52 protein-coding genes and 1 pseudogene (2 of these 53 cut by a window edge) are annotated in these 55,822 nt (G+C 67.3%); 22 read left to right on the plus strand and 31 right to left on the minus strand.

Annotated elements, in window-relative coordinates; translation table 11 throughout:
* The 3 genes from O1Q03_RS19345 to O1Q03_RS19355 all read left to right on the plus strand — a co-directional run.
* Positions 1-20 carry the 3' portion of a DNA topoisomerase IV subunit B gene (locus tag O1Q03_RS19345; RefSeq protein ID WP_269505462.1) on the plus strand. It extends 1,963 nt beyond the left edge of the window, so the window shows 20 of its 1,983 coding nt (coding positions 1,964-1,983); its start codon lies beyond the left edge, outside the window; the stop codon is at positions 18-20.
* A 70-nt stretch (positions 21-90) separates the two neighbouring features.
* A complete protein-coding gene (parC, locus tag O1Q03_RS19350; RefSeq protein ID WP_269505463.1) occupies positions 91-2,412 on the plus strand; it encodes a DNA topoisomerase IV subunit A in 2,322 nt (773 codons plus the stop codon).
* 248 nt (positions 2,413-2,660) lie between these two features.
* The gene (locus O1Q03_RS19355; protein WP_269505464.1) at positions 2,661-3,119 is read left to right on the plus strand and encodes a CopD family protein; all 459 of its coding nucleotides are present in this window, start codon (positions 2,661-2,663) and stop codon (positions 3,117-3,119) included.
* 54 nt (positions 3,120-3,173) lie between these two features.
* On the opposite strand, the gene O1Q03_RS19360 is transcribed toward O1Q03_RS19355, so the two are convergent.
* The gene (locus tag O1Q03_RS19360; protein ID WP_269505465.1) at positions 3,174-4,058 is read right to left on the minus strand and encodes a LysR family transcriptional regulator; all 885 of its coding nucleotides are present in this window, start codon (positions 4,056-4,058) and stop codon (positions 3,174-3,176) included.
* 113 nt (positions 4,059-4,171) lie between these two features.
* On the opposite strand from O1Q03_RS19360, the gene O1Q03_RS19365 reads away from it, so the two are divergent.
* Positions 4,172-4,618 carry a multidrug/biocide efflux PACE transporter gene (locus O1Q03_RS19365; protein ID WP_269505466.1) on the plus strand — a complete coding sequence of 149 codons (447 nt, stop codon included), beginning with the start codon at positions 4,172-4,174 and terminating at the stop codon, positions 4,616-4,618.
* Between the two features lie 60 nt (positions 4,619-4,678).
* Here O1Q03_RS19365 and O1Q03_RS19370 read toward each other — a convergent pair whose 3' ends face one another.
* The 7 genes from O1Q03_RS19370 to O1Q03_RS19400 all read right to left on the minus strand — a co-directional run bounded on the left by O1Q03_RS19370 (position 4,679) and on the right by O1Q03_RS19400 (position 13,059).
* Positions 4,679-5,887 (minus strand): chromate transporter, encoded by a 1,209-nt coding sequence (locus O1Q03_RS19370; protein ID WP_269505467.1) that lies wholly within the window; start codon positions 5,885-5,887, stop codon positions 4,679-4,681.
* 212 nt (positions 5,888-6,099) lie between these two features.
* A complete protein-coding gene (locus tag O1Q03_RS19375) occupies positions 6,100-8,439 on the minus strand; it encodes a bifunctional diguanylate cyclase/phosphodiesterase (protein WP_269505469.1) in 2,340 nt (779 codons plus the stop codon).
* A 219-nt stretch (positions 8,440-8,658) separates the two neighbouring features.
* Complete coding sequence (locus O1Q03_RS19380) at positions 8,659-9,537, minus strand: PhzF family phenazine biosynthesis protein (protein WP_269505470.1); 879 nt, start codon at positions 9,535-9,537, stop codon at positions 8,659-8,661.
* A gap of 13 nt (positions 9,538-9,550) precedes the next feature.
* A complete protein-coding gene (locus O1Q03_RS19385; RefSeq protein WP_096502101.1) occupies positions 9,551-10,009 on the minus strand; it encodes a RidA family protein in 459 nt (152 codons plus the stop codon).
* Positions 10,010-10,056: 47 nt separating this feature from the next.
* The gene (locus tag O1Q03_RS19390) at positions 10,057-11,238 is read right to left on the minus strand and encodes an aminotransferase-like domain-containing protein (protein WP_269505471.1); all 1,182 of its coding nucleotides are present in this window, start codon (positions 11,236-11,238) and stop codon (positions 10,057-10,059) included.
* Positions 11,239-11,387: 149 nt separating this feature from the next.
* Positions 11,388-12,299, minus strand: coding sequence for a DMT family transporter (locus tag O1Q03_RS19395; RefSeq protein ID WP_269505472.1), 912 nt, complete (start codon positions 12,297-12,299; stop codon positions 11,388-11,390).
* A gap of 67 nt (positions 12,300-12,366) precedes the next feature.
* Positions 12,367-13,059 carry a VOC family protein gene (locus tag O1Q03_RS19400; protein WP_269505473.1) on the minus strand — a complete coding sequence of 231 codons (693 nt, stop codon included), beginning with the start codon at positions 13,057-13,059 and terminating at the stop codon, positions 12,367-12,369.
* 228 nt (positions 13,060-13,287) lie between these two features.
* On the opposite strand from O1Q03_RS19400, the gene O1Q03_RS19405 reads away from it, so the two are divergent.
* The 4 genes from O1Q03_RS19405 to O1Q03_RS19420 all read left to right on the plus strand — a co-directional run bounded on the left by O1Q03_RS19405 (position 13,288) and on the right by O1Q03_RS19420 (position 17,916).
* Entirely contained in the window at positions 13,288-14,748 is a 1,461-nt protein-coding gene (locus O1Q03_RS19405; RefSeq protein WP_269505474.1) for an aminotransferase-like domain-containing protein, read from the plus strand.
* Positions 14,749-14,936: 188 nt separating this feature from the next.
* Positions 14,937-16,835: a molecular chaperone HtpG gene (gene htpG, locus O1Q03_RS19410; protein WP_269505475.1), complete on the plus strand. Its 1,899-nt coding sequence runs from the start codon at positions 14,937-14,939 to the stop codon at positions 16,833-16,835.
* A gap of 8 nt (positions 16,836-16,843) precedes the next feature.
* Positions 16,844-17,440, plus strand: a complete 597-nt coding sequence (locus O1Q03_RS19415; protein WP_269505476.1) for a chorismate--pyruvate lyase family protein — start codon at positions 16,844-16,846, stop codon at positions 17,438-17,440.
* Positions 17,440-17,916, plus strand: a complete 477-nt coding sequence (locus tag O1Q03_RS19420; RefSeq protein ID WP_269505477.1) for a DNA-deoxyinosine glycosylase — start codon at positions 17,440-17,442, stop codon at positions 17,914-17,916. Before O1Q03_RS19415 ends, O1Q03_RS19420 begins: the two co-directional genes overlap by 1 nt.
* 35 nt (positions 17,917-17,951) lie before the next feature.
* Here O1Q03_RS19420 and O1Q03_RS19425 read toward each other — a convergent pair whose 3' ends face one another.
* The 9 genes from O1Q03_RS19425 to O1Q03_RS19465 all read right to left on the minus strand — a co-directional run bounded on the left by O1Q03_RS19425 (position 17,952) and on the right by O1Q03_RS19465 (position 24,595).
* Positions 17,952-18,254: a hypothetical protein gene (locus O1Q03_RS19425; protein WP_260433008.1), complete on the minus strand. Its 303-nt coding sequence runs from the start codon at positions 18,252-18,254 to the stop codon at positions 17,952-17,954.
* Positions 18,255-18,358: 104 nt separating this feature from the next.
* Positions 18,359-18,964: a nucleotidyltransferase domain-containing protein gene (locus O1Q03_RS19430; protein WP_269505481.1), complete on the minus strand. Its 606-nt coding sequence runs from the start codon at positions 18,962-18,964 to the stop codon at positions 18,359-18,361.
* Between the two features lie 75 nt (positions 18,965-19,039).
* Positions 19,040-20,842, minus strand: coding sequence for an alkaline phosphatase D family protein (locus O1Q03_RS19435; protein ID WP_269505483.1), 1,803 nt, complete (start codon positions 20,840-20,842; stop codon positions 19,040-19,042).
* 301 nt (positions 20,843-21,143) lie between these two features.
* Positions 21,144-21,947, minus strand: a complete 804-nt coding sequence (locus O1Q03_RS19440; RefSeq protein ID WP_269505485.1) for a hypothetical protein — start codon at positions 21,945-21,947, stop codon at positions 21,144-21,146.
* Positions 21,948-22,022: 75 nt separating this feature from the next.
* Positions 22,023-22,718, minus strand: a complete 696-nt coding sequence (locus tag O1Q03_RS19445) for a mobilization protein (RefSeq protein ID WP_269505486.1) — start codon at positions 22,716-22,718, stop codon at positions 22,023-22,025.
* A gap of 297 nt (positions 22,719-23,015) precedes the next feature.
* Positions 23,016-23,339, minus strand: coding sequence for a helix-turn-helix domain-containing protein (locus tag O1Q03_RS19450; RefSeq protein WP_124554825.1), 324 nt, complete (start codon positions 23,337-23,339; stop codon positions 23,016-23,018).
* A complete protein-coding gene (locus O1Q03_RS19455) occupies positions 23,336-23,698 on the minus strand; it encodes a type II toxin-antitoxin system RelE/ParE family toxin (protein ID WP_269505488.1) in 363 nt (120 codons plus the stop codon). The genes O1Q03_RS19450 and O1Q03_RS19455 overlap by 4 nt, the downstream gene beginning before the upstream one ends.
* A 319-nt stretch (positions 23,699-24,017) precedes the next feature.
* On the minus strand, positions 24,018-24,272 hold the full coding sequence (locus O1Q03_RS19460; RefSeq protein WP_269505489.1) for a hypothetical protein: 255 nt from the start codon (positions 24,270-24,272) through the stop codon (positions 24,018-24,020).
* Positions 24,273-24,286: 14 nt separating this feature from the next.
* Positions 24,287-24,595: a type II toxin-antitoxin system RelE/ParE family toxin gene (locus tag O1Q03_RS19465; RefSeq protein ID WP_269505490.1), complete on the minus strand. Its 309-nt coding sequence runs from the start codon at positions 24,593-24,595 to the stop codon at positions 24,287-24,289.
* Between the two features lie 126 nt (positions 24,596-24,721).
* On the opposite strand from O1Q03_RS19465, the gene O1Q03_RS19470 reads away from it, so the two are divergent.
* The 3 genes from O1Q03_RS19470 (at position 24,722) to mctP (ending at position 27,627) form a co-directional block, all read left to right on the plus strand.
* Complete coding sequence (locus O1Q03_RS19470) at positions 24,722-25,639, plus strand: spermidine synthase (RefSeq protein ID WP_269505491.1); 918 nt, start codon at positions 24,722-24,724, stop codon at positions 25,637-25,639.
* A gap of 198 nt (positions 25,640-25,837) precedes the next feature.
* A complete protein-coding gene (locus O1Q03_RS19475) occupies positions 25,838-26,080 on the plus strand; it encodes a DUF3311 domain-containing protein (protein WP_269505492.1) in 243 nt (80 codons plus the stop codon).
* Entirely contained in the window at positions 26,077-27,627 is a 1,551-nt protein-coding gene (gene mctP, locus O1Q03_RS19480; protein WP_269505493.1) for a monocarboxylate uptake permease MctP, read from the plus strand. Before O1Q03_RS19475 ends, mctP begins: the two co-directional genes overlap by 4 nt.
* Before the next feature lie 83 nt (positions 27,628-27,710).
* Here the strand turns inward: mctP and O1Q03_RS19485 are convergent, their stop codons facing one another.
* From O1Q03_RS19485 to O1Q03_RS19505, 5 genes are all read right to left on the minus strand, one after another.
* A complete protein-coding gene (locus O1Q03_RS19485) occupies positions 27,711-28,166 on the minus strand; it encodes a VOC family protein (protein ID WP_269505494.1) in 456 nt (151 codons plus the stop codon).
* A gap of 270 nt (positions 28,167-28,436) precedes the next feature.
* Positions 28,437-29,390, minus strand: coding sequence for a transaldolase (tal, locus tag O1Q03_RS19490; protein WP_269505495.1), 954 nt, complete (start codon positions 29,388-29,390; stop codon positions 28,437-28,439).
* 156 nt (positions 29,391-29,546) lie between these two features.
* Positions 29,547-30,758 (minus strand): benzoate/H(+) symporter BenE family transporter, encoded by a 1,212-nt coding sequence (locus O1Q03_RS19495; protein WP_269505496.1) that lies wholly within the window; start codon positions 30,756-30,758, stop codon positions 29,547-29,549.
* Positions 30,759-30,813: 55 nt separating this feature from the next.
* Positions 30,814-31,989 carry a vWA domain-containing protein gene (locus tag O1Q03_RS19500; RefSeq protein WP_269505498.1) on the minus strand — a complete coding sequence of 392 codons (1,176 nt, stop codon included), beginning with the start codon at positions 31,987-31,989 and terminating at the stop codon, positions 30,814-30,816.
* Between the two features lie 21 nt (positions 31,990-32,010).
* Positions 32,011-32,853, minus strand: a complete 843-nt coding sequence (locus O1Q03_RS19505; RefSeq protein WP_269505500.1) for an AAA family ATPase — start codon at positions 32,851-32,853, stop codon at positions 32,011-32,013.
* Between the two features lie 244 nt (positions 32,854-33,097).
* Here O1Q03_RS19505 and O1Q03_RS19510 point away from each other — a divergent pair, with 244 nt between their 5' ends.
* Together O1Q03_RS19510 and O1Q03_RS19515 are read left to right on the plus strand one after the other, a co-directional pair.
* The gene (locus tag O1Q03_RS19510) at positions 33,098-33,457 is read left to right on the plus strand and encodes a c-type cytochrome (RefSeq protein WP_269505501.1); all 360 of its coding nucleotides are present in this window, start codon (positions 33,098-33,100) and stop codon (positions 33,455-33,457) included.
* Positions 33,458-33,497: 40 nt separating this feature from the next.
* Positions 33,498-33,854, plus strand: a complete 357-nt coding sequence (locus tag O1Q03_RS19515) for a c-type cytochrome (RefSeq protein WP_124827636.1) — start codon at positions 33,498-33,500, stop codon at positions 33,852-33,854.
* Positions 33,855-33,958: 104 nt separating this feature from the next.
* Here the strand turns inward: O1Q03_RS19515 and O1Q03_RS19520 are convergent, their stop codons facing one another.
* Complete coding sequence (locus O1Q03_RS19520; RefSeq protein ID WP_404822661.1) at positions 33,959-34,426, minus strand: DUF1841 family protein; 468 nt, start codon at positions 34,424-34,426, stop codon at positions 33,959-33,961.
* Positions 34,427-34,612: 186 nt separating this feature from the next.
* Here O1Q03_RS19520 and O1Q03_RS19525 point away from each other — a divergent pair, with 186 nt between their 5' ends.
* Positions 34,613-35,542: a DMT family transporter gene (locus O1Q03_RS19525; protein WP_269505503.1), complete on the plus strand. Its 930-nt coding sequence runs from the start codon at positions 34,613-34,615 to the stop codon at positions 35,540-35,542.
* 139 nt (positions 35,543-35,681) lie between these two features.
* On the opposite strand, the gene nth is transcribed toward O1Q03_RS19525, so the two are convergent.
* On the minus strand, positions 35,682-36,326 hold the full coding sequence (nth, locus tag O1Q03_RS19530) for an endonuclease III (protein WP_269505504.1): 645 nt from the start codon (positions 36,324-36,326) through the stop codon (positions 35,682-35,684).
* Complete coding sequence (gene rsxB, locus O1Q03_RS19535; RefSeq protein ID WP_269505506.1) at positions 36,323-37,282, minus strand: electron transport complex subunit RsxB; 960 nt, start codon at positions 37,280-37,282, stop codon at positions 36,323-36,325. The genes nth and rsxB overlap by 4 nt, the downstream gene beginning before the upstream one ends.
* A gap of 156 nt (positions 37,283-37,438) precedes the next feature.
* On the opposite strand from rsxB, the gene O1Q03_RS19540 reads away from it, so the two are divergent.
* The gene (locus tag O1Q03_RS19540; protein ID WP_269505507.1) at positions 37,439-38,071 is read left to right on the plus strand and encodes a TetR family transcriptional regulator; all 633 of its coding nucleotides are present in this window, start codon (positions 37,439-37,441) and stop codon (positions 38,069-38,071) included.
* 104 nt (positions 38,072-38,175) lie between these two features.
* Here the strand turns inward: O1Q03_RS19540 and O1Q03_RS19545 are convergent, their stop codons facing one another.
* Positions 38,176-39,663 carry a polyhydroxyalkanoate depolymerase gene (locus tag O1Q03_RS19545; protein ID WP_269505509.1) on the minus strand — a complete coding sequence of 496 codons (1,488 nt, stop codon included), beginning with the start codon at positions 39,661-39,663 and terminating at the stop codon, positions 38,176-38,178.
* 208 nt (positions 39,664-39,871) lie between these two features.
* Positions 39,872-41,701, minus strand: coding sequence for a glycoside hydrolase family 15 protein (locus O1Q03_RS19550; protein ID WP_269505510.1), 1,830 nt, complete (start codon positions 41,699-41,701; stop codon positions 39,872-39,874).
* A 165-nt stretch (positions 41,702-41,866) separates the two neighbouring features.
* Here O1Q03_RS19550 and O1Q03_RS19555 point away from each other — a divergent pair, with 165 nt between their 5' ends.
* Positions 41,867-43,120, plus strand: coding sequence for a lactonase family protein (locus O1Q03_RS19555; RefSeq protein WP_269505511.1), 1,254 nt, complete (start codon positions 41,867-41,869; stop codon positions 43,118-43,120).
* Positions 43,121-43,211: 91 nt separating this feature from the next.
* On the opposite strand, the gene O1Q03_RS19560 is transcribed toward O1Q03_RS19555, so the two are convergent.
* A complete protein-coding gene (locus tag O1Q03_RS19560) occupies positions 43,212-47,387 on the minus strand; it encodes a DNA translocase FtsK (RefSeq protein WP_442865814.1) in 4,176 nt (1,391 codons plus the stop codon).
* Positions 47,388-47,493: 106 nt separating this feature from the next.
* On the opposite strand from O1Q03_RS19560, the gene O1Q03_RS19570 reads away from it, so the two are divergent.
* Positions 47,494-48,297, plus strand: a complete 804-nt coding sequence (locus O1Q03_RS19570; protein ID WP_269505525.1) for a hypothetical protein — start codon at positions 47,494-47,496, stop codon at positions 48,295-48,297.
* Between the two features lie 251 nt (positions 48,298-48,548).
* Here O1Q03_RS19570 and O1Q03_RS19575 read toward each other — a convergent pair whose 3' ends face one another.
* Entirely contained in the window at positions 48,549-49,094 is a 546-nt protein-coding gene (locus O1Q03_RS19575; RefSeq protein WP_269505512.1) for an META domain-containing protein, read from the minus strand.
* 216 nt (positions 49,095-49,310) lie between these two features.
* Here O1Q03_RS19575 and purT point away from each other — a divergent pair.
* From purT to O1Q03_RS19595, 4 genes and pseudogenes are all read left to right on the plus strand, one after another.
* Positions 49,311-50,524, plus strand: a pseudogene (purT, locus tag O1Q03_RS19580) (formate-dependent phosphoribosylglycinamide formyltransferase).
* 21 nt (positions 50,525-50,545) lie between these two features.
* Positions 50,546-50,749 (plus strand): DUF6726 family protein, encoded by a 204-nt coding sequence (locus O1Q03_RS19585; protein ID WP_269505513.1) that lies wholly within the window; start codon positions 50,546-50,548, stop codon positions 50,747-50,749.
* Between the two features lie 92 nt (positions 50,750-50,841).
* Positions 50,842-51,222 carry an MliC family protein gene (locus tag O1Q03_RS19590; protein WP_269505515.1) on the plus strand — a complete coding sequence of 127 codons (381 nt, stop codon included), beginning with the start codon at positions 50,842-50,844 and terminating at the stop codon, positions 51,220-51,222.
* A gap of 498 nt (positions 51,223-51,720) precedes the next feature.
* Complete coding sequence (locus O1Q03_RS19595) at positions 51,721-53,268, plus strand: DEAD/DEAH box helicase (protein ID WP_269505517.1); 1,548 nt, start codon at positions 51,721-51,723, stop codon at positions 53,266-53,268.
* 265 nt (positions 53,269-53,533) lie between these two features.
* Here O1Q03_RS19595 and gluQRS read toward each other — a convergent pair whose 3' ends face one another.
* Entirely contained in the window at positions 53,534-54,427 is an 894-nt protein-coding gene (gene gluQRS, locus O1Q03_RS19600) for a tRNA glutamyl-Q(34) synthetase GluQRS (RefSeq protein WP_269505519.1), read from the minus strand.
* 22 nt (positions 54,428-54,449) lie between these two features.
* Complete coding sequence (locus O1Q03_RS19605; RefSeq protein WP_269505520.1) at positions 54,450-55,304, minus strand: sulfurtransferase; 855 nt, start codon at positions 55,302-55,304, stop codon at positions 54,450-54,452.
* Between the two features lie 223 nt (positions 55,305-55,527).
* Here O1Q03_RS19605 and dnaE point away from each other — a divergent pair, with 223 nt between their 5' ends.
* Positions 55,528-55,822, plus strand: partial view of a DNA polymerase III subunit alpha gene (dnaE, locus tag O1Q03_RS19610; protein WP_269505521.1) — the 5' end (the start) only. 3,239 nt of this gene lie beyond the right edge of the window; 295 of the gene's 3,534 nt are visible here — the first part of the coding sequence; the start codon lies at positions 55,528-55,530; the stop codon falls past the right edge of the window.

Consider the following 55,822-nt stretch of genomic DNA (forward strand, 5'->3'; position numbering starts at 1 on the left):
ACGTCGAAGCGGACATTTAAGCGGAGCGTTCCGCGCGGCCGGGCATGACGCCCGGCCCGGCCTCATGCCACTTACGAATACGGAATACAGATGGACGACAATACTTCCGATCTCTTCGCCGGGTCCGACGCTCCGGACGCCGACGAGCTGACGCTCGGCAACTACGCGGAGCAGGCATACCTCAGCTACGCGGTCAGCGTCGTGAAGAGCCGCGCGCTGCCCGACGTGTGCGACGGCCAGAAGCCGGTGCAGCGCCGGATCCTGTTCGCGATGAACGAAATGGGCCTCGGCCCCGACGCGAAGCCGGTGAAATCGGCGCGCGTGGTCGGCGACGTGCTCGGTAAATACCACCCGCACGGCGACCAGTCGGCGTACGACGCGCTCGTGCGTCTCGCGCAGGACTTCTCGCTGCGTTACCCGCTGATCGACGGGCAGGGCAACTTCGGCTCGCGCGACGGCGACGGCGCGGCGGCGATGCGTTACACCGAAGCGCGGCTCACGCCGATCTCGAAACTGCTGCTCGACGAGATCGACCAGGGCACGGTCGACTTCATGCCGAACTACGACGGCTCGTTCGAAGAGCCGAAGACGCTGCCGAGCCGCATGCCGTTCGTGCTGCTGAACGGCGCGTCGGGCATCGCGGTCGGCCTCGCGACCGAAATCCCGTCGCACAACCTGCGCGAAGTCGCGGCGGCGGCAGTCGCATTGATCCGAAATCCGAAGCTCTCGCACGCGGAGCTGATGAACCTGATCCCCGGCCCGGATTTCCCCGGCGGCGGCCAGATCATCTCGAGCGACGCCGAAATCTCGGCGGCGTACGAATCGGGCCGCGGCAGCCTGAAGGTGCGCGCGAAATGGAAGATCGAGGATCTCGCGCGCGGCCAGTGGCAACTCGTCGTCACGGAATTGCCGCCGAGCACGTCGGGCCAGAAGGTGCTCGAGGAAATCGAGGAGCTGACCAACCCGAAGCTCAAGCTCGGCAAGAAGACGCTCACGCCCGAGCAGCTGAACACGAAGAAGGCGATGCTCGACCTGCTCGACGCGGTGCGCGACGAGTCGGGCAAGGAAGCGGCGGTGCGGCTGGTGTTCGAGCCGAAGTCGCGCACGATCGACCAGACGGAATTCGTGAACACGCTGCTCGCGTACACGAGCCTCGAATCGAACGCGACGCTGAACCTCGTGATGATCGGCGCAGACGGCCGGCCGGGCCAGAAGGGCCTGCTGACGATCCTCGACGAATGGGTGAAGTTCCGCCAGCTGACGATGACGCGCCGTTGCCGCCATCGTCTCGCGAAGGTCGACGACCGCATCCACATCCTCGAAGGGCGGATGATCGTCTTCCTGAACATCGACGAGGTGATCCGCATCATCCGCGAGTCGGACGAGCCGAAGGCCGCGCTGATGAGCGCGTTCGGCCTCAGCGAGCGGCAGGCCGAGGACATCCTCGAAATCCGCCTGCGTCAGCTCGCGCGGCTCGAGAAGATCAAGATCGAGAAGGAGCTCGAAGCGCTGCGCGACGAGAAGGCGAAGCTCGAGGAACTGCTCGCGAACGAAAGCGCGATGAAGCGGCTGATGATCAAGGAGATCGAGGCCGACGCGAAGCAGTACGGCGACGATCGCCGCACGCTGATCCAGCAGGAAAAGCGCGCGACGTTCGAGGCGAAGGTGGTTGACGAGCCGGTGACGGTGGTCGTGTCGCAGAAGGGCTGGGTGCGCGCGCTGAAGGGCCACGGGCTCGACCCGGCCGGCTTCACGTTCAAGGCCGGCGACCACCTGTACGCGGCGTTCCAGTGTCGCACGCCGGATCGCCTGATCGCGTGGGGCAGCAGCGGCCGCGTGTACTCGGTCGACGTGTCGGTGCTGCCGGGCGGGCGCGGCGACGGCGTGCCGGTCACGTCGCTGATCGAGCTCGAATCGGGCTCGCACCTGATGCACTACTACGCGGCGCCGGTCGACCAGCAACTGCTGCTCGCGTCGAGCAACGGCTTCGGCTTCCTCGCGAAGGTCGGCGACATGGTGAGCCGCCTGAAGGCCGGCAAGTCGTTCATGACGATCGATGCGGGCGCGGTGCCGCTCGCGCCGATGCCGGTGCTGCCGAACGCGACGCAGGTCGCGTGCCTGTCGAGCGGCGGGCGCTTGCTGGTGTTCGGGATGGACGAGATGAAGACGCTGTCCGGCGGCGGGCGCGGCGTGATCCTGATGGCGCTCGACGACAAGGAAACGCTCGTGCAGGCGCTGGCGATCGACTCGGCCGGCGTCGTGCTGATCGGCACCGGCCGCGGCGGCAAGGTGCAGGACGAGACGCTGTCGTATGCCGGGCTCGCGCCGCATATCGGCAAGCGCGCCCGCAAGGGCCGCGCGCCGGACACGAAGCTCAAGATTGTCAACGAGCTGCGTCCGATGCTCGGCTGACGCTGCACTCGGTCGACCGGTTCGGCCGCGAGCGTAGGCCGCACGTCCGCTTCGGCGGGCGTGCGGCTTTTTCTTTTTGGGCTCGAGGATTCGGGTAAGCAAGCGTGGCGCTGTCACGCGAAACTTGCAAAATAGTGTGAAATCGCGCCGAGGGTCTGAACCGCGACGCGGCTGGCGGGTCGAACGTCGCTTGATGCCGCGTGTGCCGCGGCTGTTCGTTGCACCCCACTCATCACAGGATTGTCGCCATGTCCCACGCCGTTGCCGTCGCGTTGTTTCTTCATCTGCTGGCCGTTGCCGTGTGGGTGGGCGGGATGGTTTTTGCGAACTTCTGCCTGCGCCCGGCGCTGTCCGACCTGACGCCGCAACTGCGGCTGCCGCTGATCGAGGGCGTGTTCGGCCGCTTCTTCAACTGGGTGTCCGGCTCGGTGATCGTGATCCTGCTGTCGGGCGGTTTCCTGCTGATGGCGTTCGGCGGCGCGCACGCGACGTGGTCGCTGCACGCGATGGCCGGCCTCGGCGTCGTGATGATGCTGATCTTCGGTCATATCCGCTTCGCGCTGTTCCCGCGCATCCGCCGTGCGGTGCAGGCGCAGAACTGGCCGGACGGCGCGCGCGCGGTGAACACGGTGCGCCTGCTCGTCGTCGTCAATCTCGTGCTGGGCGTCGTGACGATCGGCGCGGCGGTGCTGTCGCGCGGTTTCTGAGCCGGCGGCGTCGCCACCCGGCGCCGATTACCCGCGCGGTGCGATGCCGCGCTGCTACGCGGCCAGCATCGCGTCGAGCAGCCACGAGCCGGCCGGGCCCAGCGGCCGGTTGCGCGACCACACCGCATCGACCCGCACGCGGCGCGGCCAGCCGCGCGAGCGCAGCTCGCACAGCCGATCGCCCGCGAAGTGCTGCACCATCCAGCGCGGCAGCTCGGCCCAGCCGAACCCCAGCACGGCCATCTCCAGCAGCATCAGATAGCTCGGCGCGAGCCAGCGCTGCATGCCGACGACGATCCGGTCGTCGACGCTGCGCTCCTCCGGGTTCACATAGGTATTGAGCCGCAGCTCGCGCGCATCGCGCAGCGCCGCATGCGGCACGTCGGCGTCGCCGTATTGCGCCAGCGCGTGCATGCGCCCGACGAACAGGCCGATCTCCGATTCCTCCGCCACCGTCGCCGCGCCGATATCGGGCGGGTAGACCGCGCGCGCGGCCATCAGCCCAAGCTGCGCGCGACCCTGCTGGATCAGGTCGAGCACGTCCTCGTGCTCGGCGATCTGGCATTCGAGCTCGAGCGCCGGAAAACGCTGTTCGAGCGCCATCAACGTTTCCTCGTAACGCTTCGACTGGTACGTGTCGGACACGACGAGCGTGAGCCGCGCTTCCTCGCCTCGCGCGAGCCGCGCCGCCATGCGGTCGATCGCCGCGCCGGCCTCCAGCGCGCGCTGCACCTGCGGCAGCAGCGCGCGTCCGGCGTCGGTCAGCATCGGGCTGCGCGTCGAACGATCGAACAACTGCACGCCGAGGTCGATCTCGAGGTTCGCGATCGCTTCCGAAATCGTCGACTGGCGCTTGCCGAGCTTGCGTGCGGCAGCCGTGAACGAGCCGAGCAGCGCGGCTTCGGCAAACGCGAGCAGGGCTTCGGGGGCGTGGCGCATGTGGCGATCCTCACGGCGTTATATCGGTAAAACCGATGATATCAAACTGGATCGGCACGGTTTCACCGATCAAAATGGCCGCAATGCGCTGAATACACGTACTGGAGGGAATCATGAAACAGGTGCACAAAACAGTGGCGGAACGCCTCGTGCACGCGCTGACGTTCGAACTCGTGGCGATCGCGCTGTGCGCGCCGATCGGCGCATGGCTGCTCGACATGCCGGTGTCGCACGTCGGCGTGCTGACGGTGATGGTGTCGCTGATCGCGATGGCGTGGAACATGACGTTCAACACGGTATTCGATCGCGTCGAACGGCGCGCGGGCCTCACGCGGACGCTCGGCATGCGGGTCGTGCATGCGGTCGCGTTCGAACTGGGTCTCGTCGCGATGGTGGTGCCGGTTGCCGCGTGGTGGCTGAACGTGAGCCTCGTCGAGGCGCTGCTGCTCGATCTCGGCATCGTGCTGTTCTTCCTGCCCTACACGTTCTGCTTCAACCTCGCGTACGACGCGCTGCGAGCACGCTGGGCCGCACGCCGCGTCGTCGTGCAGGCGGGCTGAGCGGGCTGAGCGGGGCGGGGGAGTCGAGCGGGCGGGCGCCGCCGCGAGCGCGGCCGTCCGTCAGTGGGCGGCCGCCCACAGCCATACGCCGCACACGATCGCGACGACGCCGTACACGGCATACACGGGCGCCTTGAAGCGCGCGAAGCACAGCGTCGCGAACGCGCCCGTGAGCCAGTAGACGGGATCGGCCGGTTCGCGATGCAGGATCCTCACGACGGCGACCACGAGAAAGCCGGTGGTCGCCGCGCGCAGCAGGCGCATCCCGTGCTCGAAGCGCGAATGGCGCTTGAGCCGGAACAGGTGGTTCTTCGCGAACACGACGAGACAACCCGACGGAATGAACAGCGCGGCGGTCGCGAACAGCGCGCCGACCCAGCCGTCGGTCAGGTAGCCGAGAAACGGCACGACGTTCAACAGCGGCCCCGGCGACACCGGCGACAGCGCGAAGGCGAGCGTGAAGTCGTGATCGCTGATGCCGGTCGCGGGCGACACGAACAGTGCCTTGAGCACGGGCAGTGCGGAGAAGCCGCCGCCGAACAGCGTCATGCCCGCGCCCGCGAGCCGCACCCACAGCAGCTCCATCTGGTAGTCGCCGGGCAGCGGCAGCGCGAACAGCGCGACGAAGACGGCGAGCAGCACGAGCAGGTTACGATCGCGCCGGGACAGCGTGAAACCGATCGTGTCGTATTGCGGCGGCCCCGTGAGCCAGCCCGCTGCAAACGCAGCGCATAGAATCCCGACGAAGGCGGCCGGACTATGTGCGAAAGCGAGCAGAATCGTCGACAACGCGGCAATCAGCTGTTCGAGCCGCGTGCGCGCGAGCGTGCGCAGCTGCTTGACCCACGTGACGCCGATCAGCGCGGCGAGCACCATCCCGAAGTGATTGATCAGCACCGGCGCGGCGAGCGAGCGCACGAGCGGCGTGCGATAGAAGATCGCGAACAGCGTCATCAGCACGGAGAACGGCAGCACGCTCGCGATGCCGGCGATCCATGCGCCGGTGCGCCCGTGCAGCGTCTGGCCGACCTGCACCGCGACATTGCAGCCGACCGGGCCCGGCACGAGCCATGCGAGCGCGACGAGATCGGCGAACTGGTGCGGCTCGATGCGCTGCAGGCGGTCGACATAGTGACGTTCGAGCTGCGCCATCATCGAAAGCCCACCCCACGACACGGCGGAAATGCCCGCGATGACCTTGAACAAGGTCCACAGGGATGCCTGTGCCCGCTCGACACGTGCGGTCGCTTCGACTTCGACGGTTGTCATGACTGTGCTGTTGGTGCTGGGCCCGATCTCGCGCATAGGGACATGCCGACACGATGGCCCTCCCGATTGTCCGTCGCGCATCATGACACTGCCATGCGCGAAAACGCTAGTTAATGAGCCAAACCATCGGATCGGAAGCCGAAATGATCGGCGTACGGAACGACGCTTGCCGTGCGCGCTGCGTATTCCGTGCCAAGTGCGGTGCGGTGTGCTTACGCGCCGGCGTTGCCGGTCGCGCGACGCGCGATCACGTTCGCTCGCTCGCCGCGCACGCCGAAACGTTCGATCAACGCGGGAATCGCGTCGGCCGGCACGGGCCGGGAGAACAGGAAGCCCTGCGCTTCGATCTCGCCGAGCGCGGACAGCCACGCGATCTGCTCCTCGGTCTCCGTGCCTTCGACGACCACCGTGAGGCCGAGCGAGCGCGCGAGATGCACGATCGACGACACCATCACGCACACGCTGCGATCGTTCGGGATCGCCTGCACGAACGAGCGGTCGACCTTCAGCGTATCGACGGAGAAGCGGTGCAGGTACGACAGCGACGAGTAGCCGGTGCCGAAATCGTCGAGCGCGATCCGGATGCCGAGCTTCTTCAACGCGACGATCTTCTCGGACACGAGCTCCGGATATTCCATCATCGCGGTCTCGGTGATCTCGAGCTCGAGCCGGTTCGCGTTGATGCCGGTGTCGAGCAGCGCTTGCGAGATCGTCTCGATCAGGTCGCCGCGCCAGAACTGCACGGGCGAGATGTTGACCGCGAGCGTCAGCGTGTCGTGGCCGTCGTCGCGCCAGCGCGCGATCTGCGCGCATGCGGTGCGGATCACGAAGTCGCCGATCGGCACGATCAGGCCCGTCGATTCGGCGATCGAAATGAATTCGTTCGCGGAGATGATGCCGTGCTCCGGATGATCCCAGCGCGCGAGCGCCTCGAAGCCCGTGATGTTGCGGTGCACGAGGTCGATCTTCGGCTGGTACGCGAGGAACAGCTGCCCTTCGGCGAGCGCGACGCGCAGTTGCTGCTCCCAGCGCATCAGGTGATCCGCGCGGTGCGACAGGTGCGGCGCGTAGAACTGATAGCAGTTCTTGCCGGCATCCTTCGCGCTGTACATCGCGAGGTCGGCCTTCTTCAGCAGGTCGATCTCGCTTTCGTTCGCGACGGTGTGCAGCGCGATGCCGATGCTCGCATGCAGCACGAACGAGCTGCCGCGCACGTCGAACGGTTCGCTGAACAGCCGGATGATCGCTTCCGCGAGCCGCACCGCGCGCCGTTCGACGTCGTCGCCCTTCATCACGACCACGAACTCGTCGCCGCCGATCCGCGCGAGCGAGCCTTCGTCGCCGACCGCATCGGCCAGGCGCGACGCGGTCATCTGCAGCACGATGTCGCCGGCGTTATGGCCGAGCGTGTCGTTGACGGTCTTGAAGTTGTCGAGATCGATGAACAGCAGGCCGAGCCGCGACAGGCTGGCCGGCATCGCCACGTCGTTGCGCAGGCCGCGCAGCGTCGCGTAGCGGTTCGCGAGGCCGGTGAGCAGGTCGTATTCGGCGAGCTGGGTCATCTCGCGCTCGCGGCCGAGCAGCTTGCCGATCAGCCCCGTCGCGACGCCGAAGAACGCGAGCATCGCGAGCGTGATGAAGCTCGTCATCAGCAGGTAGACGTTGCGCGTGTGGTAGTAGTCGGAGAATTCCTCCGTCTGCGACAGCCCGACCATCACCGCGAGCGGATAGCCGTCGAGGTGGCGGTACGACACGATGCGCGTCACGCCGTCGAGCGGGTCGATGATGGTGCCCGTCACGCGCTCGGCGATCGGGTAGACGCCCGATGCGGAGAACGCGCCCGGCGCGTTGCTCAGCGAGCCGGTGCGGCGCGCGAGCACGGCACCCGTGTCGGACACGACGGCGATCACGCCTTCCTTGCCGATCGCCGCATTGTTGTAGAAGTCGTTCGTGAAGTAGCTCGGGTCTTCCGACACGACGACGATGCCCGCGAAGCTGCCGTCGGGGTTGTTCAGGCGCCGCGTCATCTGCAGCGTCCAGTGGCTCGACACGCGGCCGAGCACCGGCTTGCTGATGTACAGGCGGTCGTCGTTGTTCGCGAGATGCACCTTGAAGTGCTCGCGGTCCGACAGGTTGATCGGCTTCGGGTGGAGTTCGGCGGTGTTCGCGAACAGGATGCCCTTCGCGTTGACGAGCGACACCTGGATCAGCGTGTCGCTCGGCACGACGCCTTTTTCGACCGTGCTCGCGAGGTTGAAACGCGCGGGCGACTTCTCGAATTCGAACTTGACGAAGCGGGTGATCTGGTCGACCTGGTGGATCGCCTTGACCGTATGCTGTTCGAGCGCGGACGACAGGATCGCGGCGGATGCCGCCGCTTCCTTGTACGCGCTGTCCTTTTCGACCGACAGACGCGCGACGATCACGGCCCACAGCAGCGCGAGCGCCAGCGTGCCAAGCAGCGGGATCGCGAACAGCGCCCGCCGGCGCGACTTGCGCGGCGCGCGCAGCGGCCGGTTCGGCGGCGTGTGGTTAGACCGGGCGGAGCTCATCGAAAAGGGCGGCGTCCTGCTCGCGTGCGCCATCCCCCATCGGGATGGCCGGCAATGGTTGGGGCGCACCGGCGTCTGTTCGTTCGCGGGACGCGCAACCATGGACAGACCCGCCGAAGCGACGGATTAGGCCCGATATTACTGGCTGGAACGTTTTTGCGATAGACGGGTGAATCGTAGGGTGCCGGCCCGGCCGGCACCGTCGCACATCGCGAAATGTCAGGCGCCCGCCTGGAACGTGCCGTCCACGACCGTCACGACGTGGCCGCCGATCCAGATCGTGTCGTCGTCATATTGGACGAAGATGCGGCCGTCGCGGCCGATCGCCGTGCCCTGGCGCACTGTATACGAGGGGCCGGGGCGGCGCCCCTGGCGGCTCAGGAGGCCGGCCAGCGCGGCATTGGCGCTGCCGGTGACGGGATCCTCGCCGACGCCGAAGCTGCCGCCCGTCATCAGGCAGCGGATTTCGAATGTGGCGGGGCCGCCGTCCGCGTGCGGCGCGTAGACGGCGAGGCCGTCCGTGCCGTAGCGACGGGTGATTGCCTCCAACGCGGCCGGATCGGGGGCGAGGCCGACGCAGGCGTCGGCCGACGTCAGCCGCACGACCAGCCACGGCGCGCCGTTGTCGACCGCGTACGGTTCGGCGTCCGGATCGATCGCATCGCTGCGCAACGCGGCTGCCAGTGCCGGGTAGTCGGCGCGCGCGAGCGGCGTGAACCGTGCCGGCGGCGCGGCGAATGCCCAGCCATCGGCCTGTTCGCGCAGTTCGACCAGGCCGACCCCGCACTGCTGGATCAGCCGGCCCGGCGTGCGCGGCCGCGCGCCGCTTTCCAGGAACGCGTGCGCGGTGCCGAGCGTCGGATGACCGGCGAACGGCAGCTCGCCGCACGGCGTGAAGATCCGGACGCGGTAGTCGGCCTCGGGATCCGTCGGCGTGCACAGGAACGTCGTCTCCGACAGGTTCGTCCAGCGGGCGATGGCCAGCATGGCGTCGTCGCCGAGCGAATCGGCGTCGAACACCACGGCAAGCGCATTGCCCTTGAACGGCACCGACGTGAAGACGTCGACCTGCTTGAAGCGGACGGGGTGGCTGGTCATCGTGACGCCCGTGTTACGCGACTTCGGCGATCAGTTCGATCTCGACGCATGCGCCGAGCGGGATCTGCGCGACGCCGAACGCCGAACGCGCATGCTTGCCCGCGTCGCCGAACACTTCCGCGATCAGTTCCGACGCGCCGTTCGTGACGATGTGCTGTTCGGTGAATTCGAGCGTCGAGTTCACGAGGCTCATCAGCTTCACGATGCGCGTGACCTTGTTCAGGTCGCCGGTGTGCGCGTGCAGCGTCGCGAGCAGGTCGATCGCGATCGAACGCGCGGCGGCCTTGCCGTCTTCCGTCTGCAGATCGGCGCCGAGCTTGCCGGCCCAGACCTTGCCGTCCTTCTTCGCGATGTGGCCCGACAGGTAGACCGTGTTGCCGCTTTGCGCGCTCATCACGTAGGCGGCGGCCGGGGCGCCGGCGGTCGGGAGCTCGATGCCGAGCGACTTCAGTTTGTCGTAGACGTTAGCCATGGGTTCGATTCCTCGTAGAGAGTCGTGCGTGACAGGAAAAAGGGGGATCAGAGACGTTCGCGCAGCAGCTTGCCGAGGCGCGCGACGCCTTCCTCGATCTTCTCGGGCGGCACCGTCACGAACGACAGGCGCAGCGTGTTCTGCTGCGGATCGTTCGCGAAGAACGGCGCGCCCGGCACGAACGCGACGTGGTTCTCGACCGCCGCTTCCAGCAGCTTCATGCTGTCGATCTGCGCGGGCAGGTTCACCCAGATGAACATCCCGCCCTCCGGGCGGTTCCACGTGACGCCTTCCGGCATGTGACGCGCGAGCGACGCGAGCATTGCGTCGCACTGCGCGCCGTACAGCTGGCGGATCGTCGGGATGTGTTCGTCGAGGAAGCCGTCCTTGATCACTTCGTGCGCGATGCGCTGCGTGAGCGTCGGTGTGTGCAGGTCGGTGGCCTGCTTGGCCTGCACGAGCTTGAAGTGGAGTTCTTCGGGGGCAATGATGTAGCCGATCCGCAGGCCCGGCGCGAGCACCTTCGAGAACGTGCCGAGGTGCACGACGTGGTCGGGCGCCATCGACAGCATCGTCGGCAGCGGCTCGCCCTGGTAGTTCAGTGCGCCATACGGATCGTCTTCCAGCACCGGGAACGGGCTCGACTGCGCGAACGCGGCGAGCGCGCGGCGGCGCTCGACGGGTAGCCGGCGGCCGGTCGGGTTCTGGAAATTCGGCTGCGCGTACAGCAGGCGCGCGCCTTGCGTAAGTTCGGGCGTCAGACCTGCCGGCAGCAGGCCCTGCTCGTCGGTCGGTACCTGCACGTAGCGCGGCTCGTACAGCGAGAACGACTGCAGCGCGCCGAGGTAGGTCGGCGTTTCGACGAGGATCGGGCTGTTCGGGTCGATCAGCGCCTTGCCAAGCAGGTCGAGCGCCTGCTGCGAGCCGGTCGTGATCAGCACTTGCGACACGCGCACGCGGTAGCGCTCGGCGATCCATTCGCGCAGCGGCAGGTAGCCTTCGGTCGCGCTGTACTGGAGTGCCGCAGCGGGCGAATCGCGCAGCACGCGGTCGGCCGCCGCGCGCATGCGTTCGGCCGGGAACGTCGCGGGAGCGGGCAGGCCGCCGGCGAACGAGATGACCTCGGGGCGTTCCGTGATCTTCAGGATCTCGCGGATCGCAGAGCTCGTCAGCTTGCGTGCGCGTTCGGAAAGCTGCCAGTGCGGCGGATGCAGGTCGCTCGGATTCATAGTCTCCTCGTTCGGATATCGTGGTCAGTCAAGAAAGGTCGGTCAGGCAGATTGCGTCGACGCGGCCGGGTAGGCACGCGGGAGCGCGATCGAGCCGTCGCGGCCGAGTGGGCAAAACCGTTCAGGCAAAACGAACATTATGGCGCACCTCATCGGACGGCGCGAGCGGGGCGCGGAGCCGTGGCCACCGACGAACGCCGTCCGAGCATGACGGTCGCGATCACCGCGGCCGCGAACAGCCATGTCGACGACGTCACCGTCTCGCCGAACAGCAGCGCGGAAAAGGCGATCGTGAAGAAGATCTGCAGCAATTGCACCTGGCCGACACGCGCGGTGCCGCCCATGGCGAGCCCCGCATACCACGCGAAAAAGCCGATGAATTGAGAAAAGAGGGTCACGTAGCCGAACGCGAGCCACGTGCGCAGCGCGAGCGGGCCGGGGTGCGCGGCGTGCTGCATCCACGCGAGCCAGCCGACGGGCAGCACGAGGAAGGGCGCGGATACGACGAGCGCCCAGCAGATCACCTGCCAGCCGCCGATCTGGCGCGCGAGGCGCGCGCCCTCGGCATAGCCGAGCGCGCCGATGCCGACCGCGACGAGCATCAGCGCATCGCCCGCCTGCACGGTGCCGCCGCCGTCGCGCAGCGCGAACGCGATCACGAGCGCGCTGCCGGCCAGCGCGCTGGCCCAGAACGCCTTCGACGGCCGTTCGTGCGACAGCCAGGCCGCGTACAGCGCGACGAACAGCGGCTGCAGGCCGTTGACGACGGCGCCGTGCGACGCCGGCACGGTTTTCATCGCCCACGCGGAGAACACCGGATACGCGATGATCACGCCGGCCGACACGACCGCGAGGCTCTTCAGTTGCGCGCGGGTCGGCAGCCGCTCGCGGCGCCACCACAGCAGCAGGCCGGCCGGCACGGCGGCGGCGAGCGCGCGGCCGAGCCCGTTGAGCAGCGGGTTGAGTTCGGAGACGACGATCCGCGTCATCGGCAGCGTCAGGCTGAAGATCATCACGCCGATGAGGCCGAGCAGCATGCCCCGGGTTTCGCGCGAATTCATGTCGTGGGTGTCTCCGTATTGGCGAGGTGCGTATGGTGTGACGAGAAGGGCGGCCGCATGTGCGGCGTCAGCGCAGCGTGCGCGCGCCTTGCGGCGTGTCGAATTCGGCGACGAGCGCCGGCGGGCCGTCGGCGGATTCGACGTCGAGCAGGTGGGCGGCGCCGAGCCAGTCGAGCTGCTCGCGGATCGTATCCGCGCGTGGGTGCGCGCCCTTGAGCGTCTTCAGCGCGATGCCGTCGTTCGGCAGCGATTCGGCCGGATGGCGCGGGCTGTCCCACTGGATCAGCGACGGCAGCAGACCGTCGCCGGCGCCTTGCCATGCGGGGAATGCGCCGTCGTCAGGCACTGTGAGACCCCAGCTGAGATCGCCGCGCCGCATCGCGACGACCGGTGCGATCCGGGCCGGATACTGGCTTTGCCACAGCGCAAGCTGGCGCGGGCGGTCGACGCGCGCGACCCAGTGCGCGAGGAACGGGCCGTGCGCGAGCCGTTCGCGCATCGCCGGATCGTCGAGCGCGAACAGCCGCGCGCGCGGCGGCGCGCCGCCGTCGCCCGTGGCGGGCGCGTCGGGGTCGATCGCGATCACTTCGAGGTAGAGCCCGCCCCACGCGCCGAACAGCGCATTGTGGGTCCGCATCAGCGGGTGGCGGCCGCCGCCGGCCGGTTCGATGCCGAGTGCGTCGGCGACATGGCGCACGCCTTCGTCCAGGGTGCGCGCGGCAATCACGAGATGGTCGAGTGTCAGGGAGCGGGCTGGCATGAACGTCGGTCGGGAAGCGGAAGTGTCATGGTAGGCGGGCGACGCGCCGGGCGGGGCCGGACCGGCCGACGCACCGCCCGCGATGCGGGCCGGCGGGTGCCGCGCCATGTGCGGCGGGCCGGAGCGGCGGCCGCACGATCGCCATTCCGGTCAACTGTAATCGTCGCTACCGGCACAGTAACGGTACAATCGGCGCGATAGCCTTCGGTACAGTTGGAGCCGCCGCCCATGTCCACCGTCCCACTCGCCCAGATTCCCGCGCCGCACGACACGGCCACGCTGACGCTCGTCGACCAGCTGGTCCAGTGGGCGCGGCGCCGCATCGACGAACGCGTGTTCCGTCCCGGCATGCGCATGCCGTCGATCCGCAAGCTCGCGCTCGACAAGAGCGTGTCGCGCTTCACCGTCGTCGAGGCGTACGAGCGCCTCGTCGCGCAGGGCTACCTCGACTCGCGGCGCGGCTCCGGTTTCTACGTGCGCGAGCGCACGGGCGCCGGCCCGCAGCCGGCCGACAGCGTCGCGCGCGTGGCCGAGGCCGCGCCCGTGCACAACACGATCGACGTCGTCTGGCTGCTGCGCAACATGCTGCACACCGTCAGCCCGGAGAAGGGCCCGGGCCTCGGCTACCTGCCGGGCCGCTGGCTCGACGGCGAGCTGATCGCCGGCGCGCTGCGCGCGCTCGGGCGCCAGTCGGGCGCGCAGATGCTCGGCTTCGGCACCGCGCAGGGCTTTCTGCCACTGCGCCAGCAACTGCAGACGCGTCTCGCCGAAGTCGAGATCGGCGCGAAGGCCGAGCAGATCGTGCTGGTTTCCGGCATCACGCAGGCGATCGACCTGATCTCGCGGATCTACATGCGCCCGGGCGATGCGGTGATCGTCGGCGATCCGGCGTGGTTCCAGATGTTCGGCCGTTTCGCGGCGCAGGGCGCGCAGCTCGTCGGGATGCCGTATACGCCCGACGGCCCCGACCTCGACGCGCTCGAAACCCTGGTGCAGATGTGGCGGCCGAAGATGCTCGTGATCAACTCGGTGCTGCAGAACCCGACTGGCACGTCGCTGTCGGCCGCGCAGGCATTCCGGATCCTGAAGCTCGCGGAGGCCTACGACTTCCTGGTGGTGGAGGACGACGTGTACGGCGACCTGTGCCCGCCGAGCTATCCGGCCACGCGCCTCGCGAGCCTCGACCAGTTGAAGCGCGTGATCTATCTCGGCAGCTATTCGAAGACGCTCGCGGCGAACCTGCGGGTCGGCTACGTGGCCTGCGCGCCGGAGATCGCGAAGGCGGTCACCGACCAGAAGATGCTGGTCGGGATGACCACGCCCGAGCTCAACGAGCGCGTGCTGTACAAGATCCTGACCGAAGGCCATTACCGGCGCCACGTCGAGCGGCTGCGCGCACGGCTCGACGGCGTGCGCGACAAGACCGCGCGGATGCTCGAGCGCACCGGGCTCGGGCTCTTCACGATGCCGGCGGCCGGGATGTTCCTGTGGGCCGACACGGGCGTCGATTCGGATGCGCTCGCGGCGGTCGCGCACGAAGCCGGCTTCCTGCTGACGCCGGGCAGCCTGTTCTCGCCGCAGCAGTCGCCATCCACGTGGATGCGCTTCAACGTCGCGAACTGCGGCGATCCGGCGCTGCCCGGGCTGCTGGCGCGCTATATCGACTCGGCGGTGCGGCGCGCGTCGTGACGCGGCGCGGCCGGCCGGCTCTTGAAATGCCGTGCGCCGTCCCCAGATACGCGCGCAAACCGCTGGCGCCAGGCGGTCGTCCCAAACACGGGCCGTCCCAAACGGGCCGTCCTTCACGGGTCCGCCGGCATCGCGCGCCGGGCGCCGGCGTCACCCCTTTTCAGTTCAAGTAAGAGGAAACAGCATCCATGGCACACGAAACGATGAGCTTTCAGGCAGAGGTCAAGCAACTCCTCCACCTGATGATTCATTCGCTCTACAGCAACAAGGAAATCTTCCTGCGCGAACTGGTGTCGAATGCGTCCGACGCGGCCGACAAGCTGCGTTTCGAAGCGCTCGCGGACAACGCGCTGTACGAGAACGATCCGAACCTGCGCATCCGCATCGGCTTCGACAAGGCCGCGCGCACGATCACGATCGACGACAACGGCATCGGCATGAGCCGCGACGAGGCGATCGCGAACCTCGGCACGATCGCGCGTTCGGGCACCAAGGAATTCTTCACGAAGCTGTCCGGCGACCAGCAGAAGGACGCGGCGCTGATCGGCCAGTTCGGCGTCGGCTTCTACTCGGGCTTCATCGTCGCCGACAAGATCACCGTCGAGACGCGCCGCGCGGGCCTGCCGGCGAACGAGGCCGTGCGCTGGGAAAGCGCGGGCGAAGGCGATTTCACGATCGACGCGATCGAGCGCGCGCAGCGCGGCACGACGATCACGCTGCACCTGCGCGAAGGCGAGGACGACCTGCTGTCGTCGCACCGGCTGAAGTCGATCATCCAGAAGTATTCCGATCACATCGCGCTGCCGATCCTGATGCACAAGGAAGAGTGGGATCAGGAAAAGGGCGAGATGGTCCTGAAGGACGAGGACGAAACCGTCAACCAGGCGAGCGCGCTGTGGACGCGTTCGAAGAGCGACATCACCGACGAGCAGTACACGCAGTTCTATCAGCACATCGCGCACGACCACCAGGATCCGCTCACTTGGACGCATAACCGCGTCGAAGGCCGCAGCGAATACACGCAGCTGCTGTTCGTGCCGGCGCGCGCGCCGTTCGACCTGTGGAACCGCGATTACCGCGGCGGCCTGAAGCTGTACGTGAAGCGCGTGTTCATCATGGACGACGCCGAGCAACTGCTGCCGCAATACCTGCGCTTCGTGAAGGGCGTCGTCGATTCGGCCGACCTGCCGCTGAACGTGTCGCGCGAGATCCTGCAGGAAAGCCGCGACGTGAAGGCGATCCGTGAAGGCGTGACCAAGCGCGCGCTGTCGATGCTCGAAGAGCTCGCGAACGCGGAAGAGGATGCCGGCAAGGAGAAGTACAAGACGTTCTGGAGCGCGTTCGGCCAGGTGCTGAAGGAAGGCGTCGGCGAGGATCACGCGAACCGCGAGCGCATCGCGAAGCTGCTGCGCTTCGCGTCGACGCACGGCGACACCGACGCGCAGGACGTGTCGCTCGCCGACTACGTGTCGCGCATGAAGCCCGAGCAGAGCAAGATCTACTACGTGACCGCCGATACGTGGCAGGCCGCGAAGAACAGTCCGCATCTGGAAGTGTTCCGCAAGAAGGGCGTCGAGGTGCTGCTGCTGACCGACCGCGTCGACGAATGGATGCTGTCGTTCCTGCATGAATTCGACGGCAAGCCGCTCGCGAGCGTGGCGCGCGGCGATCTCGATCTCGGCGAGCTGAACGACGAGGAGAAGAAGGCGCAGGAGCAGGCCGGCGAGGCGATCAAGCCGGTCGTCGAGAAGATGAAGGAAGCGCTCGGCGACAAGGTGAAGGAAGTGCGCGTCACGTTCCGCCTGACCGATTCGCCGTCGTGCCTCGTCGCGGACGACAACGACATGAGCGGCTACCTGCAGCGGATGCTGAAGGCGGCCGGCCAGAACGCGCCGGCGATGCAGCCGATCCTCGAGATCAACCCGGAGCACGCGCTCGTGAAGCAGCTGAACGCCGACAGCGCCGATTTCGGCGACTGGTGCCATCTGCTGTTCGATCAGGCGCTGCTGGCCGAAGGCGGGATGCTCGACGATCCGGCGAGCTTCGTGAAGCGGACCAACGCGCTGCTGCTGTCGCGCACCGCGTGAACGTGCGGATGCGATTCGACGGTGCCCAGGCGGGCTGGCGCGACACGCCCCGGCCCGGCTGCACGCTCGACCAGCGCGACTGGCTGACGCGCGGCGGCTCGCTGACCGCGCATCTCGCGCGGCTCGGCAGCGTGAAGGTGCGCGTGACGCGCGAGGCCGTCGATTGCCCGTGGTTCGACGAGCCCGTCGCACTCGCGAGTTCGCCACGCGCGCCGATGTGGGTGCGCGAGGTGATCCTGTCGGTCGACGGCACGCCGTACGTCGCCGCGCACAGCATCGCGCCGCTCGCGGCCAGCAAGGGTGTGTGGCAGGCGATGCGGCGGCTGCGCACGCGGCCGCTCGCGGAGCTGCTGTACAGCGATCCGCAGGTCGAGCGCTCGGCGCTCGTCAGCCGGCGCGTGATCGCCGGTCATCCGCTGTATGCGCTCGCGAGCCATGCATTGCAGGGTGAGCGGGCGCCGCATGCATTCGCCGCGCGGCGCTCGGTGTTCCAGCGCCACGGCAAGCCGCTGATGGTCACCGAATGCATGCTGCCGGCGCTGTGGCGTCATCTCGATGCGCACGGCGACGGGCCGCGATCCGTCGGGCCGCGCGAAGGCGCGTGATGCTGCAAGGTTTTGCGCCGGTCGTCGGGCCGAATACGCACACGATGATTCTCGGCAGCTTTCCGGGCGAGGCGTCGCTCGAGGCCGCGCAGTACTACGCGCATCCGCGCAATCAGTTCTGGCGGCTGCTCGGCGCGGTGCTCGACGAGCCGGCGCTGCATGAACTGCCGTACGACGCGCGGCTCGAACGCGTGCTGTCGCACGGCATCGGCATCTGGGACGTGCTCGATGCGTGCCATCGCAAAGGCAGTCTCGATTCGGCGATCAGAAACGCGAAGCCGAACGACTTCGATTCGCTGCGCGAGCATGCGCCGTTGCTGAAGAAGGTGTGTTTCAACGGCAAGACGGCGGGGCGGTTCGCCGACGTGATCGGCCAGGCCGGGTACGACACGCTCGTGCTGCCTTCGTCGAGCCCGGCGAATGCGATGCTGTCGTTCGAGCAGAAGCTGGAGCTTTGGCGCGGGATACGTCCTTGAAACGCGTTGGATTCAGCGTATCCCGCGAAGCAATGTCAGGTGGACGGCAGCAGGTGGTCGAGTAGAGATACGGTTTCAATGAGTTCAGCCGTGAGCCGAACCAGCTCGGCGGTCAGACTCGCTGGAAGATCTATGTTGCCCTCGTATTCGGCCGCATTGCGCCTGCGATGGCAGGTATCGAGCACGCGCCATTTTTCGGTCGGCCAGCCGATCGTGTGTTCGAGACACTGAAAGACCAGATATCGGTCGTCGCTCCGGTATCCGTGAGCCCGTAACGCAGCGCGTGACGCGGCGTGAGCGGCATCGTAGGCGAGGATGAACTGGCTCTCCGTCGCCATTCCGTTACTGCTTGTGACGGTATCGAGCTCGAGCGAGGCCGAGCAGATGCTCGAATTCGCCGCGGTTCGCCGGAAAGGGTTTGAGTTTTCCGATGCGTGCGAGGTTATCCAATGCGGTCAATGTCGTCCTCGGTTCCTATAATCATCAGCTTCGGCTGGCGCAGCACTTCCGCGAGGAACGGATGACTTTTGCGTTTCCGTTCGAGAAATTCCTCGTGAGCGTATTGTGTGATCTGGACCGAGCGACCGAGCTGTCTTTCACCCGATTCGAGTGCGGCCATGATTTGTCCATAGCTGAGCGTCTCGCTGACCAACATGACATCGACGTCGCTACCGGCGTGGTCGCTGCCTTGGGCAACCGAACCGTATACAAAGGCGAGTTGTATCTCTGAGGTCAGCGGTGACAGCGCTTCGCGGAGCACCTCGACGACCCCGAAGGTTTTGAGGACGATGAGACGCAGCTCGCTGAAAATGGGGCTGCCGGCGAACGCTCGCACCTGTTTGAGATTGGCGATGCGTCGGGTTTCGATGAGGCCACCTTTTTCGAGACGATTCAGTTCACGCTGGACGCTGGCACTACCCAGACTGGTCAACCGGATCAACTCTTTGACGTGAAACCACTGTTCGGGCTGCCCAAACAGGCAGGCCAGGATGGGTTGTTGTGCGCTGGAAAAGAGGGCGTCGCCGAGCTTTGTCATAAGCGGTGACATTAGCACGATCGAGCCAAAATTTAGCACGATCGAGCCAAATTTCAGCTCGATGACCGACCGTGCGGCAGCGTGAAGCTAGAAACGCTCGACGCGTACCTCGACCGAATCCCTGGGCACGGTCAGCCGCGTGCGGTCAAGCAGGGCATCCGCGGGCGCGGTGCCGTCCGGGTTCAAAGGCCTCACTTTGTTGAACACCACGGAAAAATGCTCCGCCGTGACGGTGGCTGACGCGTAACCCTGCGCGTCATGGTCGGCGTGGCACAGATCCGGGTTGTTCGCCATCAGGAAGGCGTCGAGTTTGGCCGCGGTCGCGGCCAGCGACGCAAGCGGCGTGCCGCTCCATGCGGCCTTCAGGTAGGAATAGAAGGACGCGCTGCTGATGCCCGCGCAGACGAAATCGACGGCCACGGGCGACCCTTTTGCAGGGTCCGGGTCGTCCCGCACGACGCCACACTGAAACGCATGCAGGTCCCCGCTGATCGCGACCACGTTGCGGATGCCCTGCTCGTTCAGGTATGAAAGCAGTTCGTGTTTGTGCGCCGGATAGCCATCCCATGCGTCGCAATCGACCACGAGGCGTGCTGCCGGTGTCTTCGGCGCGCCTGGCATCACGACCCACAGACGGTTCAACATCACCTCGTTGCCCCATATCTTCCAGGTCGCAGGCGAACGCTTCATCGTGGCCTTCCACCATTGCGTCTGCTCCGGGCCGAGTATCGACGGCGGGCGACCAAGCTGAGCGGTATCGCGCGCCTCGAAGCGCTGCAGCACATCCTGCTTGACGAAGTAGCGCGAGCCGGCTGCGTCATCGCCATTGACCGGATCGTGCAAGCGTGTGCGCGCGACAGCCGCCTCGCTGACGACATGGTCGTCGCGATACAGTCGCTCGTCCGTCATCACGAGATGCATCAGCATGCCGAAGCGAAATTCGCGGTAGATGCGAATGTTGGTGAACGACGGATTGTCCGGCTCGAAGCGCACGTCGCTCCAGTCCACCGGCATGTACTCCGCCCACGCACGACTGGCGTTGCGGCGGCGCTGCGTCTCCTGCCTTTCCTCGTTGGTGTAGACCTGATGATCCTGCCAGCAGTCGTCGGAAAATTCGTGGTCGTCCCATATCGCGATCATCGCCAGGCGCTGGTGCAGCGTCTGCAAGCGCGGGTCGGTACGATAGGTGCGATAGAGCGTCCGATAGTCTTCGAGCGTGTCGGCATACATGCTGCCATCGGCAAGCGGCTTTCCGTCAGGCAGGCGCAGCGGAGGATGCGCCGCCTCGACTTCGCCGGGTCTCGGCGCACCCACCGTTTCATAGATGTAATCGCCCACATGCACGACGAAATCGAGATCGCTTTCGGCGGCCAGCAGGGTCATGGCTTGCCAGTGATTGACGCTCCAGTCCTGGCAGGTGAGCCATGCGAAGCGAACGCGGCTGTTGGCGGCGTTGGCATCCGGAGCCGTGCGCGCGACGCCGGACGCACTCACGTCGTCACCGGCGACGAACCGGTAGTAGTACGTGAGATTCGGTGAAAGCGCCGTTACCTTCGCGCGCACGGTGAAGTCGTAGGTGGCGCGTGCCCGCAAGGGCACGCTGGCGACGAGCGCCGAGAAATCCGGCCGGGTCGATACTTCGAGCCGTAACGGCACCGTGTGCGCGGCGCGTTTTGCGCGGTGCCGCGCGTCCTCGAAGACGGGCACGCATCGCGTCCAGAAGACGATGGAGCGATCGCGCGGATCGCCGCTGGCGACGCCCTGCGGGAACCGATACCGGCCTTTGCGCACAGTGCTGGCAGACCGGGCCGATCGCGGAGCGCCAAGCGTACCGGTGGCTGCCGCAATCGTGAAAAAGGTCGACGACTTGAGGAAATGGCGGCGATCCATCGATTCTCCCGATCGACATACCGTGGCTGCCAGGAGCGGCGCGTCGCGATGCAGCCGTATGCGATCGCGTCTCTCGCGCTGCAATCGTGCCTCCCCCCACCGGACACGAGCGGGGGAATAGTCGAGCTACGACACTACCTCGAAGATCGCCTCGTGAAAAGCCGTCAACCATTCCGTTTCAATGCCGTGGGCCTCGCGGCGTTGCCCTCGTATGCGCCGCATTGCAAGACGTCGCAGGCGCGGGAGCGGCAACAGGACAAACCGAAGCTGATGCTACTGCGCCGCAACTCGACTCGACCGCTCAGGGCTTCGCCTCGCGTTGCCTGGCGCCCGTGGCCGCGGCAAGGCGACTTTGTGCAGCGACGAGTTGATCATCGGTGGTCGCCACCAGCCACAGACGTGCCTGCTTCTCGATCTGGCGGTTATGGTCCTTCAACGGCCCCATCGCGGCAGCGGCTTTCCAGACCACCGGGCCGATTCGGCTGCTCCTGCCCGACGGCGCGCCTACCAGCAGGCAGTAAGGCCCCAGCGGAAGCGATACGAACGGAAGTGCCGGACTGGCGACCACGCGCCAGTCGATGAACGGTGTGTCGCTGATCAGCAGCGGCGTGGGCAAGCCGTGGAGCACACTGAAATCGTACAGCGCCAGTTGCTCTCGCATGCCGACGTAAATGCGCCGGACGTCGTCGATAACCGCCGCGCGGATCTCGTCTTCGAACATCGGTTCCTGCGCGTAGCGGGCCAATGCCTTGCGAGCCTCCCCTTGATACGCGCTGAACAGGCCGATCTCCACGCAGTCCTGCACGGCGCGCTGAACCTCAGCCACGGAACCGGCTTCCGCGGGCGTACCCAACTGCGCAGCCCGCAAAAAGCGGGCAAGTCCCGCCTCGTGGATCGCGGGGCCCTCCGCCGAAGCGTCGTCGTCAGCGTTCTTGCCCAGCGGCACGTAGGTATATTGCTCGGCAGCGAAATGCGATTTCTTGCCTTCGTCGAACTTGATTTCGCCATCGACGCAGTCGAGATAGCGAGTCCCGATTCGACCATGCTCCCAGACCCAGTTTTTCAGGAACGGGCGGAGTGGATGCAGTCTGTCGTGATCGGCCATTGAACCTCCAGGTTGTCCCGGTATGAGCCATTCCAGCCACGCGCCGCCCGCTCCGTACCGTCGCGGGGGCCCGTGCTACAACGCAAGCGTACCCAGCTCGTCGTAAGTACGATGCAGCCAGACCTTGACGCGCTGCCGCTCCAGCAAGCCGAGCCCCGTGGCGGCGCGGTCGGGATGATTGACCGCCGCCCAGAAGCTCGCGCTTTGTCGATCGATCTTCTGCATCGTCGTATCGGGCAGGCGGCGCAGCGTAATCACGCTGGCGCCAAGGGCTTCGGCCCGCTCGCGTTCGCCGGATGCCTCCAGAATCTCGAAACGATCGCCGCGCACTTCATTCAGCACGAGCACCAGCTTGATTCGTCCACCGAATGCGTCGAGCCATTGCCGCAGCAGATCGACCGAATCGCGTCCCGTGTCCATCACGTGCCACCACGTCAACGTGAGGCCGTGTTCTTCGGCAAAATCGATTACGTCCGAATCGTCGAGCCACTTGGCGAGCGACTGCCGCGTCTGGGCCGCGAGATCGACCAGTATGCGCCGCTGCGGATCTTCGAGCGCCGATTCCATGACCGGATCGAGGCTGTCATGCTGGTCGAGCACGGCAGGCGCGGCAAAATCGGCATAGAACCGCAGTAGCGCGCCGTGCGATCGGTCGGTATCGAAGCCCACGAAAGGCATGCTCCGGTCGATGAAATACTGGGCCAGCACGCGGGCCGCGAGCGATTTGCCGACGCCGCCTTTTTCCCCGCCAATGAAGTGGATGTGACTCATGCTTACGAAATCCCGTGTGATGGAGCAGGTATGGTCGGAGCGGATGTTGGCAGGCTTCGATGACGTTACGGTACAACCCGGTCACGTCGAAAGAAAATGCGTGCGCGGCACCAGCATGCTGTCTGATCAACGCCGGTGTCAAACCGAACAAAATGGCAATCAGGTCTGGCGGCGTTGGGCGCGGTGCTCGGCGCGCCGGGGCTGCATGAGTTCGCGTATGACGCGCGGCTCGAACGCGAAGTACAGGATCGGCCGATGCGTGGATTCACGGATCGTGGCGCTCGCCGCGTCGTGTCGTCAGGCTGCGAATACGACTTCGATGTGCCCTTCGGCTTCCGACCGACGGTCGGGCCCGACGACAATCTGCACGTCGCGCCCGAGCTTCGCCAGACATTCGAGCATCTTCGTTTCGCTCACGCCGCGAAACTGCCCGCGCAGCATGTTCGACAGCTTCGGCTGAGGGATGCCGAGCAATCGTGCCGCGTGCTGCTGCGTCCATTTGCGCGCCTTGATGATTTCCGCGATCTTCGCAGCGAGTTGGGCCTTCACCCGCATTTCGTCGGCATCGCGCATGCCGAGATCAGCGTAGACGTTGCCGCTACCCTGTTCGATTTCGATCATCGCCTTTCTCCTTGTGCGTGTGCTTCGGCCGCTTTCAGACGCTCGCGGACGAGGTCGCTGTTCGGCTTGGGTGTCGCGATGCCGCACGACGATTTCCTCTGGAAACGGTGCAGCACGTACACGCTGTTTCCAAGCTTCACCGTGTAGACCGCGCGGTACGTGCCGTTGTCTTCCGATTCCACGATCTCGAGCACGCCGGCCGATCCGAATCCCTTCAAGGGCTTGGCCTGATCGTGCTTGCGCCCCGTCTGCGCCAGATACAGCGCATAGCCGAACGTGTCCTGCACGGCTTCGGGCATCGCCTTCAAATCCTTGCGCGCCGAACCGAGCCAGTACAGCGGTTTGATATATGGATCCATCGATGAATTTATCCCTATTTGGGTATATTTTCAAGGGGTCCGCGCAGGAAGTCGGCGCGGCCGTTGGAATGTGGTGTCACGAGCGGGGTAGGTGGGCGGCGACCACCGACGGGCGGTGCCGGCTCAGCAGTGGGGTGCTGCTGACGGGAGGCGCGATATGGAACCTCCGGCCCGGCGGCCGTTGCTTCGCATTCTTGCGTCGCGTGGGGAGTCGAGACAATTCAGCCGTTCGACAGAGCGCTGTCGCGGCGTATCGATGATGGAAGGGCGGGCGTGCTGACGAACCGCGAACGCATGGGCGTGCGTGTCGCGTCGAAGCTCAGTCGTCGTTGCCCCATCGCCAGCGGGGCTTCTCGCCCTTGAGCCAGCAAATTGCAGTCAGCAGCGCGACCAGCACCACGATGCAGGCGCCGTAAGCCACCGGCGAACGGTGCGGCGGCATCAGCCATGCACTCGCGATGACGCCGATCGCGAATAGCAGCAGCACGACCCAACCCTGCCACGTGACCGGCAAGCCCCATCCCCAGCCGTAGCGCTTCGCCGGAAACCAGATCTTCTTGTCGTTCGAGGTCATGGGATTCCCCGTCGTCAGTGGTAGTCGCTTTCCCGCTGGTGGCGGACCGCGAGGATCGTCACCGTCTGGCCGTCATCGATCTCGAACAGTGCGACATAGCCGGATGCACCGAACGGAATGATCAGTTCCCGGAGAAACGCCATGGACGGATGAACTTTGCGGCAGGTGAACGGCGACGATTCGAGCGTGGCGATTCCCGACGCAATGGCTCCCAACGCGCATTCGGCCAGTTCGACATCCGCATCGTCACGGTCGATGACAAAAGCATAACGCCGGTCAAGGTCGTCCGATGCGGCGGACGTGAAGCGAACCCGCACGTCCATATCGACCGCCAGTCACCCGAATGGCCTGCCAAGCCGTCGTGCCCGTCTGGCGGCCAGCCCGCCCACCAATGCTATCCTCTCGTCCGCTCATCCAGCGTCACCCAGCATCACCCAGCGAGATTCAACATGACCCGACTGATCAAGCGCGCGTCCGCCGAGGCGCGCGCGTTCAAGCAACGCAAGCCGTCCGCGTACAACGGCTCTGAAAAACTCCAGCCGTCGCGCGTGAAGCGCCGCCCGGAGATCGACGAGCACGACGACGTGCCCGTCCTCGACGCACCGCGCAAGCCGCGTTTCGCGCCCGTCACGTTCTCGGAAGAGCGCGGCGTGCGCTTCCTGCACTTCGGCACCGAGTGGGTGCAGGGCGCGATGCGGATTTCCAAGCCGCTGCATATCGAGCTCGAATACGCGCAGCAGATGATGGCGTGGCTGCTGTTCCTCGAAACGCCCGAGCGCATCGTCCAGCTCGGGCTCGGCACCGGCGCGCTGACCAAGTTCTCGCACCGCTTCCTGCCGCACGCGAAGGTCGAGGCGGTCGAACTGAACCCGGCCGTGATCGTCGCGGCGCGCACGATGTTCGCGCTGCCGCCCGACGACGCACGCCTCGTCGTGCACGAAGCCGACGCATGGGACTTCGTCAACGACGCGGCCAACCGCGGCACGACGGGCGCATTGCAGATCGACCTGTACGACGCGACCGCGCGCGGCCCGGTGCTCGACAGCGTCGCGTTCTACCGCGCGGTGCGCGGCTGCCTCACGGATGCGGGCATCGCGACGATCAACCTGTTCGGCGACCATCCGAGCTTCGTGCGCAACATGAAGCACCTGAACGCGGCGTTCGATCACCGCGTGATCGCGCTGCCGGAAGTGCACGACGGCAACCGGATCGCGATCGCGTTCTCGGGCCCGGCGCTCGACGTGTCGTATGCACAACTGGAAGCGCGCGCGAAACTGATCGAGGACACGCTGAAGCTGCCCGCACGCAAGTGGGTGAAAGCTTTGAAAGAAACGACGGGCGCCCGCGAATCCTCGTTCGCGATCTGACGCTCATGCGCCGGCCGCATGCCGGTGCAACCGCATGACTGGGGGCGGATCACCTCGGGTTCGCCCCCGCTTGACCGCGCGCTCGCGGCTCCTATACTGGCGCGAAGCCAGGGGAGCCGCAGCTTACCCGTTTTGCCGCTCCTCTCGCCGCCGTACCCGCTCAACAAGATCGATAACCGGGAAAGATGAGGAGACGTCATGGCTCACGATGCCGACGCCAATCGGGCCGCCAAGCGCTGGCTCTGGCTGCTGGTGCTGCCGCTGATCGCGATGGTGTGGGTGCCGTCGTACAGCAAGATCGAACCGCAATGGTTCGGATTTCCGTTCTTCTATTGGTACCAGCTGCTCTGGGTGTTCATTAGCGCGGTGATCACCGCGTTCGTGTACTACAAGACCAAGAATGCGTGGAAGTCGAGCGGCACGCAGGGAGGTGTGCGATGAATCTCGGCGCTACCTTCGTCTTCGTTCTCCTGTTCATCGGCGTCACGATCCTCGGTTTCCTTGCCGCGAACTGGCGGCGCGGCGATCTCGCCCACCTCGACGAATGGGGCCTCGGCGGCCGCCGCTTCGGCACGATCGTCACGTGGTTCCTGCTCGGCGGCGACCTCTACACGGCCTATACGTTCGTCGCGGTGCCCGCGCTCGTGTTCGGCGCCGGTGCGATGGGCTTCTTTGCACTGCCGTACACGATCCTGATCTACCCGTTCGCGTTCGTCGTGTTCCCGAAACTGTGGAGCATTGCCAAGCGTCACGGCTACGTGACGGCCGCCGACTTCGTCAACGCACGCTACGGCAGCCGGATGCTCGCACTCGCGATCGCGGTGACGGGCATCCTCGCGACGATGCCGTACATCGCGCTGCAGCTCGTCGGCATCGAAGTGGTGATCGGCGCGCTCGGTTTCGACACGACCGGCTTCGTCGGCGACCTGCCGCTCATCATCGCGTTCGCGATTCTTGCCGCGTACACGTACACGTCGGGGCTGCGCGCGCCGGCGATGATCGCGATCGTGAAGGACATCCTGATCTACATCACGATCGCCGCGGCGGTCATCGTGATTCCCGCGAAGCTCGGCGGCTTCGGCCACATCTTCGCGACGGTGCCGCCCGCGAAGCTGCTGCTGAAGGCGCCCGATGCGATGAGCCTGAACGGCTACAGTGCGTACGCGACGCTCGCGATCGGCTCCGCGCTCGCGCTGTTCCTGTATCCGCACTCGGTCACGGCGATCCTGTCGTCGTCGTCGGGCAACACGATTCGCCGCAACATGGCGATGCTGCCCGCGTATTCGTTCGTGCTCGGCCTGCTCGCGCTGCTCGGCTACATGGCGCTCGCATCCGGCGTGAAGGACATGCCGCAGTACGCGCCGTACTTCAAGGCGTTCGGCCCGAACTTCGCGGTGCCCGCGCTGTTCCTCAACTACTTCCCGTCGTGGTTCGTCGGCGTCGCGTTCGCGGCGATCGGCATCGGCGCGCTGGTGCCGGCGGCGATCATGTCGATCGCGGCCGCGAACCTGTACACGCGCAACATCCACCGCGAGTTCGTGAACCGCAACATGACGCACGAGCAGGAGACGCACGTCGCGAAGCTCGTGTCGCTGATCGTGAAGGTCGGCGCGGTCGCGTTCATCCTCGGGCTGCCGTTGACCTATGCGATTCAGCTGCAGCTGCTCGGCGGGATCTGGATCATCCAGACGCTGCCGGCGATCGTGCTCGGCTTGTACACGCGCGTGCTCGACCATCGCGGCCTGCTGGCCGGCTGGGCCGCGGGCATCGTGTGCGGCACGTGGATGGCGATTTCGCTGAAGCTGGCCGGCTCGATCTTCACGATCCACCTGTTCGGCCTCGCGATTCCGGGCTACGCGGCCGTATGGTCGCTGATCGTGAACCTGGTGGTGTCGGTGGTGGTGAGCGTGCTGGTGCGTGCGATGGGCATGGCGCATGCCGAGGACCGCACGCGGCCGGAGGATTATCTCGACGTCGTCGAAAGCTGATACGCGTGGCGCGGCCGCGCGCCGAACCTCGTGCAGCAATGGAAACGCCCGCCACTTCGCAGTGGCGGGCGTTTTCGTTCGCGTCAGCCTTGTGCGCGTTTCGCGAGATCCTCGCGTTGCGACAGGTCCTCGACGTTGACCATCCAGTGCACGCCGAAACGGTCCTTCGCCATCCCGAAGCCGAGCGCCCAGAACGTCTTGCCGAACGGCATCGTCACTTCGCCGCCGTCGGCGAGCGCATCGAACAGCTTGCGGCCTTCGTCGACCGTCGCCGGGTTCAGCGACAGCGAATAGCCGGCGTGCGCGCCGCTGCCCGGCTGGTTGCAGTCGCCGTCCGAGCACATGATCATCGACTCGCCGATCGTGAAGCTCGCGTGCATCACCTTGTCGCCCATCTCCGGCGACATCGGGTAATCGGGATTCGGCGGCGCATCCTTGAAGTGCATCTTGAACAGCGTCTTCGCGCCGAGCGCCTTTTCGTAGAACTGAAGGGCTTCTTCCGCGCGGCCGTAGAACGTCAGATACGGTTGGACTTGCATCGTTGTCTCCTGTGGACCGGGCAGGCGTGTCGGCGCCGGCTCGGGTACATCCAAGATTGACCGGGAAGAGCGCACCGCGACGCGGCCGGCGCACTCGTGACGTGGATTGTAGTGCGCGCGCCTAACGTTGGAATGAAAAATAAAAACGGCCGCGAACATGCGGTTCGCGGCCGTCGGCGACGCTTGCTGACGCCTGTTGTCAGCGCTGCTGACAGCTCAACTGACAACGCGACCGACAGCTCGACCAACAGCAGGCACGCGCTGCACGATTCAGCGCAGCGCGTCGATCAGCTTCTCGAGCTTCACCGCGTCGGCGGCGAACACGCGAATGCCTTCGGAAAGTTTTTCCGTCGCCATTGCTTCGTCGTTCAGCTGGAAGCGGAACGATGCCTCGTCGATCGCGACGCGCTCGGTCGGCTTGTCGTGCAGCGCGTCCGGCGACAGCTTGCGCGCGACCGTGTCGGTGCTGTCGTGCAGCTTCTGCAGCAAATCGGGGCTGATCGTCAGCAGGTCGCACCCGGCGAGTTCGATGATCTGGCTCGTCGTGCGGAAGCTCGCGCCCATCACTTCGGTGTTGTAGCCGAAGGTCTTGTAGTACGTGTAGATGCGGCGCACCGACTGCACGCCCGGATCGTTCGCGCCGCCGTCCTTCTCTTCATTCCAGTCGGCGCCGGCCTGCTTCTTGTACCAGTCGTAGATGCGGCCGACGAACGGCGAGATCAGCTGCGCGCCGGCTTCCGCGCACGCGGCGGCCTGCACCAGCGAGAAAAGCAGGGTCATGTTGCACTTGATCCCTTCCTTCTGCAGCACTTCGGCCGCGCGAATGCCTTCCCACGTCGACGCGAGCTTGATCAGGATGCGCTCGCGGCCGACGCCGGCGGCTTCGTACAGTTTGATGAGTTCGCGACCCTTGTCGATCGAGCGCTGCGTGTCGAACGACAGGCGCGCGTCGACCTCGGTCGACACGCGGCCCGGGATCAGCTTCAGGATCTCGGTGCCGAATGCGATCAGCAGGCGGTCGATGATGAAATCGGTGCTTTCGTCGCGGTGATCGCGGACGGTTTTCTCGAGGATCGGCTTGTACGCATCCTTCTGGACGGCCTTCAGGATCAGCGACGGGTTCGTGGTCGCGTCCTGCGGCTTGTATTGCGCAAGCTGCTGGAAATCGCCCGTGTCGGCGACGACGGTCGTGTACTGCTTCAGCTGGTCGAGTGCGGTAGTCATGGCGATTCGGAAGAAGGGCGCGGGGCGCCGGGTTCTCACGGGCCGCGCGAGCGCGGCGGCGAAGCGAAGCGGCGCCGGGCGCCGCTTCCGATCCATCATTTTAGGCCCGATTCGTGTCGCGCACGTTTTGGCATGCCCGGCGGGCGGCGAGCCGCGTCACGCGGGGCGTCGCGCGTTCAGGATCACCTGCGTGACGACGCCCGCGACGAGCCCCCAGAACGCCGGGCCGATCGACAGCAGCGTGAGGCCCGAAGCCGTGACCATGAACGTGACGAGCGCGGCTTCGCGCTGCTTCGCATCCTGCATCGCGTTCGCGAGCCCGCTCATGATCGAGCCGAACAGCGCGAGCGCGGCGACCGACACGACGAGCGCCTTCGGCAGCGCGGCGAACAGCGCAGCGATCGTCGCGCCGAAGATGCCGGCGATCAGGTAGAACGTGCCGCACCACACGGCGGCCGTGTAGCGCTTCGCGCGATCTTCATGTGCTTCGGGGCCCGTGCAGATCGCGGCCGTGATCGCCGCGAGGTTCACGCCGTGCGAGCCGAACGGCGCGAGCAGCAGCGATGCGAGGCCGGTCGTCGCGATCAGCGGCGATGACGGCGTCTGATAGCCGTCCGCGCGCAGCACCGCGATGCCCGGCACGTTCTGCGACGCCATCGCGACGACGAACAGCGGAATGCCGATGCTGACGATCGACGCGATCGAGAACGCGGGCATCGTGAACACCGGCTGCGCGAGCGCGATGTGGAAATGGCTGAAGTCGAGCAGCCCGAGGCCGCCGGCCACCACAGTGCCGACGATCAGCGTCGTGACGATCGCATAGCGCGGCGCGAGCCGCTTGACGATCAGGTACGTGAAGAACATCGCGAGCACGAGCGCGGTCTGGAACTGCGCGGCGCGGAAGATCTCGATGCCGATTTCGAACAGGATGCCCGCGAGCAACGCGGCTGCGATGCCGGCCGGAATGCGCTTCATCAGCGTGTCGAACAGGCCGCTCACGCCTACCGCGGTCAGCAGCAGCGCGCATACGACGAACGCACCGATCGCGTCGGCGTAGGGCACCCCCGGCAGCGACGCGATCAGCAGCGCGGCGCCGGGCGTCGACCACGCGACGACCACCGGCGCGCGAAAGCGCAGCGACAGGCCGATCGTCGTCAGCGCCATGCCGATCGACAGTGCCCAGATCCACGACGAGATCTGCGCGTCGGTCAGGTGCGCGGCGCGGCCGGCCTGGAACATCAGCACGAGCGAGCTCGTGTAGCCGGTCATCATCGCGACGAAGCCGGCGACGAGCGTGGACACGGACGTATCGGCGAAAAGGCGGCGGCCGCCGGCGCGGCTGGCGCTCGCGGTGGGCGAAGGGTTCATGCTCTCTCCGGGGCGGCCGCTCGGACGCGGCCTGGGTATCTGCGGGTGGGTGTCGTTACTTGCTGAGTGCGCGCATCGCGGTTTCGAGGCCCGCGAGCGTAAGCGGATACATGCGCTGGCCGAGCACGTCGCGAATGATCGAGACCGACTGCCGGTATTCCCATAGCCGCTCGGGCTCGGGATTCAGCCATGCATGATGGGGGAACTGGTCGGCGAGGCGGCGCAGCCATACGGCGCCGGCTTCCGGGTTGTTGTATTCGACCGAGCCGCCGGGCTGCAGCACTTCATACGGGCTCATCGTCGCGTCGCCGACGAAGATCAGCTTGTAGTCGGGCGTGAACTTGTGCAGCACGTCCCACGTCGCGGTGCGCTCCGCGTGACGGCGGCGGTTGTTCTTCCACAGATGGTCGTACACGCAGTTGTGGAAGTAGTAGAACTCGAGGTGCTTGAACTCGGCCTTCGCGGCCGAGAACAGCTCTTCGGTGCGCTTGATGTGGTCGTCCATCGAGCCGCCGACGTCGAGCAGCATCAGCACCTTCACGTTGTTGTGACGCTCGGGCACCATCCGCAGGTCGAGCCAGCCGGCGTTCGCGGCCGTGCTGCGGATCGTGCCGGGCAGGTCGAGCTCTTCGGCCGCACCTTCGCGCGCGAAGCGGCGCAGACGCCGCAATGCGACCTTGATGTTGCGCGTGCCGATCTCGACCGAATCGTCGTAGTCGCGAAAGGCGCGCGCTTCCCACACCTTGACCGCGGTGCGGTTGCCGTTCGACGGGCCGCCGATGCGCACGCCTTCGGGGTTGTAGCCGCCGTGCCCGAACGGCGACGTGCCGCCGGTGCCGATCCACTTGTTGCCGCCTTCGTGGCGCTCCTTCTGCTCGTCGAGCAGTTCCTTCAGGCGCTCCATCAGCTTGTCGAGGCCGCCCATCGCTTCGATCTGCGCCTTCTCCTCCGGCGACAGCTCGCGCTCGAGGCGCTTCTCGAGCCAGTCGAGCGGGATGTCGAACGCGTCGGACGGCAGCGCGGACACGCCGTGGAAATACGCGCCGAACGCCTGGTCGAACTTGTCGAAGTACTGCTCGTCCTTGACGAGCGTCATGCGCGCGAGGAAGTAGAACGCGTCGATCGACGGCGAGATCAGCCCGGCCTTCAGCGCTTCGAGCAGCGTCAGGTATTCCTTCACCGAGACGGGCAGCTTGGCTGCGCGCAGCGCGTAGAAGAAATTGAGCAGCATGGCCGGGCCTTCGCGGGTGGGTTACCGGTTGTGCCGGTTCATGTAGACGAGCCGCTCGAGCAGGCTCAGATCCTGCTCGTTCTTCAGCAGCGCGCCCGCGAGCGGCGGCACGATCTGCTTCGCGTCGGCGCTGCGCAGCGCGTCGGCCGGGATGTTCTCGGCGAGCAGCAGCTTCAGCCAGTCGAGCAGTTCGGACGTCGACGGCTTCTTCTTCAGCCCCGATACCGCGCGCAGCTCGAAGAAGCTCTCGAGCGCCGCGCGCAGCAGCGCCTCGCGGATGTCCGGGAAGTGCACGCCGACGATCTTCTGCATCGTCGACGGATCGGGAAACTGGATGTAGTGGAAGAAGCAGCGGCGCAGGAACGCGTCGGGCAGCTCCTTCTCGTTGTTCGACGTGATGATCACGAGCGGGCGGTGCTTCGCGCGAATGGTCTCGCGCGTCTCGTACACGTGGAATTCCATCCGGTCGAGCTCGCGCAGCAGATCGTTCGGGAATTCGATGTCGGCCTTGTCGATCTCGTCGATCAGCAGCACGCTCGGGTGCTCGGCGTCGAACGCCTGCCACAGCACGCCCTTCACGATGTAGTTCGCGATGTCCTTCACGCGCGCGTCGCCGAGCTGCGAATCGCGCAGCCGCGACACCGCGTCGTATTCGTACAGGCCCTGCTGCGCCTTGGTGGTCGACTTGATGTGCCACTGCAGCAGCGGCATGTCGAGCGCCGCGGCCACTTCCTCGGCGAGCATGGTCTTGCCGGTGCCCGGCTCGCCCTTGATGAGCAGCGGGCGTTGCAGCGTCAGCGCGGCGTTGACGGCGAGCTTGAGGTCGTCGGTGGCAACGTAGTGCGAGGATCCTTCGAAACGCATGGCGGCGCTCTTCTTAATCGCAAAAAAACCCAGTATAAGTCAGAAGGGCTGTCCGGGCCGGCCGCGCCCGCGTATCGTTGCGGGGCTGCGGCGGGGTGGACCGGGGCGCCGTATGGACGCGTTCCCCGCCGACGCGGTACAATCTGGCCGTTTTTTTTGGCCTGCGTGGCGATCCGATCAGCAAAACGGCGCGGGCCGTTGCCGCTTCGGCGCCAGTTTCCCCTCAAGCTAGGTTACAAGAGCTATGAACAAATTCGTCGGCAAACACGTCGTTGTCGCAGCGCTCGTGGCGCTCGCGGGCAGCGCGCAGGCGGCCGGTGTGGTCGGCAACCCGAAGGACGGAGCGGGCAAGGCCGCCATGTGTATCGGTTGCCACGGCATCCAGGATTACCGCGCAGCCTACCCGGAGGTCTACCGGGTGCCCGTCATCGGCGGCCAGAACCAGCAATACCTCGAGAACGCGCTGAAGGCCTACCGCAAGAAGGATCGTCACTTCCCGTCGATGAACGCGATCGCCGGCTCGCTGACCGACCAGGACATCGCGGATCTGTCGGCGTACTACGCCGCCCAGAAGGCCGACACGAAGGACAACCCCTACAAGTAAAGCGCGCGCCGCCGATCTCACCGGCGGGACAGGAGCATTCATGAACAACGCATTCAAGACGGCGGCGGTTGCACTGGCTGCCGGCCTCGCGATCGGTACCGCGCATGCGGCGGACACGTCGAAGGGCAAGGATCTGGTCGAATCGCACAACTGCGCGGCCTGCCACGGCGCGCAGCTGAACCAGCCGATCAACGCCGAATATCCGCGCCTCGCGGGCCAGCACGCCGACTACCTCGTCTGGGCGATGCGCCAGTACCAGATGGGCCTGACCAACCCGCTGCTCGGTCGCAACAACGCGATCATGCAGGCACAGGTCCAGAACCTGTCGGTCAGCGACATGAAGGACATCGCGGCCTACATCGAGTCGCTCAAGGGCGACCTCGTGTTCAAGAAGTAAGCGCGACGGGCCTTGCCGGCCCGCGCAGCACAAGTACCCCGCGCACGGCGGGGTATTTTTTTGTCCGCGCTTTCGTTCGCGTTCGCGGCCCGGCGCCGCGCCGCTCAGTCGCGCGATGCGCGACGCAGGATGCGCTGCAGGTACGCGTCCGTATCGGGCGGCGTGCCGGTGCGCTGCGCGTCCCAGATCGTCTCGCCGAGGCATTCCATGATCACGTGCTGCGCTTCGTGAGTCGAGTCGAGCTTCGCGGCCAGCTTGTCGTGCGCGGCGCGGATGCCGGGCGGCTGGTCGATCGACAGCTGCTCGCTGATCGCGAGGTGCATCGACAGGTGCAGGAACGGGTTCGTGCGGCCTTCCTCGGGCGTGTAGTTGCGCGCGGCCGCGCCGTCGGCGTCCGCGAGGTCGGCGTGGTATTCGGGGTGCTCGACGATCCAGTCGGCTGCCATCGCTTCCAGCGGCGTCAGGATCTCGCCGGCGCGCTGCTTGCGCCAGGTTTCGGTGAAAAAGCGGCGGACTTCGTCGCGACTCGGATTGAACATGGTGGGGAAACGTCGTGATTCGGGCGGCGTCATGCCGCGTCGGGCATTGTACGCCGGGTCGGCGCGCGGCGCTGGCGACGGCCGCGAGACGGCGTGCGGCTGGCGACGCGCGCGGCCGCCTGCGGCCGCACCGCGCAACGGGTAAGCGCCGACTAGGCTGCCGGCCGCCGCGCCGCTACACTCCGACGACATCCGTCGCCGCGCTCACGCCGTTTCATCATGTCCACTACCGCCCGCTTACCGTCCGCCGCGCTGCAAGGCGCGCTCTACGTCGCGTTGTCCGCCGTCGCGTTCGGCGCGATGGCGATCTTCGGCCGCTATGCGTATGCGGCAGGCGTCGACGTGCTCGGCTTGCTGATCGTGCGCTTCGCGATCGGCGGCGCGGTGCTCGCCGCGATCGCGCGTCACCGCCGCGTCGCGTGGCCGCGCGGCCGCACGCTCGTGCCGCTCGCCGCGATGGGCGCGCTCGGCTACGTCGGACAGTCGTTCTGCTACTTCAGCGCGCTCCAGCATGCGCAGGCGAGCCTCGTCGCGCTGCTGCTGTACCTGTATCCGGCCTTCGTCACGCTGCTCGCCGCGTGGTGGCTCGGCGAGCGCCTCACGCGCGCGAAGGCCGTCGCGCTCGTGCTCTGTGTCGCGGGCTCCGCGCTGATGGTGGGCGGCGGTCACGGCGAGCCGCTCGGCATCGCGCTCGCGCTGGCGGCCGCGGTGATCTATTCGCTGTACATCGTCGGCGGCACGAAGGCGACGCGCGGCGTCGATCCGCTCGCGACCACCGCGATCATCTGCCTGTCGGCGACCGCGACGCTCGTCGCGATCGCGCTCGTGCGGACCACGCTGTTCGGCACGCCGCCGCGCTGGCCGGCGACGGCCGGCGGCTGGGCGTCGATGTTCGCGATCGCGCTGGTGTCGACGGTCGCGGCGATGCTCGCGTTCTTTGCCGGGCTCGAGCGGCTCGGCGCGGCGCGCACGTCGATGCTGTCGACGCTCGAACCGGTCGTGACGGTCGCGCTCGCGGCGCTGCTGTTCGGCGAAGCGCTGTCGCCGCTGCAGTGGGCGGGCGGCGTCGCGATTCTCGCGGCCGTGCTGGCGCTCGTGCGCGCAGGCGGCGCGGCAGCCGACGACGCGACCGCGACGTCGAACGCATAGCGGGAAAAGGGGAAGGGGCAACGCCGCAGGGAAAGGGGAAAGGGCAACGCCGCAGGCGCCGCAACGGGGGCCTGCGACTCGTGCCGCGCACGGCGCGGGCGGCACCGCGCCGGCGCGACGAGTCAACGGTGGCTGACGCTCAGTCGTTCGGCGGCGGCGTCTTCGGCCTGAATTCGCACAGCGGCTCGATCGCGCAGTGCCAGCATTCGGGCTTGCGCGCCTTGCACACATAGCGGCCGTGCAGGATCAGCCAGTGATGCGCGTCCTGCAGGAATTCCTTCGGCGTGAACTTCTCCAGAGCGGTTTCGACGGCCTTCACGTCCTTGCCCGGTGCGAGCCCCGTGCGGTTCGCCACGCGGAAGATGTGCGTGTCGACCGCGATCGTCGGATGGCCGAACGCGGTGTTCAGCACGACGTTCGCGGTCTTGCGGCCGACGCCCGGCAGGCTTTCGAGCGCTTCGCGATCGGCCGGCACCTCGCCGTCGTAGCGCTCGAGCAGGATCCGGCACGCCGCGACGACGTTCTTCGCCTTGGTCCGGTACAGCCCGATCGTCTTGATGTAGTCGGCGACGCCTTCTTCACCCAGCGCGACGATTTGTCGCGGGGTGTTCGCAACCGGGAACATCTTCCGCATCGCCTTGTTGACCGACACGTCGGTCGCCTGTGCGGACAGCATCACCGCGATCAGCAGTTCGAACGGCGTCGTGTATTCGAGCTCGGTCGTCGGATGCGGATTGAGGCTTTGCAGCGTTTCGTAGATCGCGCGTCGTTTGCTGGCGTTCATGGCGTGTCGTTGTCGGGCGGCGTGGATGTGCCGCTCGGGTCGTCGCGGCCTTCGGCGTCGCGCTGCGCCTGCTGCTCGGCGAGCCGCTTGCGGCGCGCTTCGGCCGCATCGATCTGGGCCTGCACGGCCGTGCTCACGCCTTCGGTGTTTTTCGGCCCGGCACCTTGCGCGGACAGCTCTTCCTTCTTCTTGCGTGCACGTTCGAGCGCGGCGGCGATGATCGCGCGTTTCTTCGCGTCGGCGTCGTCGGCCGGGGCGGTGCTCGGCGCGGCCGGCTGCATGTCGGACGGCCCGGCAGCCGGCGCGGGTTTCGCCGCGCGACGTGCGGCGGCGCGCGCTTCGGCGGCCTCTCGCTCACTGCGTTGGCGCGCGAGCCGGCGGTCGTGGCGTTCGCGTGCGGCATCCGCCTGTGCCTGCGACCACGCGTCCCAGCCGGTGCGCTCGCCGGTCACGGGTACCATCGCGATGCAGTCGACCGGGCACGGCGGCACGCACAGGTCGCAGCCGGTGCACAGCGACTCGACGATCGTGTGCATTTGCTTCGGTGCACCGACGATCGCGTCGACCGGGCACGCCTGCATGCACAGCGTGCAGCCGATGCACAGGTTCTCGTCGATGAAGGCGACGGCGCGCGGATGTTCGCTGCCGTTGACGGGGTTCAGCGGGATCACGGGCTTGCCGAGCAGGCCGGCGAGGCGTGCGATGCCTTCGGCGCCGCCGGGCGGGCACTGGTTGTAGTTCGCGTCGCCGGCGGCGATGGCCTCGGCGTATGGACGACAGCCGTTATAGCCGCACTTCGTGCATTGCGTCTGGGGAAGCAGATCTTCGATGCGATCTGCGAGGGTCTTGGAATCGGTCACGGTGACAACGGGCGCAGCGGCGCCGACTGGCTGTCGGCCGCGTCTGGCGCGGCCGGAAAGGTTTGCCAAAGCTCGATTATCGCCGATTTCCCGCATTGCGCTGGACGCCGTCTGTGCGCATAATCAAACCGCTTTTTTGCAGGGGCTCAGCAGGAGGGCGGCCGCAGGCGGCGCGCCTGTTCCACGGCAGTCGGCGCCGAGGCGGTGGGGGTGCCGGTCCGGATCACGCGGCTCACATAGCAAAACGCCACCATGAATCAGCCAAAAATCAAAAGAGATCCTGAAGGTACGCGCCGCCGCATTCTGATGGCGGCAGCCGAAGAATTCGCGAGTGGAGGGCTGTTCGGCGCGCGCGTCGACCAGATCGCCCGCCGGGCCGAAACCAACGAGCGGATGCTCTATTACTATTTCGGCAGCAAGGAACAGCTGTTTACGGCCGTGCTCGAGCACGCGTTCTCCGCGCTGACCGAGGCCGAGCGCGTGCTCGATCTCGATGGCGTCGCGCCTGTCGAAGCCGTCACGCGGCTCGCGCATTTCGTGTGGGATTACTACCGCGACCACCCGGAGCTGCTGAGGCTCATCAACAACGAGAACCTGCACGAAGCGCGCTATCTGCACAAGTCGACGCGGATCCGCGAGATGATGTCGCCGATCGTCGCGAAGCTGGGCAACGTGCTGACGCGCGGCCAGAAGGCCGGGCTGTTTCGCAGCGATGTCGATCCGCTGCGCTTCTACGTGACGCTGTCGGGGCTCGGCTACTACATCGTGTCGAACCGCTTCACGCTCGCCGCGACGCTCGGCCGCGACTTCAGCGAAGCCGACGAGCGCGCGGAGATGGTCAGGATGAACACCGAGGTACTGCTTGCGTATCTGCTGCGGCGCTGAGCGACGCACCCACGAACCGATGAGCCGCCGGCTCGCGATCGCCGGACAAAAAAACGCCGCCGTGCGCAAGCAACGGCGGCGTTTTTGCGTCGGAACGCGGTGCGTCAGGCGGCCTTGCGGGCTCGCAGGGCCTTCGCGCGCGTGCCGCCTGCGCGTTTCGCGGCGGGCGCGGGCTTCGCGGCCGGCGTCCTGGCGGGAGCGACGGCCACGGCCGGCGCTTTCGCGCGCGTGCGTTTCGCGGCGGCTGCGCGCGCCGTCGTTTCCGGCTGTGGCGCGGCGGCCGGCACGCCGCCGATCGCGGTCGCGTCCTGTGCATCGACCGGCAGCTTCGCCGCGCCGTCCTTCGGGTCCGCCGCGTGCTCGCGGATGAAGTCGCGCAGTTGCGGGTAGATGATCGTGCGCCAGCGGCGGCCCGAGAAGATCCCGTAGTGACCGCACTTCTCGGCGGTCAGGCTGCGGCGATCGTCTTGCGGAATGCCCGTGCACAGCTCGTGCGCGACGTGCGTCTGGCCGCTGCCCGAGATGTCGTCGAGTTCGCCTTCGATCGTCATCAATGCGGTGTGCTTGATGTCCTGCGGACGCACGCGTTCACCTTCGACGTCCCACGTGCCTTCCGCGAGCCGGAATTCCTGGAACACGACGCGAATCGTCTCGAGGTAATACTCGGCAGCCATGTCGAGCACCGCGTTGTACTCGTCGTAGAACTGACGGTGCGCTTCGGCGTCCTCTTCGTCGCCGCGCAGCAGGCTCTGGTAGAAGTCCCAGTGCGATTGCGCGTGGCGTTCCGGGTTCATTGCGACGAAGCCCGTGTGCTGCAGGAAGCCCGGATACACCTGGCGGCCTTCGCCCGGATAGTTCGCGGGCACCGTGTGGATCACGTTGTTCTCGAACCATGCGGTCGAGTGTTGCGTGGCCAGCGAGTTCACCGACGTCGGGCTGCGGCGCGCATCGATCGGGCCGCCCATCATCGTCATCGTGAGCGGCGTGTCCTCGCCGCGGCTCGCCATCAGCGAGATCGCCGCGAGCACCGGCACCGTCGGCTGGCACACGGAGATCACGTGCAGGTTGCGCGCGCCGATGTGACGGATGAATTCCTGGATGTACGCGATGTAGTCGTGCAGGTGGAACGGGCCGACCTCGACCGGCACCATCCGCGCGTCGATCCAGTCGGTGATGTACACCTTGTGATCCTGCAGCAGCGTGCGCACGGTGTCGCGCAGCAGCGTCGAGTGGTGGCCCGACAGCGGCGCGCAGACCAGCACGACCGGTTCGTCCTTCAACTGCGTGACGGCGTCGGCGTCGTCCGAATAGCGCTTGAAGCGCAGCAGGCGGCAGAACGGCTTCTCGATGATCGTCTGCTCGACGATCGGGATGTTATGGCCGTCCTTGACGATCTGATGAAGGTTGAATTCGGGCTTCTCGTAGTCCTTGCCGAGCCGGTACATCAGTTCGTACGCGGCCGCCATCCGCGTCGCGCCGGGCATCAGCGAGAACGGGCTGGAGGGATTGGCGAACGATTTGGAAGCGGCCTGGGCCCAGGCCGTGAGCGGGCTCAGCATGGCCCGCTGGAATTCGTGCAATTGGTAAAGCATGCAGACAACTCCCGCGTGGGGGACGGTGCGGGCGGCGTGGGGCGTCGCGGCGTGCCGTGTGGGTCAGCGACCGGCCATGTTGCAGTGCGGCCGGACAATCGAATCGATCATATCGGACAACGATGAATGTTGCAATGCAACAATTGCGCGATTTTTCATCAAACCTTTGCGAATTGACGTTCTCTGAAGAAGCCGCCCCACCGCCCGATCACCGCCCCGTCGCCACGGCGGGCGCCGGCTGGCCGGCCGCACGCGCCATCGCCTCTTCGTGGTGCATCAGGTTCATCGCGGTATGCACGAGCGCCACGTGCGAGAACGCCTGTGGGAAATTACCCACGAGCCGCCCGTCCACCGGATCGTATTCCTCGGCGAGCAGCCCGAGATCGTTCGACAGCGAGAGCAGGCGGCTGAACAGCCGATGTGCGTCGTCGATCCGGCCGAGCAGCGCGTAGTTGTCGACCAGCCAGAAGCTGCACGCCAGAAACGTGCCTTCGCCGGGCGGCAGGCCGTCGTCGTACTCGGTCGTGCGGTAGCGCATCACGAGCCCGTCGTGCAGCAATTCCCGTTCGACAGCATCGACCGTGCCCACGACGCGCGGGTCTTCCGGCGGCAGGAAGCCGAGCAGCGGCATCAGCAGCACGCTCGCGTCGAGTTCGTCGCTGCCGTAGCTCTGCGCAAATGCCTGCTTGCCTTCATGCCACGCGTTGTCGCATACGTCCGCGTGGATGCGGTCGCGCAGCGCGCGCCAGCGGTCGAGCGAGCCGGGCAGCCGGAACATCTCGGCCGACTTGATCGCGCGGTCGAACGCGACCCATGCCATCACCTTCGAGAACGTGAAATGGCGGCGGCCGCCGCGCGTTTCCCAGATACCCTCGTCGGGCTCCTGCCAGATCTTCTCGAGATGGTCGAGCAGCGAGCACTGCACGGACCACACGGTGTCGTCGGCCTGCAGGCCGCCCACGCGCGCGAGGTGCAGCGCGGCCATCACTTCGCCGAACACGTCGAGCTGGAGCTGGTTCGCCGCGCCGTTGCCCACGCGCACCGGCTTCGAGTCCTGATAGCCGGGCAGCCAGTCGAGCTCCATTTCCGGCAGCCGGCGTTCGCCCGCGATCCCGTACATGATCTGAATCTGCTCGGGCGAGCCGGCCATCACGCGGCCAAGCCAGGTGCGCCACGCGCGCGCCTCGTCGTAGTAGCCGCCGCGCATCAGCGCGAGCAGCGTGATCGTCGCATCGCGCAGCCAGCAATAGCGGTAGTCCCAGTTCCGGTTGCCGCCGATCTTCTCGGGCAATGACGTGGTGGGTGCGGCGACGATGCCGCCGGTCGGCTCGTACGCGAGCGCCTTCAGCGTGATCAGCGAGCGGCGCACCGCGGCCGCATAGCGGCCCTGCACCTGGCAGCGCCCCGACCATTCGAGCCAGTAGTTCTCGGTGCGGGCGAGCATCGACAGCGGATCGCGCGCGGGCGGCAGCCGCAGGTGCGACGCCGCATAACCGAGCGAGAACGGAATGCGTTCGTCGGCGCTCACCGTGAATTCGGCGAGCGTATGCAGGTTCTTGCCGGTGAGCGCCACCGGCGTGCGCAGCACGACCGTGTCGGGACCGGCGATTGCTTTCATGCCGTTTTCGCGGGACAGCTGCGTGACCCACGGGATCGAGAAACCGTAGTCGAAGCGCAACACCAGTTCCATGCGCATCTTCATCGTGCCGTGACGGCCGACGACGATCCGCACGAATTCCGACCAGCCGTTGCCGGGTGGCATGAAGTCGATCACGGTGACGGCGCCATCGGCGCTCTCGTAATCGGTTTCGAGAATCAGCGTGTCGCCGCGATAGCGGCGCGTGGTGTGCGTGATGGCGGCGTCGGCGGCCGGCGCGAGCAGCCAGCGGCCGTGCTCGGGGGTGCCGACCAGCGCCGCGAAACAGGCGCCCGAATCGAAGCGGGGCCAGCACAGCCAGTCGACGGAGCCGTCTTTTGAAACCAGCGCGGCGGTATGGCCGTCGCCGACGAGGGCGTAGTCTTCAATCAAGGCGGGCATGGGCAAGCGGTCCTTGGATATTCGAGTTCACAATGCAGGCTGCGGCGCCCGGGCTTCACGTGCCGGCATCGCGCCCCGTATACTTGGCCGGGCGGCGGAGCGCATGGACGGCCGGCGTTTCGTCCTATCTCAACACTTGAAGCGACTCGATGCAAGGAGGATTCAATGCCCAGCCGTTTACGCGTGCATGACGCACGCGCTTCGACACGAGGGTTCCCGCTTAGGCTCGCTCACTGGATGAAAGGTTTCGCGATCGTGCTGTCGCTGTCCGCGAGCCACGCGTTCGCGCAGCAGACGGCGGCACCGGCCGACGGCGTCTACAACCTGCTGGTCGGCACCTATACGGGGCACGGCAGCGACGGGATCTACGTGTATCGCTTCGATACCAGAACCGGCAGCGTCGCGCCCCTGTCGTCGGCGAAGACGGTGAATCCGTCCTATCTGTTGCCGAGCCGCGACGGTCGCACCGTCTACGCGGTCAACGAGCTGCCCGGCGACAACGGGCCGGCCACCCAGCGCGGCGGCGTCAGCGCGTTCAGCTTCGATGCGAAGACGGGCGCGCTCACGTTCATCGACCGCGTGTCGTCGGAAGGGAACGACCCCTGCTATCTCGCGCTGTCGCCGGACGGCAAGTACCTCGTCACGGCCAACTACTCGGTCGCGGCCGACCCGGGCGGCAGCTTCGCGGTGTTCCCGATCCGCGACGGCGGCGCGGTCGGCGCGGCCGTGCTGACCGTGCATCACGAGGGCACCGGGCCCGTGAAGGGGCGCCAGGACGGCGCGCACGTGCATTCGACCGTGTTCTCGCCGGATGGCCGCTACCTGTTCGTGCAGGATCTCGGCGCGGACAAGATCTACGGCTATCGCTACACGGTGGACGGCAGCCGCGGGCTGATCAGCCCGACCGATACGCGCTACACGCCCGTGAAGGCCGGCTCCGGCCCGCGTCACATGGTGTTCAGCGCCGACGGCCGGTTCGCGTACGTGACGAGCGAGCTCAACGCGTCGGTCGAGGTGTTCGGCTATCACGACGGCAAGCTGACGCCGGTCGAGGTCCAGCCGATGACGGTGCCCGGCTTCAAGGGCAAGGTCGGCGGCGGCGCGATCCACCTGTCGCCGGACGGCCGCTTCCTGTACGCGAGCAATCGCGGCGACGTCAACGACATCGTGATCTACGCGGTGAACAAGGCCGACGGCCGGTTGAAGACGGTCGGCCGCCAGTCGAGCCTCGGCAAGACGCCGCGCGAGTTCCTGATCGACCCGACCGGCAAGTGGCTGATCGTCGGCAACCAGGACAGCGACACGTTCTACGTGTTCAGCCGTGACGTCGAAACCGGACAGCTCGGCCCGAATCCGCAGAAGGTCGCGGTCGGCAGCCCGGTCGATTTCAAGCTGGTGCCCGTGGCGCAGTCGATGTAAAAAAGGGCGCTGCCGATGCAGCGCCCTTTGTCTGTCGGGCGGCCGCATGCGCGGCGCGCCCGCTGCGGTGGCGGCCGCTGGGCCGTCGCACTCAGTCGGCCGCGGCCGGCACTAGCACCTCGCGGCTGCCGTTGATGCCCATCGACGACACGAGGCCGGCTGCTTCCATCTGCTCGACGAGGCGCGCGGCGCGGTTGTAACCGATGCGCAACTGCCGCTGCACCGACGAGATCGACGCGCGCCGCGTGCGTACGACGAACGCGACGGCTTCGTCGTACAGCGGATCGGCTTCCGCATCCGGCGCTTCGCCGAACAGGTCCTGCGTCGCGCCATCGGCGGCCGGGCCGTCGAGAATCCCTTCCTCGTACTGCGGCTCGCCGAACTGCTTCAGGTATTCGACGATCCGGTGCACTTCCTCGTCCGCGACGAACGCGCCGTGCACGCGTTGCGGATAGCCGGTGCCCGGCGGCAGGAACAGCATGTCGCCCTGGCCGAGCAGCGATTCGGCGCCCATCTGGTCGAGAATCGTGCGCGAGTCGATCTTCGACGACACCTGGAACGCGACGCGCGTCGGGATGTTCGCCTTGATCAGGCCCGTAATCACGTCGACGGACGGCCGCTGGGTCGCGAGGATCAGGTGGATGCCGGCCGCGCGCGCCTTCTGCGCGAGGCGCGCGATCAGCTCTTCGATCTTCTTGCCGGCGACCATCATCAGGTCGGCCAGCTCGTCGATCACCACGACGATCAGCGGCAGCGTCGACAGCGGTTCGGGATCGTCAGGCGTCAGCGAGAACGGGTTGCCGATCTTCTTTTCCTTCGCCTGCGCATCGCGGATCTTCTGGTTGAAGCCCGCGAGGTTGCGCACGCCAACCGCCGACATCAGCCGGTAGCGCTTCTCCATTTCGCCGACGCACCAGTTCAGTGCGTTCGCCGCGAGCTTCATGTCGGTGACGACCGGCGCGAGCAGGTGCGGGATCCCTTCGTAGACCGACAGCTCGAGCATCTTCGGGTCGATCATGATGAGCCGCACGTCTTCCGGCGTCGCCTTGTACAGCAGCGACAGGATCATCGCGTTGATCGCGACCGACTTGCCCGAACCCGTCGTGCCCGCGACCAGCATGTGCGGCGCCTTCGCGAGATCGGTGACGACCGGGTGACCGGTGATGTCCTTGCCCATCGCGATCGTCAGTTGCGACGTCGAGTGCTGGTACTGGCGCGATTCGAGGATCTCCGACAGGCGGATCATCTGGCGTTTCGCGTTCGGCAGTTCGAGGCCCATGCAGGTCTTGCCGGGAATCGTCTCGACGACGCGGATCGACGTGAGGCCGAGGCCGCGCGACAGATCCTTCATCAGGCCGACGATCTGGCTGCCGCGCACGCCGAGCGCGGGCTCGATCTCGAAGCGCGTGATCACCGGGCCGGCCGATGCGCCGACGACCGTCACCGGCACCTTGAATTCCTGCAGCCGCTGTTCGATCACCTGGCCCGTCTGCGCGAGATGCTCTTCGGAGATCGGCTGGACGTCGTCCGATGCGGGCTCGAGCAGGTCGAGCGTCGGCAGTTCGACGTTGAATGACGCGGGCGCGTGGAATTCGAATGCGTTCGGCCGCGGGGGGCGTGCGGGCGGGGCCGAGGCGTCGGCGGCCGGGGTGGGCGGTTCCGCGGGTGTTGCCGGCGTTGCGGTTGTTGCGGTTGTTGCTGTTGTTGCGTCGGCCGGCGGTGGCAGGATTGCGTCGGCGATCGTTGCGGCTGCGAGCGGAGCGGTGGTGATGGCCGGTGCGGCGACGCCGGCCGACGCAGGCGTTGCGCTGGCGGTGGACAAGGACCAGCTCGGCGGCGTTGCAGCGGCGGCGGGCGGCGGCGTGTACGGCTGCGCCGGGGCCGAAGATGCCGGCGCGATCGACGGCGTGGGTATTGCGGCGCCCAGGGTTGCGCTTGTTGCGAGGGCGCCCGGCAATGCCGACACCGCCGGGGTGACGGGCGACGGCGAGACTGTCGGCGTAGCGGTTGTGGCAACCGCTGCCAGTGGTGGCGTAGCGGTTGCGGCAACCGATGCGAGCGTGCTGGCGGTCGCGACAGGTGTGCTGCCGAACGTGGCGGGCGTAGCGGCTGAGGGCGTGCCTGTCGTGGCCGGTGCGCCGGACGACGGTGCCGTCACGATTGCCGCGGCGGGCGGCGGCAGGGTTGCCGGCTGTGTCGCTCCGGTCGGCACGGTCGCTGTGTTGATCGCGGGAGTGTCGACGGCGCGAGTCCACGATGCAGTCGAACCCGTGGCCGATGCGGTCGACGTCGTAGCAAGCGGGGCGCTCGACGGTGCGGACGGCGTCGCGGTTGCCGCGGGGCGCGCAGTGCTTGCGCTCGGTTGCGACGCGGTTGTGCTGAATGACGTGCTGATTGGTGCGGAGGGCGCGGACGGGGCGGGCGCGGAAGGTTGCGCCGCGGACAGGCCGATGGTGCTCGTCGCAGGCGTCGGGGTAGGCGCGGCTGCGGTCGCCGGTGCGGGGGAGCGCGTAACCGCGGCGGATACCGGATCGGCAGCGGCGCCGATCGTCGACGATGCGGCAGGCGCGATGGCCGACGCAGTGAGAGACACGCGATTGCCGGAACCTTCCACGGTGCTTGTCACACCAGTCGGTGCGGTCGGTGCGGTCGGTGCGGTCGGTGCAGACGGTGCAACCGATGCAACGGCCGATGCCGGTGCGACCGCTTGCGACGTCGAACCCGATGCCGCGTGAGTCGTGCCGCCATACGAAAGCGTCGCAGCGGCAGGCGTGCGATCCGGCGCAATTGCCGGTGCGGGCGTAGCCGAAACGGGCGCGATGACCGGCGCGGCGACAGGCGACGATGTACCGGCGGCCGAAGCGGCCGAAGCGGCCGAAGCGGTCGAAGCGGTCGAAGCAGTCGACGCAGGCGAAGCGGTCGAAGCAGTCGAAGCGGTCGACGCAGGCGAAGCGATCGACGCAGGCGAAGCGATCGACGCAGGCGAAGCGGTCGACGCAGGCGAAGCGGTCGACGCAGGCGAAGCGGTCGAAGCAGGCGAAGCGGTCGAAGCAGGCGAAGCGGTCGAAGCAGGCGAAGCGGTCGAAGCAGGCGAAGCAGGCGAAGCAGCAGCGAACGGGTGGCCCGACGACGGCGCGGCGGCCGCGGCATCAGCCGAAGCCGGTTCGGCGCTCGCGGAAGCCGACGGCGCTGGCGTGGCGCGCATTGCCGACGTCGTTGGGCGTTCCGTGCCTGCGGCCAGCGGCGCAGCGTCTGCAACGCTTTCTGCAACGTTTTTCACGGCCGCATCGTTCTTCCACACGGTTCCCGCCGCGGAGCGGGTCGGCGCCGTGCTCGACGTGGTGACGGCGGTGCCGGCCGCCGCGACTGGCATCGCGTCGGCAAGCGCGCGCGCCGGTGTTTCCGCAACAGGCGAAACCGGAAGAGGAGAGGGCGTCGCCACGCGCTCGGCGGCCTTCGCACCATCCGCACCACTTGCGTTGTTCAGGACGTCACGCGCGGTGTGCGTCGAATTGACCGACGCGCTGCTATCGGCGGAGACCGCGATTTGCGATTCGAACGGGGCGCCGATGCTGGTGGCGACCGCTGCTGCGTTCGCATCGGAGTTGCGACCCGTATCGCCTGCAGCGGACGTGGCGGCGATCGAAGCCTGTCCGGCAGCGATCGGGGCACCGCCAATCGCCGGCGAAGCGGCAATCGGGTTCTTCTGCGACGCATCGATCGCGGCAAACGGCGGGCTGACGATGTCTTCCCACGGTGCAAAGTCGATGGGGGCATTGAACACCGGTGCGGCGGGCGCGTCGGCGACATGCCGACTCTCGTCGTTCGCTTGGTGTGTCGGCGCTTCGATGTCGCCACGGAGGTCCGACACCGTCGGTTGCGCTGTGTGGCCGGATGCCGTCACACCCGTAGCGACAGCGTGAGCGCGCTCGCTCGGCTCCGCGGGCATGAACGCATCGAGCACGATCGGTGCGTTGTCGTCGTATGCCGGCGCAGCGTCGTGTTCGTCCGGGCGGCCCGTGTCGGGTGGCGTGACCCGCGGCGCAGCCGGCACGAACCCGCCCGGCACCGCGGTCGAAGCAGACGCGGCGTCACTGCTTGCCGCTGCGCTCGCTCCCGCTGTGCCCGCGGCGGTTGCGTTCGCATTCGATCCACGCGTCGGGCGGGTGTCATCCAGCGTCGCCCACTGGGCGGTGCTTGCCTCGATCGAGCGCAGCGTGTCGTGAACGCTCGGCGACGGCGTGATCGGCTCCGCCGGCTGTTGCACCCACGCGTAGAGCGGTGCGCGTGCGGGCGTCGGCGGCGCGGCGCGGCGTCGTGCCGCATCGGCCGACTGGCCGGGCGCACCCGTTCCCGTCGCCGGGCGTGCAGGCGTGCGCGGCGGCGTCGTGCTGACGGGCCGCGGCGTGACCGAGGTACGCGGCGGCGCCGGCTGTTTCAGCGCGGCGGCGGCAGGGCGGACGGCGGTCGGCCGTGGCCGTACCGGTTCGAACCCGGCCGGAAGCGGCGCGGGCTCCGGACGCGGCACTTGTGCGTTCGCCGCGGCGCGCGCGAGGCTCGCGGTGCTGCCGGTCGTCGGCGGCGGCAGCGGGCTGGTCGTGGTCGGCACCTGCGGCGTCGGCACGCGCTTGGCCGGCGTCGGCTTCAGCCAGCCGGACGGCGCGACGGGCTCCGTGAGCGGACGCGGCGCGGCCTTGCTGCGCGGTTTCGGTCGCGCTTGCGGATCGGGCTTCCACAGCGTCGGACGCGAATACCGTCCGTTCTGCCGGGGCGCCATCGGATTGACCGTGTGCGCGGTGGTCGGCTGCACGAGGTCGTCGTCGCGGTGCAGTGCGCTGCGCGGCAGGTCGGCGACGCCGCGTACATCGTCGTCGTCGACGTCGCGCGCGAGTTTCACGCCGAACGACGTGTCGACCCACGCGGCGAACTGCCGCCAGCCGATACCGGTCAGCCAGGGCAGCCCCGCGAGCAGCAGCACGGCCATCGCGACCGGCGTGCCGATCGGGCCGAGCACGTGCGCGAAGCCCGTCGAGAACGCGTGGCCGAGCCCGTTCGTGTCGGGGCCCGAGAACGGGCTCGTCAGCGTGCAGCTTGCGACGAACACGGCCGCGAAGCCGAGCCACAGGCGAATCGAGCCGCGGCCGGCGAGTCCGCCGCCGCCGGGCAGCATCGCCTGAACGAGACGCCAGAAGAGAAGAAGGAACCAGACGGCGGAAATGCCGAACCAGCCGAAGACAACCGTATGCATGCTGTGATGAAACAGGAAGAGGGCGGGGAGCGCGATGCGCGACCCGCCGAGTTTAACCGGCCGACGAACAGGAATTTAAGGCAGCATCGACGCGCGGCTGCGCGTGCCGGCCGCGGGACGCAGGCGTCCGGTATCCGCGCGCGGCAAAGGCGGCCGGTCGGCCTTCGCGCGCGCGTTGCATCAGGGGCTCCGGCGCGTGAAGGTCAGCGTTGCACCGGCTTCGGTCACGATCTGCAACTGCTGCGGGTCGCGCATCTGCACGCCGGTCTTCTGGATGTGCGCGAGCGCGTCGAGGTACGCGTGTTCGAGTTCGCCGCCGAGCGCATTCGGGCAGGCCATGCGCGTGCCGGCGAGCGGGCCGAAGCTCAGCAGGCCGTTCTTCAGCGCGTAGGTTCCCATATAGCGATTGCAGCCCGAAAAACCGCTTGCCTGCCGGATACCCGATTGGGTGGACAGCGCGAGCTTGATCGGCTCGCCGTTGTCGCCGTGCGGAATCGTGCGCGGCGTGCCGTCGGCGTTCAGCCAGTTCGTGAGTTCCCAGCTCGTGTCGTCGAGCAGTTGCACGGCGGCGGGGTTGTACGGGTCGGGTGCGGGGGCGGCGGAATCGGGGTGAGTCGGCATCGCGCAGGCGGCGAGAAGCGTGGCAAGCGTCAACGCGCAGAGCGGCGCGCGCAACGGGCGAAGCAGGCCGGTGCGTGCGCGTGCGGCTGCGAACAGGTGGGACATGAGCCTCGTTCCTCATCGGATTCTGATCAAGGCGTAAGAGTAACGCACCCGCCCCGCGCGAGGCGAGCCGACACTTCACACGTGAAAACGTTCGCAGTCCGACCGCGAGCGTCGCGCGGCGTGGCGGCTGCGCGACGAAACCGCCCGAACCGGCGCGGATGCGCGTGTTAACATCGAAGCCGTTTTCGTCCTCCAACAGAACCAGCGGGAAATCACATGCAGATCGGTCAGCGGCTCGGTACGCCGCTTTCTCCGTCGGCCACGCGCGTCATGGTGCTCGGCGCCGGCGAGCTCGGCAAGGAAGTCATCATCGCGTTGCAGCGGCTCGGTGTCGAGGTCGTCGCGGTCGACCGCTACCCGGACGCGCCGGGCCATCAGGTCGCGCATCGCGCGCACGTGATCGACATGACGGACGCCGCCGCGCTGCGCGCGATCGTCGAGGCCGAACGCCCGCACCTGATCGTGCCCGAGATCGAGGCGATCGCGACCGACGCGCTCGCGGCGATCGAGGCGGCCGGCCTCGCCGAGGTGATCCCGACCGCGCGCGCGACGCAGCTCACGATGAACCGCGAAGGCATCCGCCGGCTCGCGGCCGAGGAGCTCGGGCTGGCGACGTCGCCGTATGCGTTCGCGGAGTCGTTCGACGCGTTCAGCGCGGCCGTCGCGAAGATCGGGATGCCGTGCGTCGTGAAGCGGTGATGTCGTCATCGGGCAAGGGGCAGTCGGTCGTGCGGACCGACGCCGACATCAAGCCCGCATGGGACTACGCGATGGCCGGCGGCCGCGTGAACCACGGCCGCGTGATCGTCGAGGGTTTCATCGATTTCGAATACGAGATCACGCAGCTGACCGTGCGCGCGATCGATCCGGCGACGCTCGACACGCGCACCTACTTCTGCGAGCCGGTCGGCCACGTGCAGGTGGCGGGCGACTACGTCGAATCGTGGCAGCCGCAGCCGATGAGCGCGGCCGCGCTGGAAAAGTCGCGCGAGGTCGCGCACAAGGTGACCGAGGCGCTCGGCGGGCGCGGGATGTTCGGCGTCGAGCTGTTCGTGCGCGGCGACGAAGTCTGGTTCTCCGAGGTGAGCCCGCGGCCGCACGACACCGGTCTCGTCACGCTCGCGTCGCAGCGCCAGTCGGAGTTCGAACTGCACGCGCGCGCGATTCTCGGGCTGCCGGTCGATCCGACGCTCGGCTCGCCGGCCGCGTCGGCGGTGATCTACGGCGGGCTCGACGAGCGCGGCATTGCGTTCGAAGGCGTGCGCGACGCGCTGGCGGTGCCGGGCGCCGACCTGCGCCTGTTCGGCAAGCCGGAGAGCTTCGCGAAGCGGCGCATGGGCGTCGCGCTCGCGACCGGCGCGAACGTCGACGAAGCCCGCGACCGCGCGAAGCGCGCGGCGGCGGCCGTGCGGCCCGTGTCGACGCGCTGACCGGCAAGCCGGGAGAAAACGATGGCGTCGACGTGGTTGCATGTCGGAACGATTCGACGGGTCGGCAGGCTGGGTGCCGCGCTGGCACTCGTCGCGAGTCTCGCGGGTTGCGGCCTCGCGGCCGCGCCGTGCCGGATCGCATCGGCGGGGCTGAAGATCGTGCCGCTCGTCGGCCACGTCGCGGCCGCACCGACCGACGCGTGCGCCGACGTCATCGATCCCTGAGCGAAGCCCGCTCGAAGAACCCGAATATCCAACGATAAACGACCGCGTGCCCCGCGAGGGCACGTTTCCACCCGTCTCGTGAGAGGACCTGCATGATTCGCCACACCTTCGCCGCGCTTGCGCTCGCCGGCACCGCCGTTTCCGTCGCGCATGCCGCACAACTGACCGTCGAGGAAGTCGACGCCGATGCGCGCCAGACTGCCGTGTACCAGTGCGCGAACCAGAAGCAGCCGGTGCGTGTGTCGTACTGGCACGCGGGCAACGCCCAGAGTTTCGCGCTGGTGCCGGTCAACGGCCAGCAGCTGCTGTTCGTCGATACCGTGTCGGCGTCGGGCGTGCGGTACCAGGCCGGGCGCTATACGTGGTGGACGAAGGGCAAGGAAGGGACGCTGCGCGACGAGATCGCCGATCCGAAGTCGCCGCCGCTGCTCGGCGACTGCGTGCAGGTCGAGAAGAAAAAGAAGAAGGGCTGATCGCCGCGCGCGATCGGACGGGCAGGCCGATGCGTGGGAAGCGGTGCGGCCGGGTAGGCGGGGGCGGAGCGGTGATCCGGCTCGTCTGCCGTCCGCCGTGAGCCGTGAGCCGTGAGCCGTGAGCCGCCAGCGGCCAGCCACCAGCCGCCAGCCGCCAGCCGTCCGCTGGCTGCGGGCCAGCCAACCAGCCCGGCAGCGACCCGGTCGGCTGAAGCGACCCCGAATTTCACCCACTGTCCGATCGGGATAGCCCGAACGGATCTCGCATCGACCCGCGCCGGGCGTGCCGGCCTCCGCCGCGAACCGCCACCGTGGCCGTTCGCGGCGTTGTCACGGACAGATGGCTGCGCAGTGCTACAATACGGCCCTTTCCGCCGGCATTCGCGCCGAACGGAGTCCGCACGGCCTGATGGGAGCCCGACGTTCGAGTCGAACCGGTCCCAAGCGCCAGAGCGGCGCCGCGCGGCGCGCCGCGGCTCCGTCTATTTCCGAATTGTGATGAGCGCAGGCCCGGCCGGCCTGACGCACGATGTCCCCGCCGCGCCTTTTGAGCGAAACGCCACCATGTCCGATTCTGTCGCCAAGCCCGTCGACGCAACCTTCGATCAATTCGGCCTTGCCCCCGATATCCTGAAAGCCATTGTGGAGCAGGGCTATACGACGCCGACGCCGATCCAGGCGCAGGCCATTCCGGTCGTGCTCGCCGGCCGCGACGTCATGGGCGCCGCGCAAACGGGTACCGGCAAGACCGCGAGCTTCTCGCTGCCGATCATCCAGCGGCTGCTGCCGCAAGCCAACACGAGCGCGTCCCCGGCGCGCCATCCGGTGCGGGCGCTGATCCTCACGCCGACCCGCGAACTCGCCGACCAGGTCGCCGCGAACGTGCACGCGTATGCGAAGCACACGCCGCTGCGCAGCGCGGTGGTGTTCGGCGGCGTCGACATGAACCCGCAATCGGCCGAACTGCGCCGCGGCGTCGAGATCCTGATCGCGACGCCGGGCCGCCTGCTCGACCACGTGCAGCAGAAAACGGCCAATCTCGGCCAGGTCCAGATCCTCGTGCTCGACGAAGCCGACCGGATGCTCGACATGGGCTTCCTGCCCGACCTGCAGCGCATCCTGAACCTGCTGCCGAAGGAGCGCCAGACGCTGCTGTTCTCGGCTACGTTCTCGGGCGAAATCAAGAAGCTCGCATCGACCTACCTGCGCAACCCGCAGACGATCGAGGTCGCGCGCAGCAACTCGACGAACGCGAACGTCACGCAGATCGTCTACGACGTCGCCGAAGGCGACAAGCAGGCGGCCGTCGTGCAACTGATGCGCGAGCGCGGGCTCAAGCAGGTGATCGTGTTCTGCAACAGCAAGATCGGCGCGAGCCGCCTCGCGCGCAATCTCGAGCGCGACGGCGTGGTCGCGTCGGCGATCCACGGCGACAAGACGCAGCTCGAGCGGATGCAGGCGCTCGACGCGTTCAAGCGCGGCGAGATCGAGGCGCTGGTCGCGACCGACGTGGCCGCGCGCGGCCTCGACATCGCCGAACTGCCGGCGGTGATCAACTTCGACCTGCCGTTCAGCGCGGAAGACTACGTGCACCGGATCGGCCGTACCGGCCGCGCGGGGGCGACGGGCGACGCGCTGTCGCTGTGCAGCCCGAACGAGCGCAAGCAGCTCGCCGATATCGAAAAGCTGATCAAGCGTCCGCTCGACGTGCAGACGCTCGCGCTGACCAAGCCGGCGCGTCATCGTCACGACGAGCGCGGCGAGCGTGGTGAACGCGGCGAGCGCGGCGGCGAACGCGGCGGCCGCCGCGAGCGTGAAGAGCATCGCGGTGCGTCGGCGCGTCGCCCGGGTGGTTCCGAGCGCGGCCATCACCGCCGCCATGAAGCGCCGGTCGACGATTTCTTCCTGAAGCCGTACGAACCGTCGGCGTCGGCGAAGCAGCCGGAAGAACCGAGGTCCGAGCAACAGCCTGAGAAGAAGGGGCCGAAGCGTCAGGTCGCCGCACTGCTCGGCGGGTTCGGGATGCCGCGCAAGCCGTCGGCATAAGCGGCGGAATACGTCGCGGAATACGCAGCGGAGCGGCGCGCGAGTGCCGCCGAAGAAGACGGGTGCATGCGATGAGCATGTGCCCGTTTTTCATTGGGCGAGACGATTTGAAGCGGCGGCGATTGCCTGCAGCGCGGATTTCGACGCGTTGCGGTGTCGTTGTCGGCGAGTGCGGCGTTGCGGCTCTGTCACGCCGTCACGCGACTGAATTCAGCATGGATGGCTGCAACGGGCGGCTACTGCGAGCCGGTGCCCGGCGAGCCGCTCAGCCGGCCCGCGGCCCGAAGCGGCGGGCCCACGCCGCGGTGGCGGCCGCGTAGAACGCATCCAGCGTATTGCCCGCTGGCTCGCCATCGGCCGTCAGGCCGAGATGCGCGGCGGCGGCCCGCAGCGCCGGCAGCGGATCGTCGCGCTGGAGCGCGGTCGCACCCGTCTGCTTGCTGAGCTTTTCGCCGTTGGCGTCGACCACGACGGGAACGTGCAGGTAGGTGGGTGTCGGCACGCGGAGACAGCGTTGCAGATAGATCTGGCGTGCGGTCGAATCGAGCAGGTCGGCACCGCGCACGACGTGCGTGATGGCTGCGTCGGCGTCGTCGACCACGACCGCGAGCTGATAGGCCCACTGGCCGTCCGCGCGCTTCAGCACGAAATCGCCGACTTCGGTTGCCAGGTTCTGCGATTGCGTGCGCTGCCAGCGGTCGTCGAACGTGACGATGGCGTCGGCGCCGTCCGGCACGCGCAGTCGCCATGCACGCGCAGGCTTGCCGTGCAGGCCGGTGCGGCAGGTGCCCGGATAGGCGAGCGTCGTATGGCGCTCGTGTGCCGCGCGCAGCGAATCGGCGATTTCCTTGCGCGTGCAGCCGCACGGATACACGAGCCCCGCGGCGCTGAGCTGCTCGAGCGCGAGCGCATAGTGCGCATCGCGCGTGCTTTGCCACACGGGCGGCTCGTCGGGCGTCATGCCGAAATGCGCGAGCGTCGCGAGGATGTCGTCGGCGGCGCCCGGCACCGTGCGCGGGCCGTCGATGTCCTCGATGCGCACGAGCCACGTGCCGCCGTGCGCGCGCGCATCGAGCCAGCTCGCGAGTGCGCCGACCAGCGAGCCGAAATGCAGCGGGCCGGTGGGCGACGGCGCGAAGCGGCCGCGGTAGCCGTTCATCGGGGCGCGGAGCGGCGTGCGCTTACGCGGCGCTGGCCGCCTGCGCGCAGGCCGGGCACGACTTGCCGGGCACGTAGCTCGGCGATTGCTGCGCTTGCGGCGTGACGACCGCGCGACACGCGAAGCACGTGACGTTCTCGGTCGGCTGCAGTTGCGGGTTCAGCGCGGTGCGGTAGTCGAACACGAAGCAGTCGCCGTGATAGTGCGCGCCGCCGACTTCCTCGAAATACTTGAGGATCCCGCCTTCGAGCTGATAGACGTTCTCGATGCCGATTTCCTTCATGTGGATCGCGGCCTTCTCGCAGCGGATGCCGCCCGTGCAGAACGACACGACCGTCTTGCCCTCGAGATCGGCGCGGTTCGCGTCGATCACTTCCGGGAACTCGCTGAACTTGTCGATCCGGTAGTCGAGCGCGTCGTCGAACGTGCCGACGTCGACCTCGAACGCATTGCGCGTGTCGAGCATCACGACCGGGCGGCCCGCGTCGTCGTGGCCGCGATCGAGCCACGCCTTCAGCGTGCGCGCGTCGACCGACGGCGCGCGGCCGAGCTCGGGCTTGATCGCGGGCTTCTTCATCGTGATGATCTCGCGCTTCAGGCGCACGAGCATCCGGCGAAACGGCTGCGAGTCGGACAGGCTCTCCTTGAACTGCAGCGTCGCGAACTTGCCTTCGAACAGCGGATCGTGGCGGAGGTAGTCGATGAACGCGTCGGCCGCTTCGCGCGTGCCGGCGATGAACAGGTTGATGCCTTCCGGCGCGAGCAGGATCGTGCCGCGCAGGCCGAGTTCGTTGCAGCGGGCGGTGACGAGCGGGCGCCATTGCTCGGTCGCGTCGAGCGACACGAAGTGGTAGGCGGCGAGGTTGACGATGGTCATGATGGTCCGACGGGAAAACGGCCGCGGCCGTGCGGCGGTGCGCACGGCGGCCCCGCAAAAAAGGGTGCGAAGCCGGGGCGAAGATTCGAAAACCCGTATTATCCCGCAAACCGGGCATGCACCGGCACCCGGCCGTTCGGCCGACGTCGCGCGCATCGGCCGAACGGCCGGGCCGGGGGATTTTTTGGGCAGCCTGCGCGACGACGCGGCTACAATAACGCCCATGTCAGATCCCCGCTTCGTCCATCTTCGCGTTCACTCCGAATTCTCGATTGCCGACGGCATCGTGCGTCTCGACGACATCGTCAAGGCGGCGGCCGCGGACGGCCAGGGCGCGCTCGCCCTCACCGATCTCGGCAACGCATTCGGCCTCGTCCGTTTCTACCAGGAAGCCCGCGGCAAGGGCATCAAGCCGATCGCCGGCTGCGACGTCTGGATCACCAATCCGGACGATCGCGACAAACCGTCGCGCCTGCTGCTGCTGGTGAAGGACAAGGTCGGCTACCTGAACCTGTGCG

It is taken from the genome of Burkholderia sp. IMCC1007, from assembly GCF_027257875.1.
Lineage (GTDB): Bacteria > Pseudomonadota > Gammaproteobacteria > Burkholderiales > Burkholderiaceae > Burkholderia.

What these genes read in the sequence shown, in the direction of transcription:
- O1Q03_RS19385 (WP_096502101.1), bottom strand. Translation starts at nt 10,009, where the DNA reads ATGGCTAACGTCTACGACAAACTGAAGTCGCTCGGCATCGAGCTCCCG.
- nth (WP_269505504.1), bottom strand. Translation starts at nt 36,326, where the DNA reads ATGAACGCCAGCAAACGACGCGCGATCTACGAAACGCTGCAAAGCCTC.
- O1Q03_RS19370 (WP_269505467.1), bottom strand. Translation starts at nt 5,887, where the DNA reads ATGACAACCGTCGAAGTCGAAGCGACCGCACGTGTCGAGCGGGCACAG.
- O1Q03_RS19465 (WP_269505490.1), bottom strand. Translation starts at nt 24,595, where the DNA reads ATGGACGTGCGGGTTCGCTTCACGTCCGCCGCATCGGACGACCTTGAC.
- O1Q03_RS19575 (WP_269505512.1), bottom strand. Translation starts at nt 49,094, where the DNA reads ATGTCCCACCTGTTCGCAGCCGCACGCGCACGCACCGGCCTGCTTCGC.
- O1Q03_RS19525 (WP_269505503.1), top strand. Translation starts at nt 34,613, where the DNA reads ATGTCCACTACCGCCCGCTTACCGTCCGCCGCGCTGCAAGGCGCGCTC.
- tal (WP_269505495.1), bottom strand. Translation starts at nt 29,390, where the DNA reads ATGACTACCGCACTCGACCAGCTGAAGCAGTACACGACCGTCGTCGCC.
- O1Q03_RS19510 (WP_269505501.1), top strand. Translation starts at nt 33,098, where the DNA reads ATGAACAAATTCGTCGGCAAACACGTCGTTGTCGCAGCGCTCGTGGCG.
- O1Q03_RS19440 (WP_269505485.1), bottom strand. Translation starts at nt 21,947, where the DNA reads ATGGCCGATCACGACAGACTGCATCCACTCCGCCCGTTCCTGAAAAAC.
- O1Q03_RS19540 (WP_269505507.1), top strand. Translation starts at nt 37,439, where the DNA reads ATGAATCAGCCAAAAATCAAAAGAGATCCTGAAGGTACGCGCCGCCGC.
- O1Q03_RS19455 (WP_269505488.1), bottom strand. Translation starts at nt 23,698, where the DNA reads ATGGATCCATATATCAAACCGCTGTACTGGCTCGGTTCGGCGCGCAAG.
- O1Q03_RS19520 (WP_404822661.1), bottom strand. Translation starts at nt 34,426, where the DNA reads ATGACGCCGCCCGAATCACGACGTTTCCCCACCATGTTCAATCCGAGT.
- O1Q03_RS19605 (WP_269505520.1), bottom strand. Translation starts at nt 55,304, where the DNA reads ATGACCATCGTCAACCTCGCCGCCTACCACTTCGTGTCGCTCGACGCG.
- O1Q03_RS19400 (WP_269505473.1), bottom strand. Translation starts at nt 13,059, where the DNA reads ATGCCAGCCCGCTCCCTGACACTCGACCATCTCGTGATTGCCGCGCGC.
- O1Q03_RS19505 (WP_269505500.1), bottom strand. Translation starts at nt 32,853, where the DNA reads ATGCGTTTCGAAGGATCCTCGCACTACGTTGCCACCGACGACCTCAAG.
- O1Q03_RS19390 (WP_269505471.1), bottom strand. Translation starts at nt 11,238, where the DNA reads ATGAATCCGAGCGACCTGCATCCGCCGCACTGGCAGCTTTCCGAACGC.
- O1Q03_RS19460 (WP_269505489.1), bottom strand. Translation starts at nt 24,272, where the DNA reads ATGACCTCGAACGACAAGAAGATCTGGTTTCCGGCGAAGCGCTACGGC.
- O1Q03_RS19365 (WP_269505466.1), top strand. Translation starts at nt 4,172, where the DNA reads ATGAAACAGGTGCACAAAACAGTGGCGGAACGCCTCGTGCACGCGCTG.
- O1Q03_RS19375 (WP_269505469.1), bottom strand. Translation starts at nt 8,439, where the DNA reads ATGAGCTCCGCCCGGTCTAACCACACGCCGCCGAACCGGCCGCTGCGC.
- O1Q03_RS19415 (WP_269505476.1), top strand. Translation starts at nt 16,844, where the DNA reads ATGCGATTCGACGGTGCCCAGGCGGGCTGGCGCGACACGCCCCGGCCC.
- O1Q03_RS19485 (WP_269505494.1), bottom strand. Translation starts at nt 28,166, where the DNA reads ATGCAAGTCCAACCGTATCTGACGTTCTACGGCCGCGCGGAAGAAGCC.
- parC (WP_269505463.1), top strand. Translation starts at nt 91, where the DNA reads ATGGACGACAATACTTCCGATCTCTTCGCCGGGTCCGACGCTCCGGAC.
- O1Q03_RS19445 (WP_269505486.1), bottom strand. Translation starts at nt 22,718, where the DNA reads ATGAGTCACATCCACTTCATTGGCGGGGAAAAAGGCGGCGTCGGCAAA.
- O1Q03_RS19435 (WP_269505483.1), bottom strand. Translation starts at nt 20,842, where the DNA reads ATGGATCGCCGCCATTTCCTCAAGTCGTCGACCTTTTTCACGATTGCG.
- O1Q03_RS19595 (WP_269505517.1), top strand. Translation starts at nt 51,721, where the DNA reads ATGAGCGCAGGCCCGGCCGGCCTGACGCACGATGTCCCCGCCGCGCCT.
- O1Q03_RS19515 (WP_124827636.1), top strand. Translation starts at nt 33,498, where the DNA reads ATGAACAACGCATTCAAGACGGCGGCGGTTGCACTGGCTGCCGGCCTC.
- O1Q03_RS19500 (WP_269505498.1), bottom strand. Translation starts at nt 31,989, where the DNA reads ATGCTGCTCAATTTCTTCTACGCGCTGCGCGCAGCCAAGCTGCCCGTC.
- O1Q03_RS19450 (WP_124554825.1), bottom strand. Translation starts at nt 23,339, where the DNA reads ATGATCGAAATCGAACAGGGTAGCGGCAACGTCTACGCTGATCTCGGC.
- O1Q03_RS19585 (WP_269505513.1), top strand. Translation starts at nt 50,546, where the DNA reads ATGGCGTCGACGTGGTTGCATGTCGGAACGATTCGACGGGTCGGCAGG.
- O1Q03_RS19425 (WP_260433008.1), bottom strand. Translation starts at nt 18,254, where the DNA reads ATGGCGACGGAGAGCCAGTTCATCCTCGCCTACGATGCCGCTCACGCC.
- O1Q03_RS19470 (WP_269505491.1), top strand. Translation starts at nt 24,722, where the DNA reads ATGACCCGACTGATCAAGCGCGCGTCCGCCGAGGCGCGCGCGTTCAAG.
- O1Q03_RS19475 (WP_269505492.1), top strand. Translation starts at nt 25,838, where the DNA reads ATGGCTCACGATGCCGACGCCAATCGGGCCGCCAAGCGCTGGCTCTGG.
- O1Q03_RS19550 (WP_269505510.1), bottom strand. Translation starts at nt 41,701, where the DNA reads ATGCCCGCCTTGATTGAAGACTACGCCCTCGTCGGCGACGGCCATACC.
- O1Q03_RS19555 (WP_269505511.1), top strand. Translation starts at nt 41,867, where the DNA reads ATGCCCAGCCGTTTACGCGTGCATGACGCACGCGCTTCGACACGAGGG.
- O1Q03_RS19355 (WP_269505464.1), top strand. Translation starts at nt 2,661, where the DNA reads ATGTCCCACGCCGTTGCCGTCGCGTTGTTTCTTCATCTGCTGGCCGTT.
- O1Q03_RS19495 (WP_269505496.1), bottom strand. Translation starts at nt 30,758, where the DNA reads ATGAACCCTTCGCCCACCGCGAGCGCCAGCCGCGCCGGCGGCCGCCGC.
- O1Q03_RS19430 (WP_269505481.1), bottom strand. Translation starts at nt 18,964, where the DNA reads ATGTCACCGCTTATGACAAAGCTCGGCGACGCCCTCTTTTCCAGCGCA.
- O1Q03_RS19360 (WP_269505465.1), bottom strand. Translation starts at nt 4,058, where the DNA reads ATGCGCCACGCCCCCGAAGCCCTGCTCGCGTTTGCCGAAGCCGCGCTG.
- O1Q03_RS19590 (WP_269505515.1), top strand. Translation starts at nt 50,842, where the DNA reads ATGATTCGCCACACCTTCGCCGCGCTTGCGCTCGCCGGCACCGCCGTT.
- htpG (WP_269505475.1), top strand. Translation starts at nt 14,937, where the DNA reads ATGGCACACGAAACGATGAGCTTTCAGGCAGAGGTCAAGCAACTCCTC.
- gluQRS (WP_269505519.1), bottom strand. Translation starts at nt 54,427, where the DNA reads ATGAACGGCTACCGCGGCCGCTTCGCGCCGTCGCCCACCGGCCCGCTG.
- O1Q03_RS19405 (WP_269505474.1), top strand. Translation starts at nt 13,288, where the DNA reads ATGTCCACCGTCCCACTCGCCCAGATTCCCGCGCCGCACGACACGGCC.
- O1Q03_RS19420 (WP_269505477.1), top strand. Translation starts at nt 17,440, where the DNA reads ATGCTGCAAGGTTTTGCGCCGGTCGTCGGGCCGAATACGCACACGATG.
- mctP (WP_269505493.1), top strand. Translation starts at nt 26,077, where the DNA reads ATGAATCTCGGCGCTACCTTCGTCTTCGTTCTCCTGTTCATCGGCGTC.
- O1Q03_RS19395 (WP_269505472.1), bottom strand. Translation starts at nt 12,299, where the DNA reads ATGAATTCGCGCGAAACCCGGGGCATGCTGCTCGGCCTCATCGGCGTG.
- O1Q03_RS19380 (WP_269505470.1), bottom strand. Translation starts at nt 9,537, where the DNA reads ATGACCAGCCACCCCGTCCGCTTCAAGCAGGTCGACGTCTTCACGTCG.
- O1Q03_RS19545 (WP_269505509.1), bottom strand. Translation starts at nt 39,663, where the DNA reads ATGCTTTACCAATTGCACGAATTCCAGCGGGCCATGCTGAGCCCGCTC.
- rsxB (WP_269505506.1), bottom strand. Translation starts at nt 37,282, where the DNA reads ATGCGGGAAATCGGCGATAATCGAGCTTTGGCAAACCTTTCCGGCCGC.